Genomic DNA, 43,068 nt, shown 5'->3' with positions numbered 1-43,068 from the left:
TTGCTTGCCTATAATTTAGTACGTTTAGAAATGATTCATATTGCCGAAGATGCCAATGTAAGCCCAACTCGGGTTAGCTTCACAGCAGCAATAAATTTGATAGATGCCCAGTTGCGATGGCTAGCGCTCAGCCCCGATGGCACTTTACCTGTCAGGCTCAAACAAATGCGAGAGAGCATCAGCCATTTCATTTTGCCAGATAAAAGAAAGGACCGAACGTTTCCACGTTCAGTCCTCTTTGTTCGGGCCAAATATCCATTTAGATATAAGTGTTAATACTTATCCGAACGGCATTAAGCACAAATGCTGGGGTTTGTTGTATTTGGTCCTTAAACTTTCCTCAACCCATCACAAATCCGGTGCGAGGACTGGGCCTAGTGTCCAGCTGATGGTGTTGCCTTTGAGTTCTCTTACAGGTGTGATGTTATTTGTATCATCTGTAAGCTGGTAGCCTTTGGTAATTAACGTATGCTGATAAGCGGCATTAAAGCAGCCAGCATATAGGTGAGGGTTAAATTCGTAATCTGTTTTACCTTGCTCTACGTCTTCCCAATTCTGGGAACAGAAGTCTTTGCCTGCTTCTTCGAGCTTGCTCAGACTATAAGCGTCGTTTATCCCTAGGCCAGTACTACTATAGAAGAAACCGCCGATCGCATATAAATCCGCACTTGTTCCTGATTGCGCGTTCTTGGTACTAACGCTATGAACACCATTGATAAGAGGCTCAATTTTTTCTACGCATTCACCAAATTTTCCAGTTCCCAATTGATCATTGGGTAAAGGATAATTTTTAGGAAAACATGCGGCTTGATTGAAGTATTGGCTAACCGCCAAGTTTTGACCCAAACCAAGGTAGCTGGTTGAAGAAAGCGTGTAATTTAGATTTCCTACGTTGACATTAAACAGATCGTCGCCTGTTTTCGTTTCATAGGTGATCTGAGTTGAAGCTCCGCCAAGATCCATAATGCCCGTTGTTTTCTGGTCATTAACAAAAGACCCATTATAGTAGTTGGCGGTTAGCCAAGCATATGCGCCTTCTGTTTGTCCCGTGATTGTTTTAACTTTGATATCCGCATCAGGGAATCGCTTGGCAAGTGCATCTTTGACTCTCTGATTAACTGAGTTTCTCTCCGTCGCTGAAATGGTTCGCATGCCAGCAGTAGAATAAAAGTATACGTGATCTGGAGTTGTTTTGGTTTCTACAAATAGGCTATCAATATAACTGTCTAAATTTGCCTCTTTGATAGTTTGCACACCACCTTTGATACTTTGGTGTTTAATTTGTTCATCAATCACAGGTAGTCCGTGATCAGATGATGTGTCTTGGTGGTATTGATATTCGAATAATCTCGAGCCTCCGCTGCCTGCATCAATTACAAACGTACTTTCTGCCAGGGCAGATGAGGATACTAATATTGCAGCTAAATAACATAATTTTCTTATATTCATTAAAATTCCTATTACTAATAATTTAACTACCTTGGAGCAAGGTACTAGCGATATAACTATGATTTATTTCATAAAACCAACCCCTGTATAATAAGTTGTATCACGAGTCGTTAAATATAGACATTTGGTCATACCATAAATGACAAATTTCATATCAGTATTTGTCATATAAAAAAGCATGTTAACTCGCTGACATATTTTTCTAGTAAATACCATAGACTTTGGTTTTGTCACTTACGCGTTTTGTACGTTCTATCGTCGTTTTGATTGGTTATCGTTTGGCAGTTTTCTAAATTGCAAATTAAGGATAATCCCGTGCCTAACGACTCTAAAGTGCTTGTGCCTTACAACGTTCTTAACACCTCTTCCCGTGAAGCTACCCCGCTTGTGTATGCGGGTTCTGGCCTAACATCGATTGAAACCAACCGCGCGTCGGCTCAACGTATGGACAAGTCACAAGCACCGCTTTTAGAAGCTATGGATAAGCGGGTAACGCCAGCTTCTAAAGAGCGGCTGAACACAACATTGAAGGCCAGTGATGACACCCTCGAATTGGTCTGGCAGGCGTGGCAAGACAAATACGAGCAGGCCAAGACCTTTATTGAGCAGGGATACAATGAACAAGAGATTGATATTCAGCGTGACTTAATCACAGAGCTTAAACAGGCCAAAGAAGCGATCACCAATATACCCGCTGAATTGTCGTCACCCGTTGATGCCATGATAAGTGACGCCAATAGTAAGTCGAAAGGCTGGATTGATGAGTTGGCCAAATCTGATAGGGCCAATGCGTATCAGCTTGCAAGGCACATCGATGGAAGTTTAAAAGTGGTTACTGAAGCGCTAAAAGCGTTTGAACATGATCAAGATTTAGAGCTAGAGACTTGGAAAGAGAAAGTCTCCACTGAGTACAAACAAAAACATGGCCTGACTCAAGATACGGAAAACCTGCGCCATCATGTGACGCTGTGTAGGCATGCTGTGAGAAATCGTCTTCAAGACGTGCGTCATGAACTTGAGTCGAGTAAGAACAAGATACAGCGCAAAGGTTGGCGAAATACCTTCAAGCGTGAAGCCGAAGTCAAAGCCTATTTTGATCAGGTGATGAACGCACTTGAAGTGGTGATTAACCATCTTAAGGGTAAGCAAAAACAGTTTGATCCGAGTTTTAAAGACAGCGCGGCTTCTATGCTTGTCTCAAAGGCGGGTCAGAGCAAAGAAGAAAAACGTCAGCGCGGAGAGCATGAACAAGACAAGGAAAGTAAGAGCATTAACCTTGCCGATGTAGAGGTGGCCATGGGTGAGCAGATCCTCAAGTTTGAGGATGCAGCGGTTAAGGCGGGTAAAGCGACCAAAAGCACAGTGGCCAAAATGGGCGAAGGGGCCAAAAACAAACTGGCCAAAGTGGCGATGCAAGTGGCCCGCACTCCAACCTATGTGGCGCCAACCGCTCTGCACTTATTGCATAAAGCGCGCTCACCCATGGCCAAGGGAGTAAATAAAGCCCTTAACCATAACCTTTCGCATGATGATCAAATCATTCGCTCAATTGTGCGCAGCTTGTGTTGGGTCCTTATCCAGCCAGCGTTTCGTATGCAGTATGACTATGCGCCTTTGCTCGGCGCTGCACAATCAATAGCTAAGAGCAAACATAATACCGCCGACAGTGCTGATGTATTGGAAACGGTGACAGAGGGCAGTGCGGCGACCTCGGGCATCAACAAAGCGGCGAGCGCTCAATCGGAGCAGGGCACTGGTGAGGCGGAAAAATCTCGCCAAGAAGTGCTTGAACCAAGCCTTAAGAAAGCGCAGCAAGCATCAGAGTCACTCCTGGCTCAAGTGTCACTCGGCGGCAACGGTGCGCTAAAAGACGTACTTAAACACTATCAAGTTGACGACTTAACCAAGCTCTTAGAGCAGCTCCAAAGCCTGTCACTCAGTGAAGATACCCCGGACACAAAGATTCGCCCTTCACTTGGCAGAGACGTACACACACTGAAAAACCTGTTGGCGCAAGAGCCTTCAAGTCGCAGCGCCCAATTGAACCAAATCTCAGCCTCAGAGCGTCAGCGTCTGGTGAACATCTTAGCCACCATCAAAGACATGGGTTTGTCTGAGCAAAGGTTTAACAAGACGGTGGATTACTTCCTTGGGGTTGGTCAAGAAGTCTTAACTCAAGAAGGACAGGAAAGTCTTGGCAATATTGTGGTAAAAATTGAAGATGCGCTACGCAAAGGGGAGGCGTATAAAAAAGTGAGGGCAATGGCGCTTAAACTGAGAGCCCGCGCGACAAAAGCATCAGATTATCAAGACAGCAGTCTAGATAGCATCATACATAAAGCCCGCTTTGCTGGGTTAGCCGCCCGAGATGCCTACGATGAACTGGATTCACTGGCGCTTAAACATACTGGCCAACCGCTTGGGCCTTTCTCGCGAAGATCGAGGGTAGCTAAAGACTGGGGTATTTGTGCTAATGAGGTGCTGCGTGAAGCCGGGCATACAGACGCTGCGCTTATCCCAGACACAGAAGTGATTCGTCATGCATTGACCGAGCGCAATATGCTGATCGGTTTAGTATCGGATAAAGACCCCTTAGGGATCTTTTTCTCAACCCGAATTGCGGGCGAGTGGCGCTATGCGTATCGCGATCAAACCATTAAACCCATGAGCCCTGCAGAGTACGCTGCGCAAGAGAAAACACTGGCCGAGTTTATTGTCAGTTGGTCACAAAAGCGGTTGGCACGCGGTGTGGTAGTCAGCTTTATTGAAGGTGGTATGGATGTGGTTGGTGGCTTGACGGTGACACCAATTAAAATAGGGGTTCGGGCGGGTATCAAGGTGCCGATTTCTCTGATCCGTATTGGGTATGACGTGCAAAAAATCAAGCAAGGCGTGATGCCAGGCGAAGATAAACCTTACAAAGTGATTAAAGCCCGTATCACCCACAGGCTAGAGCAGCTTGGCTTTAAGATGTTAATGATCCCAGTTGGAAGCACGGTGAAAACTGTGTTTGCTGCCGGGGTATCGGCGGCGGCGCACGCCCACAACGCAATGGTGGAAAAAGAAGAAGATAAGGTCAAGATTAGCTCTTGGGCTAAGGTTCTGGGCACGGAGACGCTACTTACCGGTGACTCAGTCCCAGTGAGCCTTGGCGCGAAAACCGCGGCGAATTTGGTGATGGAACCCTCACCGAATTTAACCAGCGACGAGCAGCAAGTGGTTGAACAAATTAAACAGGCATTGGCGGGGGAATCGGCGTCTCAAGAGTTGGATGCGGTAGATGAGTCGAACCGCATCTCTAACGCCTATCCCGACATAAACCGAGGGCAAGGGAAGTACAAAGGGGCGGTCGATAAATCGCTTGCGAAAATCGCCAGTACCCCTTTTGGGCGTGACTTGATTGAGTCGATGAATGAGCAGGGGGTTGAGATCACTCAGCCTAGTGAAGAAGAGCGTCTTCGCCAAGAAGATTGGCAATACAAGGTGTCAGAAACCCATACTATTAAGATAAAAGGTACCGAAGAATACTTTGAATACGTATCTGACGTGCTTGGTGAACTTTCTGAGACTGAAGAAGGGGAGAGACTACTCACTGCGTTACAAGGAAAGGATTTCTCAATTTGTTTTCCAGAGCCAAAATTATATCACGGCATGACCATTTATCCTGCCAGTACAGATTTGGACAAAAATATTATCTATTTTGACCCTCTAAGTCTTTCTTCTTTTGATTCTGATAGCGCTGGTATACAGCAGCCAATGCTGAAACTTGCCCATGAACTGATACATATCCTAGATAAAGATAATCTGATCAAAGATGGTTCAACGTTTACTAAAGAAGATAAGGAACGATTAGAGCATATGGCGGTAGGTATACCGTATGTGCAAGATGATCAAACAGATGATTTTAGCAAGACAGACGTGAAAAAGGCACATCTTAAAGAAGGCGCACCTATTTTCACGGTTAATCAACTTAGAAAAGAGTTGGGGATTGAACCTAGAACCCATTACACCATGGGAGACTCAGATGAAGGACGACTGTATTTCCAGTACCCAGACAACTCAAATCTGAAAACAGAAGTTGGTTTGTTTAAAAGGTATAGGGAGCTTCAAGGCGGGATAGAGTGGTGTGAGAGAGAAAAAGAGGCGACCCCCGGTATCCGCTTCCTTAAGCGTAATTGGTTGGATAAAAAGAAAGTTGAACTTGAAGCAAAGCTTAACCAGGTCGATAAAGAAATGGCCCTCTTTAAAAGTGAAGTTCCCAACATTGAAAGACTAGCCTATGCAAAGCTTTGGTTAGCTGAAGCTAAGGCAGGTTCGTTTGAAGAAAACATAGCGAAACAATATTTAGAACATGTTAATTGGAATATCGAACAAGGTTGGAATGAGGAGTTAGATCAAGAATATAGTCGAGACTCAGATAGCAGGGTCCTAACTGTTGATGAATTCAAGAGCGAAACTATTAAAGATCTGAGAACGGCATATTTTACTGGTGACTGTGTCAAAGCATATGCATTGATTTTATCAAAGTTAGAATCAGTAAATGAAAAGCTAGACAATCGAGATTGGGAGGATGAAGAAAAGCTTCAGGCTCTTCTAGAACAACAAAATATATTAACAAACGCTGAAGCCATATTCATTAATCAGGCCACATCTCCGGGAATACCTGAGGTTCGCTACTTGTTTCTTCCGGGCAACGTTGAGGATATAGAGGCAGCCGCCAGATCATACTATGAAAATATGGACCTTTTGGCACTGCCCGATGGTACAGTCGTGTCTCCGGACGAGCAGCGAGCACTGATAGATATTTATGGAGGACCGGAGGAATTTGCAGAGCACATGCGAATGGCGCATGAACACAATAAAGTTTTATCAATGAGTGAGACTCTCACCCCGGACCAGTTCCTTCTGATGATTGCAGAAAGAACCCTAGAAGAGAACGGACGCCTTCCTCCAGAAGGAGAAGGTATTGATGCATCATTTCTTGATAAGAAAGTCATGGTTAGATTTGATCATGTTAAACGAACGTGGACAAGTGGCGACGATTTTGAACAAGATGAATGGTCTACGGAGAAAGAGTTTACAGTTAAAGAGATTCTACTTGGTAAACACAAACAGTATGCAAAAAGCCTGTCCCCTGCTGCCGGGAATGGCTATTGCTCGGTCGCATCAATGACAAGCTCCGACCAGGAGGTTGCCGGCCTAGAGCGTGAGCTGGGCAATGTGAGAGTGCAGAATGAATACATGGACCATGTCGATGATCTCAAAGGCAACCCGCAGTTTATGGGGGCACTGCAGCACCGTTTGAAAACACAACTCTATCAGCGACTTACCGATCTCGGAGCGGACAAAGGTCAGTTGGTAACAGTGGGAATTGATCACCAACCGGATAGCCTTGTTGGGCATAGCGGCCGTCTCAATATGAATTCGGTGTTTGCTATAAGAAATGACGATGGCACGTTTACGTTTTTTTCCTTGTTAACTGACAAGACGTTTACAACAACCAATGCTGATGAGGAAAGCTCGTGGGAAAACGAAAAGAAAGGTGAGATAGAAGCACAGGGCTGGTTAAAAGATCCAAATAGTGAGTTCAACAAATTTATGTCCGCGCACATAGATCCTAAGGAAAGGTTTTCCGCCTCTGACTATGAATTGAAGCTAGACTTTTTTGACAGAGAATCGGTGCTCAATCAGCGGCTTGAAGATCTCGGTGTTACCAAAGGTGATCTGGTATCTGTGGGGATAAATTACCAACCGGATAGCCATACAATAAATCGTGGACCCCTCGATATGGATTCGGTGTTTGCTGTAAAAAATGATGATGGCACGCTGACGTTTTTCTCTTTGTATAGCGAAGAAACATTTACTACAACCAAGGTTGATGATGAGAATAGCTTGAGAAACGAACAGGACGGAATGAGAGAAGCTTATCGCTGGTTAAGGGATCCAAATAGTGAGTTCCACAATTTTATGACAGCACACATAGTGCCAGAGGAGTCCAGCTATAAATTGCAGCTAGATCTTTTCGATCACCAAAGCGAAGAGCTCAACCAAAGGCGTGAAGAGCTAGGTCTTAATCAGGGTGATCTTGTATCTGTGGGAATAAATAACCAGCAGGATGGTCACTTTGGGCATAGCCGTCGTATCAATATGGATTCGGTGTTTGCTGTAAGAAATGTTGATGGCACGCTGACGTTTTTCTCTCAGTCAAGCGACGAGACATATACTACAACCAAGGTTGATGATGAGCATAGCTGGAGAAACGAACAGGAAGGAATGAAAGAAGCTTATTACTGGTTAAGGGACCCAAATAGTGAGTTCTACAGATTTATGTCAGCGCATATAGAGCCAGAGGATCGTTTATCTTCGTTAGGCCATGACCTGTCTGGTTATGATTTGCGGCTAAATCTTGTCGACCACCAAAACGAAGATGCACTTTTGGGAAAAAATACAGAAAATTTCATGGATTTTATGAAAAACTGGATGGACGTAAATTCACGCTCAGAAGGTGAGGAAGTTATTGAGGCTTTTAGTTTCTGGGTCAATGAGCTAGGGAAAGCTTGGACTGCGGCGACTGACTCTCTACCGCTACCTATCAAGTTTATGGCTAGGATGGGGTTCACCATTGTTCAAGGCTCTTTGAATATGGCTAATGCAGAAACAATTGCCGAGAGAGATGAAGCGGGGAGGAATATGGGGTATAGCATGGGTAAAGTTGCGGCATTCTCAGCTGCAAGTGGTACCGCGAACCCTAAAGCAATGACGAATTTTAAGGTATTCCCTGGGCCGACTCCTGCGGACAAAGTTTTTACTGCTCGTGAACATACGGCGAATGTCATCGGGCGCGGGCCTGTCTCAATGGGCACCAAATGGGGGGGAGCGCCATCTGCTGATGATAGGATAAGGTCCACATTCCAGGACCCTGATAAAGGGTATACCCCTGCATCACAGCCTACTGCTGCAACCAAACCCAACGAGGTACTCGATTTTGGCACAACTGACGAAATATGGGGCCGCATGATGAATGGGGAGCCTCAGTCATTCGAAACTGTGCCAGAAGCGCCTCCGACAGCATCGGAATCTCTTATACAAGGTGCATCGAACCAAAGTAATCCGGCTGGTGAAACGATGGAAGATCCCATAACGAGCATGCCTCCACCTCCTAGTAGTGGAAGAGGGTCTATGGAAAGTCCAATAGCTGGAAGAATAGGTGATTATATTGAGAGAGGGCAAATTTGTACTAGGCGTCATTCAGAGGACGATAGGATTTATTACTTAGCAGCAAAATTCACTGGACCAATAAGATATAGACCTGATCCAGAAGATGAGGAACTTTGGCATAAAGTAAAATCTGAGCCTTGGATGTAATTTACTGAACTGCTGACAAAGGTCTAGCTTTCATACTAGACCTTTGATCTAGTCCTGTACAATTCATGTTGGACTTTGGTAGCTTGGTGTTTTTTGTGTGTTTCGTACGCTCAATCGTCGTTTTAATTGGCTATATTACCTATCGTTTAACAAGTCTTAAAATAAGGGTAATTTATCGTGTCGGATGAGTCTCTAGAACCTTCATCAACAAATCCAATCAAATCTTTAACTTCTCTTGCAACACCATTGGTGTCTGCTGAATCTGGCCTCACATCGATTGATGCTAATCGTATCAAATCACATGGGAAAAGCTTTTGGCATTCTTTACAAGATACTTTTGAAGACTCTGCGGATTTATTGAAGCAGGAGATAAGCCAGCAGTATCATGATATTCACGACCAAGTGGAGACCGAATTTCAAGAAGTTAAACACACTATAGAGTCTGTCCCTGAAGAAATATCTAAACAGGCGGGTTCTGCGGTAACCGATATGAAAGAAAAAGTAAGTGATTACCAACTTGATAAGCGCATTGAGAGTAGTTTTGAGTCTTTAAAGAATGCTTTTGATGTATTTAAATGGTAGTTAGCCTATTGAACTGCACAAATCCTAGCAACCGTGGATGTTCCTCCAAAGTAAAGGTAGAAAATTACTTTAAAATCACAATACTGAATTTTTCATTAATTATATGTGAGTGTTTTAATAGAAACAAAATACATTATCCATAGCTATTTACAATCTATAAATATATATTTTCGATAGGCTGAAAGCTCACATTAATTTATATAATGAGGAGCTTCAGTTTATGACCGAAGAAATAAATCCCCTTAATTCACTACCCCCTTATGTTTTTGGGGAAGTGAGCAATACTAATTTGTCCGTTTCCCCCAGCATTGATCATTTAACCACACCGCTTATCCTACCTTGGAATGGCATTTCAGAGGATGGGACTTCAAGCCGTTCAAAGAGAACACGTCGAGATACCTATGCGTTTAATCCAGCATCGAGCCCAGTTCGGCTTGATACAATATCGGAAGTTCATGGTAGGTTAACTCGTAGGCTAGCGAGTATGTCAACGTCAGATCTCAATTCCTTGTCATCTGAGGTCTTTATGATGGATCAGCTTAACTGGCTTCGTTGTTATTTTAGTTCTGACCCAGAGGCATTGCGGTATATAGATGGTGATCTGAGAGCTCGAAGTTTATGTTTGCAGTGGAACGTACATAGTGATGCAGATTCTGTTTTACTCGATGATTTGTTGGCAGTTGGATTCCCTGGATTGACTGATGGCGTAAGTGCGACAAGCCCTGCGATCTTAGTCAGTCGAATCAATGACGGTGGAACACGAACATGGGATGCACTCCATGTACTCCCTTTGGGAAAAATATTTGGCGCCTCCGATGGCATGAGGCTTGAAGCCGCATGGGGACGAGCTACTTGTCTGCCTCTCTATCAAAAATCGGATAATTATCGTCGAAGGTATGCGTCAGGCTCCAATGGTTTACCGTCAAAGGTGGACTTTATAAAAGGCTCACTACTGTGGGCATATAACCAAATACGATCAGAGGGCACGGACAAAACGATACGCAGCATTACTGCCACTGAACGCTATGACCAATTGGAGCGAGATATGCGGGCTCGCTTTGGCTTCTCACAGGGAGAATTTGAGCGTACACCACAAGATCCAGAAATATTGAGCACTCTAATTCGGTTACAAGGTGCGGTGGCATACCTAGCTTATGATCATGCTGTGCTCACGGGTAGCAACCCTCAGCTAGATCCAGCAGGGGAGGGCTATGTGGGGTATATGAATCTGCGTAATATGTTTACCGCTTTATTAGCAGGCTTGAGGCGATATTTGGCTACATCACAATCAAATATGTTGGAAGTCAAAGCCCAAGCATTAACTGCGGGCACTCTATTAGATACTGTTAATGCGAATATGAAAAACTTACTAGACGAAGAAGTAAGAAAGTTTGTCGCTAAATTTTCAGCTAAGTATCCTCGAATCCCTCTTACGGAAGGTTCGACGTTTTTGATTAGAAGTTTGTCGGTTCCCCTCATAGCTCCTGTAGGACCAATGGGGGCAGTGTCTTACCCAATTGGATCGAATCCATATACAACGGAGACGATGTCACTTTCTGACATGTTGATGAAGCCAATACCAAGCGGTGAATGGTATTACCTAGATGGACGGCCAGTTTCTAATGGGGACAAGGCGTATATCGTGGATGAGATCACCAAAACCAGATATGAGATGGACACAGAAATTCCATTTCGCTTTGACCACGTTCTTCGTTCAAAACAAGCAGACTATACTCGTGTGCTGGTAAGTGCGTTAGAACTCCATGCCAACCAGTTTGTTAATAATGAAGCGAATCCAGCACATCAAAGAGAGTTGGTTGAAAAATTTAAAAAAGGTAAGAAGCCAGCCTATAAATGTGCCTTTAAAGGCCACACGGTTTATGGGTCAGTATTTATTCCATATTCAGATGACGACGGTCAAACGAAATACAGTTCGGATTTGAGTAATAACGGTCTTCTATATTCTCCATACAATGGTTTTGTTTGGCTTGAAACCGACCGTTTTACGAATACTCAATATGTGGCAATGAGAAATGGATTGAGCATACAAGGAAAGTCCGAGCTTGATGCCGCTATGGAGGTAAAAAGTCTACCCGCAACAGGCTTGATATATCCGGGCTATATGGGGATGGGTGGATATGTTCAGATCCCTCCAATTTCAGTAGGGCCTTTGCAGTATTTTGACGGTCAAGTGGATAGCGAACATTTGACGTTGAATTACAGTACAACGTCCCTCTATCTAACCAATTCTATTTCAGAGTACTTTGATGAAGTGTTCTCAGCTTCTCATGTGTCACTACAAGATAGATGGGATGAGATAAGATAAGAGATCACTTGATGTTAGCTGTCAGCATTCTAAATATCGCTGCAATACCTTTCCCTTATCTTGGTCTTGCGTTGATTGCAGGCAACATCACCATAGCTATTGTCACTCTTGCAGATCGCACCTCAAGTACAGGAGATAGAGCTTGGGCTATTGCCGACTTAGTCTTGGAACCACTTGGTGCAGTAGGAGACATCTTAACTTTGTCCAAGAAAGCAACCCAAATGTTGACTGATATTGCGCAGACTTCTGGAGCAAACTCCCCAGCCTTTACTCGAAAGCTTATAGAGCTTGCGCAAGTGGAGTTAATAAAACAGCCTAAGAGAGTGAACGATAAGATAGTGGGTATCGTAGGTCGAATTGGTGATAACTCTGATTATCCAAGTTTTGCGACCGCGACACTCACTCCAAATGTCCCTTCAGATGGGATGTGTCGAGGGTTAGCATTCAAAGATGCTATCAGCCGATTAAATGGCTCGCCTATTGATAACCTAATCACAGAGTTTTCTCAAAACTTCTCCTTAGCAGATGATGTTCAAGTTTTACATCATACTCAACCTGTGGTGTTAAATCGTTCGCAAGTACTGAGTAGTGGAGAAGCAAGGCTTGCAACAAGAAAGGCTGTGGGATCCTCAGAGAGGGGAGGTAACTCCGTTAGCCTAGATGAAGAAATGACATTCTCACGAGCGAATGCGGAGATCTTGGTTCAATTAGCTAAACATGATGAGCTGAGCATGGTAATCGGCACTCGTACTCATGCTGTTTCTCTTTCTAAATCTGGAATAGGAGCGAATGCCAAACTGACTTTATTTGACTCAGCGGCAGACCAGCTTTTTGAGTGGTCACTTGGCAATGAAAAGCAAAATGTCGCTGATATACTCAATTATATTGCGTCCAATTATGATAAAGGTGTATCAAGACAACTTGGTGATAATCCACTGTTTTTGACTGTGTTAACCAAGAGTCCTGAGTCTCGTCACATATATGTACCCAAAGCTGGAATGGAGTCATTGATGGCTGCCGTTAACCTGCTTGATTTGGATGTTTCACAAGGTAGGCTTATTCAACCGATTATGGTTAAGGGCCCAGCAGAAAAAGCAGCGCTGCAAGCCGAGATTGTAACACTAGCAAGGGTGCAACCAAAGCTAAAGCCTTTGCTTGATAGTCTTGAAATCGAAGAGTTAAAGCCTAATCTATTGTCAGCCTTATCAATAGAAAATAGTGCCCTTACTGTGGTTGGACAAAGTGATGTACCTGCATCAAATATTGTTACTGATCTCAGCGCGCTACCAAAAGGTTACATCGATATTCGCTACCTCGATGCCCGCCGTGCAGCAAACGATTCTATGTCGGTGAATCATCTTACTCGCCAATCCAGTAGCGAAAACGTGGTCATTGTTGGTGGTACAGATATTAAGGCAACCCCATCTGAAGCATTGGCAACTGCGATGGAAAACGCGGGTTACTCACATACTCGGGTAAGAGATGGAAAGCTAAAATTCCCGCAGGATCGAACTCGAGAAGAATGGAACATCATTGGGCTGGAGCAGCGTGGAAGAGCAAAGAATGTCATTGCACAAAATTCAAATCAAAGTGGTGACTCTAATGGTGTTGCACTTGCCTTACGTGACAACCTAGAAAGAAAGCTCTTATATCTGACAAGCCCTCGTGATGACAGGGGACATAAGACGTTGCGTTATTACCTTGACATGGGCGTCGAACGAGAACAAATCTGTGTGATCAATATTAACCCAAGGGATGAACAACTCCCAGACGATATACAAGATCTGGGTAAGGTAATCATTCTAAATGGACCGCCTAGTTTGGAGCCTAATCAAGTCTATCACGCTCTGACTGGTTCCTTGGGGAAAAAGAAGTCCCAATTTACAGACAAACTGACGGGTTATACAGAGGTTGAACAAGAGCTAAAGGCGTTTGGTGTCGATGAACCAAGTGATGTTGGTCAAAGTACTAGACACATTGCTCACGATATCTCGGGTGGTGATTCACAGGCTACAAAAAATTTCTTTACGCGAACTTGGAATGCTTATCAAAACCAAGCAGTGAATGCTGAGGTTACTCAACAAGTTGATGAGGTTTACAGCCAGATCAAGGACAGTATAACTCGAGAAGGGTGGAAAGGTGTCTCTCTAGTATGGTCAAGAGGATTGAATGGCGAAGAGTATAGTAACTTAAGAAGTTTGGGCGACAGGAACAGTTTATCGGTTTCTTCACCAATTGAGCAGGTTGAAGAGGTTAAATCGTTTAAATTGCTTGATGAGCAAAAGAGAAACCCTCACCACTTAATGACACCACAATTATACGAAACGCTGAAGGAGGTCAATACCAAGAAAAAGATGCTCACTATCCCTATTGGAGATCCTATTGAATATTCTCCGTATCATTCAGCGCTAACGGGTGCCGCTAAACAATACTATTTAAATAGTGATGCCTATGATGCATTAAATCTAATCCAGTATTGGAACAAATCGAGTGAGCTAAGGGACGTAAACCACGGAAAGTTTAATCAAGGTGTATTCTTGCAGCAGCTTTTCAAAAAATTAAGTGAAGATGGCATACCACTGCAACAGGTAGGGTTACGCTCTGGTGAGATGGAAAAAGGGGCTTATATGGGGATCCCGACTCTCTATCTTGAAGAACATAATGCAGCCAAAGGTGGTGCACGTTTACTACCCGTTACCAGAGGTGGAGAAAGTGCAAGAGAAGCTGATGAAAGCCAACGAGTAAAAGATGATGCCACGAAAATAGCTCAAAAGACAAAGCAAATTCAAAAGTTTAACAATGATATTTTAAAGAATAACGACAAGTTATCTAACATACGAGCAACGGACTCAACCCACCCTGGAATTGCTGGTATCGTAAAAAACATTGAAAAGCTTGAAGCTAAGAAGAAGACTTTGGAAGCAGAGGTGGCTCAGCTTGAAGAGTCGATAAAAGCATATCAGCTAGATGCCTCTTTTTCGGCTCCCCATCGTGTTGTTAATGAAGGTGACGGCTTGGGTGGGTTACCTTACTTTATAAGAGAAAATCTTGAAAACTACGTGGGTCTTTATGCGGCGCAGAATCCTTCGGATATGCAATCACTTCGGCTTTGGTTACGCGATATAGCATCGCAGGGCGCGGATACTGCGTTTGAACGTATTCCGGAGCATATTGCTAAAGGAACCATGACGCCTTTTGAGGTGGATGTACTCGTAAACTATATAGAAGACGTTATTGCTAATTTCACAGCGTATCGGACTACATATCTGCCCTAGATAGCATTACTCATAGCTAATACACTAGGAGCCAGCTTGGCTCCTATTTTTACTTGTTTGTATCTATTACCAACTCACTGTAGCCAGTTGCGCTATCGTGCTGCCGAGAAAATCTCAGGTCTGGATAGTGATGAATGATCAGCTCGGCAGTGGTATCAATGATGGTATTCTCCAGTAAATGCCCACCCATGACCTTTCCCGTTTCGTCGGCAACCGATAAGTGTATATGTTGATGAGTCGGCGTGAGTGTCCCCATCATAGAGACAATTTCAAAGGGTTGAGTCAACGTTATTGATTGTATGGCGCCAGCAAGGCGCAGGCTGACTTGCTCTAAACTCCCGACACAAGATGCGATGGACCCTGCTTGTATAGCATGTTTGGTCACCAGAGACTGGATTTGTGTTTTTAAGTCTTGTCCCTTGGTCAACCTTATTACGATAGGCTCAATCATTATTTGTTCCCAACCTTGCGTAGCGAGTATTTGCCAAGTATCTCATACCACTTATTTTATTGAATAGGTTTTAACATTGGGGTCAGGAGCTTGTGCTGAGGGTTTTGCTTGGTTAGCTTGGTCTAGAGGAATCCACTTGAGCGCGCCGTTAGTCTCAAAATCGTTTGCGCGATCGCAAGTCATATAATGCTCTCCCACCTGCAAAATTGCGCCCAGAGAATACGCCTGATCTTGATAGTAACAGACTCGTTTTCCCGCATTACCGCCATCTATCGCAATGACAGCTTTGCCTGGAGTGGTAATGATATTGGCAGAGACGGGCCCTGCAATAACTAAAAATACGGCCAAAAGTGATTTGCGCATATCGTCTCCTAAGCAATAAAGGTCTACCAGTAAAGAGTAACCAGATATATGGGTTAAGGCGACAGCATCAACCACAAAAGTAAATCATAAGCCAGAAAAAATGCTAGCGACCAAACTTTCTTTGGTATCTGGGCAGCATACTTTCGTTACCAAGGAGTCCTCCTTGGTGGATATACAAAATGGTTTTATCTGCATTATTCGGGTGCCAATTGAGTAAACATTGCCACATCAATGGATCGTATAAGAGCTCAAATTCAACTTGGGTTTGTTCGAGCAGAGCCTGCCATATTTGGTAGTCATTGCGATACAGCTTACCAAAGTGATGTTTGTCATCTAGCTGCAGTATTTGAGGCAGAGAATAAATATTGAGCGAGTGGATTTGGTCAATTAAGTAATCTTTACCGCCCACACAGGGGCAGGTGATGACCTTTATTCCATAGGGCTTAAGAAAGTGCTGTAGGTAAGCGCTTGTTGTTCCCGTGCCAGAGGGAAGAGCGACAGCAAAATCCATAGATTTTTGCGCTTTGCCCCAGCGATAAATTTCGTCTGCTAACCCCTTAACCCCAAATTGAGCATCTTGCTCCCTTCCTCCTTCTTCTATGACTAAACAGCTCGAATCAGGACAGCGGGCAGTTTGGATAAAGTCTACTGGATGAAGAGAGGTATCATGCACTGCAATCACCTTAGCCCCAAGTTTCAGGGCGCCACCATAATTACCTATTGGTTTGTCGCGCAGCCAGTCTGGGATGCGGTCAACATAGTACTCTAAATCCCAACCTTTCAGTTTACAAAGCGCTGCAAGTGAATAAAGAGAGTTAGCTTGAGGGCTGCCATAGCTTATTAAAGTCTTAACCTGAGGCCTAACACTTTGCAGTAGATACATGAATTTACGAGCTTTATTGCCACTAAACTGAGGGTGGAGCAAATCATCTCGCTTTAGAAAAAATTCAATATCTTCAAACTTGTGTTTAGTAATGGGGGAGTGGTTTAGTTGCATGAGCACTCTTTTTTGGTCTAGCAGACACTAGTGTACTCGATCTAGTTAAGAAACTTGTGATGAGTTTTTTGTAAAAGCAAATAAAAAAAGCCCAGGGCAATTGTGCGCTGGGCTGATACAAAACATAGGAGTTATATAAGAAAAAGCAGCGTAAATTAGTCACGTAAGTCGAGCAAGCAGGGTGTTTATTAGCATGCAAACTCTATAAATATTGGCTAACTACATATAGTCAGACTCAACTCTTCTCAATCGGTTCCATTATTTTGCAAAATTATTTTATTTTTTAAATTAACCAACCCGCCCATCTGGTCTGACCATTGTTAAAAAATGTGATGTTAATAACTTGTTGAATACTTGTTTCGGTTGTATATTTCAAACAGATGTTTAATACGAGCGATTGAAATATCGATGAGACAGACGACCAAAGACAAAATCCTAGATGTCGCTGAAGCCTTGTTTGCTGAACATGGCTTTAATGACACGTCACTGCGGACAATCACCAGCAAGGCTGGCGTTAATCTTGCGTCGGTCAATTATCATTTTGGTGATAAAAAGACCTTAGTGCGTGCGGTGTTGAACCGATACCTAGAAGCCTTCATGCCTGCAGTGCAAGATGCGTTGATTACACTTAACCTCAATCAAAGTTACTCGATGTCAGATGTCTTTGAGTCGTTGAGAGGTCCACTACGAGCACTCAATGATATACGGCCAAATGGAACAAGCCGATTCATGTTATTGATTGGCAGAGGGTATACCGATGTACAAGGTCATTTGCGTTGGTTTATCACCACTCGTTATCAAGAAGCTTTATCTTTGTTTACTCAATCGGTACTCAAAGCGAACCCAAACCTGACCCAAGAAACCTTGTTTTGGCGGCTTCACTTTACGCTCGGAACTTGCGTTTTCACTATGGCTTCAAGTCAAGCTCTGATGGAAATTGCAGAAAATGATTACGAAAGGCAGATGGACGCTAAATATATCGTCGATCAGCTTATTCCTTACTTAGCTGCTGGTGTTGCAGCTGATTAAGAATGGGATACAACAATTATAAGTTGGACCACCAACTCGTGACAAAAGGAACTTATTATGTGCTCTTTACGTAGAAAATGGGTCAGCGACCCCGCTTTTAAAATGTTCAAGAAAGTACTGCCACCTCTTTCCAGTACGGAACGAGAAGCGATGGAAGCGGGTAGTGTTTGGTGGGATGGCGAACTGTTCTCTGGGCGCCCGGACTTTTCTAAGCTGCACAAATACCCGATGCCAAGTTTATCGGCGGAAGAGCAATCTTTTGTTGATAACGAGTTGGAAACTTTACTCTCTATGCTAGACGACCACAAGATTGTTAAGCATGACCGAGATTTACCAAAAGAGGTTTGGGAATATTTGCGTAAAGAGCGTTTCTTTTCGTTAATCATTTCTAAAGAATATGGTGGACGTGAATTTTCAGCGCTTGCTAATTCAACCATTGTTACCAAAATAGCGACACGCAGTATCAGTACGGCGGTATCGGTTATGGTACCGAACTCTCTTGGGCCAGGCGAGTTGTTATCGCATTATGGCACGCAAGAGCAGAAAGATTACTGGCTCCCTCGCTTGGCTGATGGAACCGACATTCCGTGCTTTGCTTTAACAGGCCCTGAAGCAGGTTCAGATGCTGGTGGTATACCAGATGAAGGCGTTGTTTGTTACGGGAGATACAAGAATAAAAAGGTACTAGGTATTCGCCTCAATTGGAACAAGCGTTACATTACCTTAGCGCCCGTCGCCACTGTGTTGGGTCTTGCATTTAAGTTGTACGATCCTGAAGGTTTGATTGGCGATAAAAAAGATCTCGGTATTACCTGTGCTCTGATCCCTGCCGATCATAAAGGTGTCGAAATAGGCGAGCGCCACGATCCTATGGGATTAGCGTTTATGAATGGCCCAACCCGAGGTAAAGATGTCTTTATTCCTATGGAATGGCTGATTGGTGGCCAAGAGTACGCGGGTAAAGGTTGGAGAATGCTGGTTGAGTGCTTGTCAGCAGGGCGTGGTATTTCATTGCCAGCGTTAGGCACAGCAATTGGTCATTTAACGGCACGTACGACAGGCGCTTATGCGTATGTACGTAAGCAGTTTGGGATGTCAATTGGCAAGTTCGAAGGGGTAGCTGAAGCACTGGGTCGAATCGGTGGGTTGACGTATCTTCTAGAAGCCAGTCGCACATTGACTACCACATCGTTGGATTTAAAAGAAAAGCCGGGAATTGTCACCGCCATCGCTAAATACCATATGACAGAAATGGCCCGTACCATTTTAAATGACTCAATGGATATTCATGCTGGGCGTGCGATTCAAGATGGCCCTATGAATTATCTTGCTACTCATTATCTTGGTATTCCTGTTGCGATCACGGTCGAAGGAGCGAATATCCTGACTCGTAACCTAATGATATTTGGTCAAGGGGCTACCCGCTGTCATCCGTTCGTTCTAAAGGAAATGGAAGCCGCGGCCAACCAAGACCAAAAGCAGGGAGCGAAAGAGTTTGATGACTTGTTATTTAAGCACATAGCTCACGCGGCTAAGAATACTTTTGGCGCATTCGGCGCTGCTTTGACAGGCTCTTACTTTGTTAAAGCCGACATGAGTGGTCCAACCCAAGTGTATTACAAAGACTTAACTCGCCTCAGCCGCGCTTTGGCAGTGAGTGCAGACATCGCCATGGCAACGTTGGGCGGCGATTTGAAACGCAAAGAGATGATTTCAGCTCGTCTTGGTGATGTACTGGCATACCTATATATGGGTTCGGCAGCACTGAAGAAATATGAGGATGAAGGGCGTCAGCAGCAAGATTTGGATTATGTTCACTATTCTGTTCAGCACTGCTTACATTCCGCAGCTCAAGCTCTGACGGAAGTGTTTAGTAACTACCCACAAAAAATGGTTGGTGTGTTGCTTAAAGGCTTGATATTCCCTCTTGGTAATCATTTCAACAAGCCAAGTGATGACTTGACGGTAAAACTAGCTGAAAGTCTGATGACTCCAGGCGTGCACCGCGACCGACTTACTCATCTCTGTTATGTTGGTAAAGAGCAAGATGATGCGGTTAGTTTGATGGATGAAGCTTTCCTTGCCATGTACGGCATCAAAGGGCTTGAGAGAAAACTTATGAGAGCAGCTCAGGAAGGTAAAGTCGACCGTAAAGGACCATTGAAAGAGCGCCTTGAGCAAGCTCTGGCAGCCGATGTGTTCAATGAAGATGAAGTGGAACAAATTATGGCGGCGGAAGCGCTGCGCTATAAAGCCATCCAAGTGGATGACTTTAGCCATGATTTGAGCCAAGTAACAACGGGCGGCAAATCCAAGAAAGGCAAAGCAAAGCTCGATAGTGTTGCCTAACATCATCTCTGTCATATTATCTAAGGCACCCAAGCGGTGCCTTTGTTTTTGCTCGAAATCTAAAACTTGGATGAAAGACATCCAACCACTTGCATTTTGAGTGCATTTTTACAGAAATAAGATGCGAATAATTGCTGAACCTTTTATCCTAGCGGGGTTTTTTAAAGGAAGCTGAATATGATCATCAAACCTAGAATTCGTGGATTTATCTGTACAACGACACACCCAGTGGGCTGTGAAGCTAACGTAAAAGAACAAATCGCTTATACAAAGGCCCAAGGCCCGATTGCAAATGCTCCAAAACGTGTGTTAGTTGTCGGTGCATCCAGTGGTTACGGTCTGTCTTCTCGTATCGCTGCGGCATTTGGTGGTGGTGCTTCGACTATCGGCGTTTTCTTCGAAAAAGAAGGCACAGAGAAAAAGCCTGGTACGGCTGGTTTCTATAACGCAGCTGCATTTGAGAAGCTAGCTCGTGAGGAAGGTTTGTACGCAAAAAGTCTTAACGGCGACGCTTTTTCCAATGAAGCCAAGCAAAAGACAATTGAGCTTATCAAGCAAGACTTAGGTCAGATTGATATGGTGGTTTACTCGTTGGCATCACCAGTGCGCAAAATGCCAAAAACGGGTGAATTAATTCGCTCGTCACTAAAGCCAATCGGTCAAACTTATACGTCAACGGCTGTCGATACTAATAAAGATGTGATTATCGAAGCAAGCGTTGAGCCAGCAACCGAGCAAGAAATTCAAGATACTGTCACGGTTATGGGCGGTGAAGACTGGGAACTTTGGATCAATGCTTTGTCTGATGCAGGTGTATTGGCAGAAGGTTGCAAAACCGTTGCATACAGCTACATCGGAACAGAGTTGACTTGGCCTATCTATTGGGATGGTGCTTTGGGTAAAGCTAAGATGGACCTAGATAGAGCGGCTACAGCACTGAACGAAAAGCTTGGAGTAACAGGTGGAAGTGCTAATGTTGCGGTACTCAAATCTGTGGTAACTCAAGCAAGCTCAGCAATTCCGGTTATGCCACTGTATATCGCTATGGTGTTTAAGAAAATGCGCCAAGAGGGTGTACACGAAGGGTGTATGGAGCAGATCTTCCGCATGTTTAATGAGCGCTTGTATAAAGCTGATGGTAGCGCTGCTGAGGTGGATGATAAAAATCGTCTGCGTCTGGATGATTGGGAGCTGCGTGATGACATTCAACAACACTGCCGCGACCTATGGCCACAAATTACCAGCGAAAATCTGAAAGATTTGACCGATTACGTAGAGTACAAAGAAGAGTTCTTAAAGCTATTCGGTTTTGGTGTGACGGGTGTGGATTACGACGCTGAGGTAAATCCTATGGTTGAAGCCGACTTTACTGCGATTTAATCGACTTTAAAACATGTCTATCAAAATTAAAGAGCTGGCACATTAAATAGTGCCAGCTCTTTTTTAAATGGGGTTTGTTTGGCGAGCCGATTTTACTTGAAACATGACCATATTGGCGCATGATCTGAGGGCTTTTCTATACCGCGCAGTTCATAGTCGATGTCTGACTCAATACATTTTTCAGCTAACGAAGGCGTTGCTAAAATCACGTCAATTCGCAGACCACGGTTATCGTCAAAGCCTCTAGAACGATAATCAAACCATGAAAAACGATCGTTTGTATCAGGATGGACTTTGCGGAATGTATCGACAAAACCCCAGTCTAGTAGAGTTTGTAGCCACTCTCTTTCAATCGGCTGGAACGAACATTTGCCCGTTTTGAGCCAACGTTTTCTATTTGGTTCACCGATACCAATGTCTGAGTCTAACGGACTAATATTGATATCACCCATCACAATAATCTGCTCATTGTTGTTGTGATGCTCATTTAAGTAGGTCATTAGGTCTTTATAGAACTGTCGCTTATATGGAAACTTGGTTTCGTGCTCTATGTTCTCGCCTTGGGGAAAATAGCCGTTTAATATGGTGACCTTTTCGCCATTGTCATCCTCTACCGTTGCCATGATCATACGTTTTTGATGATCGTCATTATCAGTCGGGAATCCTTTACGAATAGAGATAGGCTCCTTTTTACACAGCATGGCCACACCGTAATGTGCTTTTTGGCCATGGAAATAGACCTTGTATCCCATAGCTTCGACTTCTTGCAGTGGAAACGCTTCATCGTGAACTTTGATTTCTTGTAAGCCGATGACATCAGGCTGGTGTTTGTCTATGATTGCTTGAAGCTGATGAAGTCTGGCTCTTAGGCCATTGATATTAAATGATATGACTTTCATTTGATTAGAGTCCTTGGAACTGGAATTCGCGGTAAATAATTCATGCTACTACAGATAACAAAACCTGTATTCATTAATTGGTTTAAATGCTTCTAGTCCAAATACCACAAACCAGCATTTACTAGTGATACAAGCAATTCGATATCGGCTTGTGCTAGCTTGCCTTGGATATCTTGATAGCTTATTTGGGTTTGGTTACATAAAAGGTCCACTAAGTGCTCAGACTCTGGATGGTAAGTGTCACCATTAATATAAACGCAAGAAGCAGCATTTTGCAGATAAAGCGCTTTCAGCCCAGATACTTTGTGCAGTAAGCCTAGATCTTTTAAATGACTTTGTATTTCAATCGCAGTGACTGGTGTGTCTGGCTCGATAATATCAAGATGATGGCGAGACTGGCTCAGCAGGGCCCCAATACTATCATGAATATCGCTGTCGGATTGCAGTGCGCTGCGCAACATGGCAGTCATCTTGTCCAAGTCGCGGGTTTGGATTTCTCCATACTTGGTTTGAGGCTTCACCTCTGGGTTGTGAAGATGTTTATCACCTTTATCATTCCCGATCATATAATCTGCAAAATGACTTAATAACTCGCGTTCTTTGGGGGACCTAAAGCCAACAGAGTAGCTCATACTCGGCTCAAGCGTATCACCTTCGTGTGGGAATCCGGGTGGAATATAGAGTATATCGCCTGGCATTAAGACCTGATCTATAATGGCATCAAATCCAGTGATTTGGCGAAGGGCGCCCGCTTGGATAGATTCTTGATACTGCCCCTCATCTCTTGCTCCAACGCGCCAATGACGTTTTCCGCTCCCTTGAACAATGAATACATCATATTGGTCGATATGGGGCCCAACACCACCTTGCGGAGCAGAATAACAAACCATCAAATCATCAAATAACCATTGAGGCAGAGCTTTAAAAGGCTGAACGAGTTCCGCTGCGCCAGCGTGCCAATGATTACACGCTTGAACAACCAATTGCCAATGAGTTTGTGGTAAGTTCTCAAATAGAGAGCCTTCAAGCGGACCATGTTCGACAGACCAGTTACCTTCTTGGTGACTGATAAAACGTGAATCAATCTCGTCTTCCATGGACAAACCTGCCAGCTCATCAGGCGATATAGGGTCGATGAAATTAGAAAAGCCTACTTTAATTATGGTCGGTTTTTTATGCCAATAATTGGCCAAGAAGTCTTCCATATTGATGTTTAATGAATAGCTCACTGGTTGTCCTCCAGCTTTCTTTCTAAATCCGATTTCACTATCTTGATTGCTTCGAGCGCAACTTTGAGGTCTATGTTGTGGCTTTCGATGAGATAAATTAGGTCTACCGCGAGTTTAATTTCATCCGGTGCCTGTTCCAGATCGGGAGATGACATATTACTGATTTCGCTCTTTATAGGTAATGTGTTTTTCTATTCTGAGTTTAGCTTGTTGGCAGCGCTGTAAGCGCCTTCGGGCGGCTTCGAGTTTTTGAAAAGAAAGCCCTTTATCTTTGCCCGTCGCTTGGCTGTATAATTGCTCTGATTGAGTGACAATGGCTTTGAGTTGTGACTCCCACGTTTGGTGCTGGGTAAGGTTCTGGTAGAGATGACTAAGGTCATTTTGTTGCGATGGCCTTTGGCGGTTTTCTTGTTGTCTTACATCAAAGGAATCTACTTCCTTTTTGAGCGCGTCGATCTGACAAATAAGTTTTTCCGCCAAATAACTCACTTGGACATGATTTGGAGCTAACTTCACTTGGGTAGCGAGCTTATCAAATGTTTGCTTGGCCTCTTCAACGTAAGGGTGCAACCGAGCAGACTGACAGTGAAATAAGGCTTGATCAAATAGAGGCCGATGGTAATCCCCATACTGCTTATCTCGTTGGATTGCTTGCGATTCCAGTTGGTCCAACCTATTTGACAGTGCGGTAAGCTTCGTCATACTGGCATAAACCAAGCTTCGTAAGCGAGTTTAACCGCTAATACGCTTACTACCGCAATAAATACAGGCCGGATAAACTTAGCACCGAAACGAATGGCTGAATGAGCACCGACAAAGGCCCCGGCCATCAAACATATTCCCATTGTTAACCCCAAAACCCAGTCTATATGACCAAGTATTGCAAAGGTGACCAAAGAGGTGAAATTACTGGTAAAGTTCATTGCTTTGGATAAACCAGACGCCAGCAATATATTAAGGCGATACAAAGCCATAGAGCTTACTGTCCAAAATGCGCCCGTTCCCGGGCCAGCCAGCCCATCATAGAAACCAATGCTAAACCCTTGCAGATACTGCTTTCTATTAAACTTAGGGCAAGGCTCTGGTATATCATTGTTTATACTGGTTGGGGTTTTGTGCCAAATGGTATAAAAAGCGGCAAGTAAAATAATAAGTGGCAGAATTTTCTCCAGCCATTGTGTGCTGATAAGATCAACCACGAGTGTTCCTACTGTTGCCCCTATGAGTGTGGAGACAAAAGCACGCTTCCAACATTTTGGTTTGAACAAACGTTTTTTGTAGTAGGTAAAGGCGGCCGTCGAAGAAGCAAAACTTGCAGCTAACTTATTGGTGCCAAGCGCAATATGAGGGGGCAGCCCCAAGGAAAGTAGAGCTGGCACGGTCAGCATGCCGCCACCGCCGGCAACAGCATCAATAAATCCTGCTAAAAAGGCAATCAAGGCCAGTACCAACAATAATGTTGGTTCAAAAAATTCCATACAATATCTTAATTATTCGATGATAAGTTTAAACGGTGGCAGTGAATCGATCAGAGCTTGTCCGTAACGCTTTGTGACTAGGCGTCGATCAAGAATGACTACTCTACCAAAATCGCGTTCTTTTCGCAGTAATCGACCGACAGATTGAATCAATTTTTTACTCGCTTCTGGCACGGCTATCTGCATGAAGGGATTCCCGCCTCTACTTTCAATGTACTCTGCGTGAGCCTGCTCAACAGGAGAAGTAGGCACCGCAAAAGGTATCTTAGTAATAATCAGGTTTTCCAACAGTTCACCGGGTAAGTCTAGACCTTCTGAAAAGCTTCCGGTCCCAAATAATACGCTAGTTTTTTGGCATTGAACTAGAGTTTTATGTTTATTTAGAATTTCTGAGCGTGAGCTTTTACCTTGAACTTGTATTGACCAGCCACTTTTCTTACATAATGATGCGATAGAATCAAATACCTGATTCATTTGCCAATAAGATGAAAACAAAACCAGATTGGCTTTATTCTCTTGAATAAGCTCGGGTAGGGTGTCGACTAAGACTTGTGTAAACTGAGTTGCTGATGGCTCGCATGGCATTTTAGGGATCAGCAGCTCTGCTTGATTCTGGTAATCAAATGGTGAGGCTAAGGCAAGGAATTTCACACCATCTTCTGGTTTTTCACTAATACCTGCTTGGCGGCAAAAAAAGCCAAACGAGTTTAAAGCACGTAGAGTGGCTGAAACCAATACAGCGCCAATGCAGCGGCTCCATATTTGTTGGTCTAGCTGCCAGCCTACTTCTAAAGGAGAGACATTCACTACAAAGTCACCTTCCCGCTCTGGCGCTAATTCTAACCATCGAGCCAGAGGCGCTCCTTTTTCCCGCAAAGGTTGGGCCATGAGGCTCCATACTTGCGCTAGGTTATCCATGCGTTGTATATAAAAACCAAGTTCAGCCAATGCAGGCTCTGCCAAGCGATTGGAAAGTTCGCCATCTTTGACTCTTTCTGCAATCAACTCTGCCACTTTGGTTACTGATTGTGCCCCCTTTTGTGTTAGAGCCTTTAACTGCTTTGATTCTTGCTCTAACCAATCAGGTAATTCACCATGCTCAAAGCGATAGCATCCATCTTCAAATTGTGTTGCATCAAATCGACTCGCAAGCTGAGTAAGTGATGGGATAAGCTCTTGGATTGAAGCTTGCAGCTCATTACGAAAACGCGCCACTCTTTTCTCATCGGCAAGATTGGCAAACTTTGTCACTGATTGATTGAGTTTTTCTAGCCAAGCGGCCGCCCCCTTTAAACTTGCCGCCGCAGAGGCATGATCTCTGGCAACGTGAGGAAGGTGATGGGCTTCATCAAAGACGTAAATGGTATTGTCTGGCTCAGGAAGAATAACGCCGCCGCCAAGATCGGCATCCGCCATGACCAGGCTGTGATTGGCAATGATCACATCGGTTTTATCCAGCTCTGCACGCGCTTTTTGAAATGGGCAATTTCTATGTGCTGGCATAATTAGATTACAGCTGTGCTTATCACTGACAATAGATTGCCAAATCACATCATCTATCGGCTTTGGCCAGGAGTCTCTGTCGCCATCCCATTTGTTTTGCGCCAGTTTTTGAAACATGAGTTGCAGTTGTTCGATATCTTTTGTTTTGGGCTTGGTATCGAACATGGCTATTTGCCCACCATCAACACCACTCGCTGCCGCGAGCTTTTCGGCGCAGCAATAACGTTGCCTACCTTTGGCGAGAATAAATGAAAATTCTCTATCAATCAGCCTTCGGTATAAAGGTAAGTCTTTATTGATAAGCTGTTCTTGAAGCGCAACCGTGGCGGTGGAAATGACGACCTTGCGGTTGTTATGTAAAGCAACCGGAATACTTGCCATTAAGTACGACAAAGACTTTCCAATTCCGGTTCCTGCTTCAGCGACAATCATCCGTTTTGTCTTATGATAGTTACCACACAAGGATTTCGTAATTTCTGCCGTCAGGTAATTTTGAGCTCGACGAGGAATAAAATTATCCATCTGCGATTGTAAATTCTGGTAGCTGGTTCGAATGGTTTTTTGGATTTTACTGGTTGTCATACGGAGGCCTTCGATGTCGAAAGGCGATGATAGCACATTTGCCTAAACGGTAAGTAGTGCAGTGAAAAATGTGCTTTCGTTTAAATTGTAGATCTTCTTCACAAAAAAAAACTGAACCTTCATAAACTTAGCAAGCGGAATAAGACTAAGAAAGATATCTCTTTATAAGTGATTTTTTACTAGTTATTTATTCTGTTTATTAACAATAATAAAACACTTATCAGGCTTAAATTTTGATTTTCACTCTTTTTCTCAATAATGATAATTTGGTTTTTTTGTATGAAATGCACTCTAATAGGGGTTGAATGTTAAATTAAGTTGCTGTTTTTTATGGTATTTATATTTTTTTAGTTGTTTTATTTATAGTATTTGACACTGAGATAATTCTTTTGCAATCTAGTCCCGCAATTTAATGGCGACAACATCTGACCAGTTAGAGTTCGGAGTTGTCATCAAAAAACATCAAGGAAACCTCAAAAGGTTTACCTTCATTCTATAGAAAAGGCAGTGGATTATTATGAAAAAGACTCTAGTAGCTCTTTCAGTTCTAGCAGCGGCAGCTAACGTAAACGCAGCTGAAGTTTATTCAACGGATGCATCTAAAGTATCACTATCTGGTGAAGTTGATGCTTATGTGACAACAACTGATATCGAGAAACAGTCAGCAACAGATTCTTCAAAAGCTGGTGTAACTCGCACAAAGACAGACCCATCAGTAATGGTTTGGGGCAAAATCCAACTTGACGCTGAGCACAAAGTAAGCGATACACTAACAACTTTCGCATCTTTTGAAATCGAGTCTCAAACAGGTTTTGATTCAGACGAAACAGATAACAAAGCTGAATTTGACGATCTATATGTTGGTGTAAAAACTGATACTTGGGGCGTAGCTGTCGGTGAAGTAGGCGACCTAGCTGAATCTATGGACGCAATTGAAAAAGGTGACATCACTAACGAAGGTCAGTTTTTTGGCTCTGCGGGCGGTCACCGCTCTGAATCTGAGGGTCACGGCATCGTATTTAAAGCAGAGCTAACAGATGGTCTAGTATTTGTTGCAGACGCTAATACTGAAGCTAGTGAAGATCTTGACAACACTTATGGTGCGTCTTTAGATTGGGCAATCAACGATATGTTCTCTGTCGGTGCTTCTCTTGTAAACGGTGAAGCGGCAAAAGACATTGATTATCAAGTAGGTGGTGTATCTGCGTCAGCAACTCTAGGTGGTTTCTTCTTTGCAGCGACATACTCTCAGTTTGAAGGTGTAAATTCATTTGGTCTATTCGGCAATTCTACAAAGCGCACAGTTACATCAGGAAGCGTAGAGCAAGAGAAAACAGATAATTACGCATACACAGATGGTGATGCATATGGCGTAGCAGCTCAGTACACAATTGATAAGACTCGTCTATACGCAACTTATGATGTTATGTCTCTAGACGAGCAGCAAAATGGAACAACTGCTAATACTGACGCGAAAGGTGACGTTACTAACTTAGTTCTAGGTGTGGAATACTCACTGCTAGACAACGTCACTATCTTTACTGAATACCAAACGGCTGAAACATCGAATGACTTCACGGGTGCAAACGGTGGTGCTGGTCTAGATGCTGATACATTCGTACTAGGTACTTACTACACATTCTAATTGCTTGTTAATTAGGGTATTATTTAAGCCAACGCTTTTGCGTTGGCTTTTGTTATTTTAAAGGAATACCAGATTGAAAACGATCAACACTCTTTTGCTTGCTGCATTGGCATCCGTTGTTTCTTATTCCGCATTGGCGGTTGAATTAGACTTAGCCAGTGGTATTTCGGTGCCAGTGTTAAATGGTAAAGAAGTTAAAGATGATAACTTTGAGTTAGTAGAAGGTGAAAACCAACTTGTGTTTGAGTTTGCTGGCAAGCTTAAAGACAACAACAAACGTAAGTATTACTCCTCGCGCCCCTATATTGTGACTTTGGACCTTAATGGTGCCAAAACACTTAAAGTAGAGCTTGTGTCCAATAAGCTTAATAAAATAGATCGCAGCGTAAATAAAAAACAGCCTATCTTTGAGTTCACTATTGACGGTAAGCAGGTACAAGATTCACAGCAAATGCTGCCCCCTGCTGAAGGTGTTTTCCCATATTCCAATGTGCCGCTGCTAGTTGAAAACTATAATAAAAAACGCGGTCTAGTATTTGACTCGGGTAAGGTGGTCGAGCTTAAAGCTGAGCTTGCCAAGCTAGAGCAAGGTGAAGCCTTGACTTCTGGTGAGCACAAAACCACCACGACTGCAGGTGTGACAGAAACCGAGAGCACTTTGCAGTTAAAACTGTGGTATTTAAAGGCCAGTAATGAAGAGCGTAAAAACTTCAAACGCTGGATGATTGAACAAGATTAATCCAAAAACAAAAGGCCCAGCCACTGGGCCTTTTGTTTATCTGCTCTGAACTAAACGAGGTTGATCACTTTACTGAAAACAACTAGAGTCTTGGAGCGCTGTTTCTATCGCATCAACAAGAGCGTTTATATGCTCTTGTTGGCTGATAAAAGGTGGCATCATATAGATAAGCTTACCAAAGGGTCTTATCCAAACGCCTTGCTCTACAAATAAAGCTTGAATGGCTTCCATATTCACAGGACGCCTAGTTTCCACAACACCAATAGCGCCTAACCAGCGTACATCTTTGACCAAGTCATAGTTAAGCAATTTAGGTAACTGCGCCGCGAAATTAGCTTCAATTGTCTCAACTTGCGCTTGCCACTCTCCTTGCTGCAAAAGTTCAAGACTTTTTCCCGCCACAGCGCAGGCCAGCGGATTAGCCATAAAAGTAGGACCGTGCATAAAGCAGCCTGCTTCTCCTGAACAAACTGTATTTGCGACCTGTTTTGACGTCAGCGTTGCAGAGAGCGTCATATAGCCGCTTGTCAGCGCTTTACCTACACACATAATGTCTGGCTTGATACCAGCATGCTCACATGCAAACAGCTTGCCTGTGCGACCAAAGCCTGTTGCGATCTCATCAAGAATAAGCAACACGCCATATTCATCACATAAGGCGCGAACACCCTGTAAAAATTTAGGGTGATAAATTCGCATCCCTCCCGCCCCTTGGACTATTGGCTCAAGAATAACAGCAGCTATATCGTGGTGGTGGCGGCTTATCTTGTCCTTAAAGTCATCGAGATCAGCCTCATCCCATTCTTGGTGAAAGCCTGTTTTGGGCGATGCAGCAAAAATATGCTCTGGTAAGAATCCCTTATACAAAGAGTGCATAGAGTTGTCAGGATCAGTGACAGACATAGCGGCAAAGGTGTCACCATGGTAACCATCTCTGAGTGTCAAAAACTTAGGGCGCGTTTCCCCCTTACTATGCCAATACTGAATCGCCATTTTTAAACTGACTTCAACAGCGACTGAGCCCGAATCGGCTAAAAAGACTTGCTCTAGATTTTCGGGAGCCATAGAAAGTAAGGTTTTACACAAATTGATCGCAGGATCATGAGTTATGCCGCCAAACATCACATGGGACATTTTATCGATTTGTGTATGAGCGGCTTGATTAAGCTGCGGGTGATTGTAGCCATGAATAGCGGCCCACCAAGATGACATGCCATCGACAAGCTGTCGTCCGTCTTCGAGTTGAATGTAAACACCATCAGCATAAGTGACAGGGTAGCAAGTTAAAGGGTTGAGGGTTGAAGTATACGGGTGCCAGATGTGGCGACGATCAAAGTCGAGATCCATAAAAATCCATAGATTAAAAAACAAGCAAATGTAAACTTTTGATTTCAAAAGTTGTTGACAGTGTACATGGTGTGGTTAGACTAGCCAAGCCATTCATTACAACAAACTATAAGGAAGTCATGTGGAAGCACGTCACAACTGGACTGTTGCAGAAGTCAGAGCATTAATGGCTAAGCCATTTATGGATCTTTTGTTTGAAGCGCAATTGGTTCATCGCCAGCACCAACAACATAATTATGTGCAAGTGAGTACACTGCTTTCGATTAAAACGGGCGCTTGTCCAGAAGATTGCAAATATTGCCCTCAGAGTGCGCGCTACCAAACGGATATCGAAAAAGAGCGTTTGATGGAAGTTGAACGCGTACTTGATGCCGCGCAGAAAGCCAAAAGTGCCGGTTCGACACGTTTTTGTATGGGAGCAGCATGGAAAAACCCTAAAGCGCGCGACATGCCGCACCTAACTGAAATGATCAAAGGTGTAAAAGGTATGGGGCTAGAAACCTGTATGACTTTGGGCATGTTGACACCAGATCAAGCAAACGAGCTGGCTGATGCAGGGCTGGATTACTACAACCATAATTTGGATACCTCTCCAGAGTTTTACGGCAGTATTATCACGACTCGAACCTATCAGGACAGATTAGATACCTTGTCCCATGTTAGGGATGCCGGAATGAAAATATGCTCTGGGGGCATTATTGGCATGGGTGAGAGTGCTAATGACCGTGCTGGGCTACTGGTCGAGCTGGCAAATCTTCCTACTCACCCTGAAAGTGTGCCGATTAATATGCTGGTTAAAGTAAAAGGCACACCACTTGAGGAAGTTGATGATGTTGAACCTTTCGATTTTATTCGCTTAATCGCCATCGCGCGCATTTTAATGCCTAATGCAGCTGTCCGCTTGTCTGCTGGTCGAGAAGATATGAATGAGCAAATGCAAGCGCTGTGTTTTATGGCTGGAGCTAACTCTATCTTCTACGGATGTAAGCTCCTCACCACCCCGAATCCTTCCGAAGATAAAGATGTGCAGCTGTTTGATAAGTTGGGTATCAATCGACATGAAGTCTCACAGCGTCCAGATGAAATTGAGGAGAACGATTTACTTGACCGCGTGGTCGAGAGAGTGGCGTCACGTCCGGAAAAAGGCGATTTGTTTTATGATGCCACCATTTAAAACTCGCATTTCCAAACAATTGGAAAAACGTTTGGATTTGGGGCTTTCAAGAAACATACGTACGATTGAGGCTGGAAATACCGCTAGTTTATCTTATCAGTCAAAGAGCCATATAAATTTTTCAAGTAATGATTATCTTGGCCTAGCGGCGGATAAAACCCTATCGCAAGCGTGGCAGCGAGGAATTGATTTATACGGCAACGGTAGTGGCGCTTCGCCTTTGGTGACAGGCTTTTCGAAAGCCCATGCCGACTTAGAAGCCTCGCTTTGTGATTGGCTTGGCTTTGAACGAGCGATTTTGTTTTCTTCTGGATTTTCAGCTAATCAAGCAGTATTGTTTAGCCTGATGAAAGAAGGAGATTTGCTCGTACAAGACAAGCTAAATCATGCCTCTTTGATTGAAGCTGGCATACATTGCCCTGCGGCGATGAGGCGTTTTCGTCATAACGATATTGGGCATCTTAAAAGAACGTTAACTTCTAGCGGTTTAGTGGTAACTGAGGGGGTGTTTAGTATGGACGGCGACTTAGCCCCGCTTGCGGACATCCATACTATTACTCAGGTAAATTCTTGGTTTATGGTTGACGATGCTCATGGCCTTGGTGTGCTTGGTGATGAAGGGAGAGGGAGTTGCCATGGCGCCAATGTAAAGCCTGAAATCCTAGTCGTCACTTTTGGTAAAGCACTTGGCCTATCTGGCGCAGCGGTTATGTGTAATCAAGACTTAGGCGATTACTTTACCCAGTTCGCCAGACATCATGTCTATTCAACCGCTATGCCTCCATCGCTTGCTCATGCTATCAGTCATAGCATTGAAATGGTTCGTACCCAGCAGTGGAGACGCGATAAGCTTGTAGAATTACAAAGTGAGTATCAGCAAAGATTTTCGGTGTTCGATGGCTATGTTGAAACCGAAACACCCATTAAACCATTTTTGATTGGTGATAGTGGCGCATCAGTACAAATTGCCAAGGCTTTGTCAGATATGGGCTTGTGGTTAACCGCGATCAGACCGCCGACTGTTGCTAAAGGCGCCGCTCGCCTGAGAATAACGTTGACTGCGAATCATAGTGTCAATCAAGTCAGAGCCTTAGCCAATGCAGTAGAGCAGACGTTAGAAAAGGTAGCGTAATGGAACAGGCGATTTTAGACTATCCCTTGTCATATGTTGATAAATCGGCTGTTGCCGAGGCGTTTGGCAAAGCCGCAGAAACCTATGATTCTCATGCGGCTTTTCAAAGAGAAGTGGGGACTCGGTTACTTGAGCTATTGCCAGATGATATCAAGAGCAAAACTGTCTTGGATCTTGGGTGTGGGACTGGCTATTTTGCCGCCTTATTGAGAGAGAGAGGTGCTAATGTCATTTGTTGCGATATATCGCAACAAATGCTGGACAAAGCGAGAGAGCGTTGTGGTGTAGAGCAGATGAGTTATCAACTGGGTGATGCTGAATCCTTACCCTTGGCTTCTCAATCCGTAGATTTGGTGTTTTCTAGCTTAGCACTGCAATGGTGTGGTGATTTATCCCAGCCGCTGCGTGAAATGCGCAGAGTACTGAAGCCTAGTGGCGGGATTTATTTTTCTACCTTGCTCGATGGCTCTTTATCTGAGCTTAGGGAAGCGTGGAGTGTGATAGATAAGTATCAGCATGTTAACGACTTTTGCAGTATAGATACGATAAAAATTGCGTTAGCGCAATCTGGCTCTGATTGTCATCAGTTAGACTTGCCTACTATTACGGTCTGGTATGATTCTGCATTTTCACTAATGCGGGATTTAAAAGGGATTGGTGCGAGCTATGTGCATGGACGGTCTCAGGGATTGACTAGTCGTAGTATGTTGCAAAACGTCGAGCAGGCTTATCAAAAATTTCGAAATTATAAAGGTTTGGTGCCTGCTACATATCAGGTTTGTTTGGGGGTAATTCACATATGACTCATGCTTTTTTTATTGCGGGTACGGATACTGATGTTGGTAAAACCGTTGCCTCTACTGCGATTCTCAATGCACTTGCGCAAAAAGAGGTAAAAACGATTGGTTACAAACCCGTTGCTGCGGGAAGCCAAGAAACAGAGCTCGGATTTCGTAACTCAGATGCCTTGTATCTGCAGAAGGCATCGACCGTTGAAACCGAATATGAGGATATCAATCCTTATCCACTTGAGCTTCCAACATCGCCGCATATTGCCGCGCAGCGTGAAGGTGTGGATATTCAATATTCTGTGCTCAGTGATAAGCTGGCAATTCATAAGGAAAATGCGGATTTTGTGTTGGTTGAGGGAGCTGGCGGATGGCGAGTACCAGTGAGTGGCGAAGAATGTCTTTCTAGTTGGGTGCAACAGGAAAAACTACCAGTGATCTTGGTCGTGGGTATTAAACTTGGCTGTTTAAGTCATGCTATGTTAACCCTTGATGCGATAGAAGCTGATGGGTTGGAAGTCATTGGATGGGTTGCGAATAGAATCAACCCAGGTACCGAACATTATGCTGATATCATTGCAATGCTCGAGAACAAAATCTCAGCGCCCAAACTTGGTGAGATCCCATACATTCCTAGCATTAAGCAGAAAAATCTCGCTCAATATCTAGATGTTTCGATGCTTTTTGATTTTTCTAATTGATGCGGTTTGAATATGAGCAAAAAAGGCTGCTAATGAAATGCAGCCTTTTAAAGTAGAGAATTAGCTTTCTTGACTGACGGTCATGAGGGATTTATGAGTTTCAGCCACATGCTTTTGCATTTGTTGCTGTGAGCAAATACCGAGCTGTTGTTTGGCTTCCTCTTCTGAGATATCGAGGTGGCAACATAATAAATCAATAGCCATTTGGTAATTGTGTGTCTCCGCCATGATTGTTTCCTTTTTACACATAAGTATCCTATCACTACCCAATCTAACATGTGTGGATTTATGAGCAATAAGACAAAAGTCTAATCTCAGGATTTCTCACTTATGGATTCATATCCAGGTATTTTTATTTTGAATTTTACGGGTGAGAAACTAAATGTTGCAATTTGCCTCTACCACTTGTAATTAAAAGCAATAGACTATATCTAATAAAGAGATAATCAGTGTTCAAACGGTGTAGAGTCTTTATCTGGTTTTGTGTTAATAAATGCTAACCCGCCTAAATTGGGAACACTATAAAGAGTTCAATGTCGGAGAAAATTAATGAAGCGTGTAATCTTGTTTTTGGCAACCAACTTGGCCGTCGTATTGGTCTTAAGTGTTGTTTTAAATATTGTCTATTCTGTCACAGGAATGCAGCCTGGTAGTCTTTCTGGCCTGCTTGTTATGGCGGCAGTGTTTGGCTTTGGTGGCGCGTTCATTTCTTTGATGATGTCTAAAGGGATGGCTCTTCGCTCTGTTGGCGGTATGGTGGTTGAAAGCCCTCGCAATGAAACTGAGCATTGGTTGCTTGAAACTGTCCGCCGCCAGTCTCAACAAGTCGGAATTGGAATGCCAACCGTTGCCATCTATGATTCAGCGGATATTAACGCTTTTGCAACAGGAGCAAAGCGGGATGACTCTTTAGTCGCTGTATCTACTGGCTTACTTCACAATATGACCCGTGATGAAGCGGAAGCAGTGTTGGCGCATGAAGTTAGCCATATTGCAAATGGAGATATGGTCACCATGACACTTATGCAAGGAGTTGTGAATACATTCGTGATTTTCTTATCGCGCTTTATCGCCAACATTGTTTCTTCAAATGATGAAGAAGAGGGTGGTAGCAATATGATGGTGTATTTCGGTGTGTCGATCGTTTTAGAGTTGGTATTTGGGTTCTTAGCAAGCTTTATCACTATGTGGTACAGCCGTCATCGAGAGTTTCACGCTGATGCTGGCGCCGCTAATCTAGTGGGTAAGCATAAAATGATTGCCGCTTTGGAACGTCTTAAACTCAGCCATGAATCACAACTTGAGGGTTCGATGATGGCATTTGGTATCAATGGTAAACGTTCAGTGACAGAGCTATTGATGAGCCACCCACCACTTGATAAGCGAATTTCTGCTTTGCGCGATCTATAGAAGGGATTTCAGGTTCGATCATGCCCTAATAAATTGAAAAGGCTTAGTTTATAACTAGGCCTTTTTTTGATCCCTTTGAAACGATCACCGTATAAGTTATACAAAATTTTATTTGTACAACTTTTCGGTTTCACCTATTGTTTGTATGTTGTACAAAAAAATTATGTGTATAACATAACGAGAGGTGATCGAATGGACGTAGAAACAGTCGGCGAGGTTTATCAAAAGCTTAACAAGTCAAACCTTCACCTGTTGTCAGATGTATACCATCAAGAAGTTGTGTTCGAAGACGCTGCCCACAAATTAGAGGGATGGACAGAGCTAGAAAGCTATTTCCAAACCCTGTACAGCAATGTGAAACGTTGTGACTTCGATATTATAGAGCACCAGCAACATGGAGACAGTGGGTTTCTGACTTGGAAAATGGCATTAGAGCATCCCAAGCTATCTAGTGGCTCTACTGTTTATGTCAACGGTGTTAGCCACTTAAAGTTCTCTCAAGGTCGAGTCATCTATCACAGAGATTACTTTGATCTTGGAGAAATGCTCTACGAAAATTTGCCTTTACTGGGGTCGTTGATAAAAGCAATCAAAGTGAGGTTAGGCAAATGAAAACGGTCTTGATTACGGGAGCAACATCGGGAATCGGACTTCAGTTGGCGATAGACTACGCTAAAGCGGGCGCTATTGTGTACGCGTGTGGTCGAAACCAAGAACGTTTGAATGAATTGAGTGCCCAGTTTGTAAATATTCACACTTTGGCGTTCGATCTCACCGACCTTGATACCACAAAACACACGCTATCGTCATTAGAACACATTCCTGACTTGTGGATATTGAACGCTGGGGATTGCGAATATATCGATGATGGTCAACTTGATGCCAAATTAGTAAAGCGCGTCTTTGACATCAACGTTCTGGGCCTTACCAATGCGATCGAAGCTTGTCAGCCACATTTTAGCAGGGGGCAAAGATTGGCTATCGTAGGTTCCATTGCGAGTGAAGTTGCTTTGCCGCGAGCAGAAGCATACGGAGCGTCAAAGGCGGCGGTGAGTTATCTGGCTAGGGCGCTTCAACTTGATCTTAAACCACAGGGAATCGACGTATCTATCATTTATCCTGGTTTTGTCAAAACACCACTTACGGACAAAAATACCTTCGATATGCCGATGTTAATTTCATCTGAACGGGCATCGAAAGAAATTAGAGAAGGCTTAGCAAAGGGGCGCAGTCACATATATTTCCCGAAAAAATTCACATCCATTTTGCGTTTAATCGGCGCGCTTCCATACCGCTGGCAGAATGCACTGACGGCTAAGCTACTTACCCAATAAAAAAGGAATAATCACATGAATGTAGCGATAATAGGTTCTGGGATCTCAGGCTTAACATGTGGGTATTATTTACATAAAGAGCATAACGTAACTTTGTTTGAAGCCAATGATTATATTGGCGGTCACACAGCCACGGTCGACGTTCAGCTAGACGGAGAGAGCTACGCTGTCGATACTGGGTTTATCGTTTTTAACGATAGGACTTATCCTAACTTTATCGAATTGATGGACGAAATCGGTGTGAGTGGGATCGCGAGTCAAATGAGTTTTAGTGTGAGAAACGATGCGCATGGACTTGAATACAATGGTCATACGGTATCGACATTGTTTGCCCAAAAGCGTAATTGGCTAAATCCGAAGTTTTATCGCTTTATTTTTGAAATACTCCGATTCAATAAACAGGTTAAAGCTATTGCGAGCCAAAATGCATGCCAAGACATAACTTTGGGTGAATTCCTTACGTCTCACGGGTTTAATCGTTTTTTTTGCGACAACTATATTCTTCCCATGGGCGCTGCAATTTGGTCTTCTACTTTGGCCGACATGAGAGCCTTTCCGCTCACTTTCTTCGCACGATTCTTTTTAAATCATGGATTGCTTGATATCACTAATCGTCCTCAATGGTACGTGATAAAGGGCGGATCGCGAGAATATATAGGACCGTTGACGAAAGGATTTTCAGACAGAATTCTCCTTAACACACCAGTGGATAGTGTGACTCGGGACCAAGCCGGTGTTACGGTTCATTTTGATGGGCGCAGTGAACGTTTTGACCACGTTATTTTTGCCTGTCATAGCGACCAAGCACTTAAGATGCTGAAAGATGCAAGCTCATCAGAGTATGCCGTGCTATCCAAATTAGAATACCAAGCTAACGACGTGGTGCTGCATACTGACGAGAGCATACTGCCTGAACGAAAAGCCGCCTGGGCATCATGGAACTATCGACTATCTGGCGCTGATGAAGAAGAAAACGCAGCCCCAACGTTGACTTACAATATGAACATATTGCAACACATAGCAGCACCTCAAACCTTTTGTGTCTCCTTAAATAGCAACGAGCAAATAGACCAAAGTAAAGTGCTCAGGCGTTTCGTCTATCACCATCCGGTATTTAACAGTCAATCCATGAAAGCGCAAGCACGTAAAAAGGAAATTAATGGCGTTTGTAACACTTGGTTCTGCGGGGCTTACTGGTATAACGGTTTTCATGAAGATGGTGTCAAAAGTGCTTTAGACGTAGTACGAGGGCTCCGAGCTTACAGTACAGACCACAGATCTAAGGGAGCGGCTTAATATGCCGTCCGCGCTCAAAAGTTGTTTGCTCGTTGGTAATGTGAGGCATCGTCGTTTCACCCCGATAGAGCATACGCTGGACTATACACTCTTCATGCCGTGTCTGGATCTTGATGAACTCGAAGGACTCAAAAGAAAAATATGGGGCTTTGGTGACAAGTGGTGGCATTGGGCAAGGTTCAAGCGCAGTGACTACTTAGGAACCGGAGACTTGAAACAGTCGGTACTTAATAAGGTTGTTGAATTAGGTGGAGAGCATCTCAATGGGAGTGTGAAGGCTGTGATTCACCTCAGATATTTTGGCATCTACTTTAGTCCTGTTAATTTTTACTATATTTATGACGATCAGGATTGTTGGCGTTATTTACTTGCTGAGGTGAGTAATACGCCATGGAATGAAAGATATTACTATCTGTTGGATGTACGTAATGAGGATACTTGGGTTCACTCAAAAGCATTTCATGTCTCTCCATTTAATCCAATTGACCAGGAATATCGATGGAAAATTAAGCCCATGAACCCGAACTTATCTATCCATTTGGAGTGCCATCGTCAGGGCAAACAATTTGACGCCACGATGAAAATGAAACAGCGAACATTAAGTTCTCGAAGTCTACTTAAGCATTTGATAGTTACACCAGTACTTGCCATCAAAATGCTTGTTGGGATTTATTGGCATGCACTAAAGCTTTGGGTCAAAGGTGCCCCCTTTTACTCTCATCCTAAGTATCGGCAGGGTAAAGAAGCTCAAGCAACTCATAGAAATGTCGAAAAATAATTTGGAGCTGACATAATGATTAATTCACAAACGCTACCTTTGCCCAAGGCATTGACACCTTTACATAAAGCGGCAAGAAACCTTGCATTTTCTTGTTTACAAAGGCTACAACACGGCTCATTAACTGTCATAGAGTCGTTTGAATCGCGATCAGATGAAGACTCTACCACACGATTTGGTGATTTAATTGATGGGGAAACACATGCGGTAATTGAGGTTAAACACCCTGCTTTTTATGCTCGACTTCTTAAAGGAGGAAGCATAGCTGCAGGTGAAGCTTATATGGACGGGTGGTGGGAAAGTAACGATTTGACATCTCTGATGAAGCTGATGGCACAAAATTTAGCAACGTTAGATTCGATTGAAAAGAAAAGCAGTGTATTCTCAAAACTTGCCTACCAAGTCGGACACTGGCTTAATCGCAATACACTGGTTAATTCTGCCAAGAACATACAAGCTCACTATGACTTGAGTAATGAGCTCTATGATACATTTTTAGATCAGAGAATGCTCTACTCATCAGGTATTTATCGAACAGATCAGGACACTTTGGAGCAAGCTCAAACCAACAAAATGGAGCGCTTGTGTCAGCAGCTCAACCTGAGTGAAAACGATTCAGTAATTGAAATTGGAACGGGTTGGGGCGCCATGGCTATATACATGGCAGAGCAATATGGTTGTCATGTGACCACCACGACGATCTCGCAGCAGCAGTACCTGTATGCAAAGCAAGAGATAGAAAAAAGAGGGTTAGAAGGCAAGATCACCTTATTACAGAAAGATTATCGTTTGCTTGAAGGCGAGTTTGACAAGCTAGTATCGATTGAAATGATAGAAGCTGTTGGCAAGCAGTTCTTAAATTCATATCTTGAAAAATGCCAGTCTTTGCTTAAGTCAGGTGGGTTGATGGCTATTCAAGCGATTACCATTGCCGACCAGCGTTACGCCGATTACAGCAACAGCGTCGACTTCATTCAAAAGTACATTTTCCCTGGTGGCTTTTTGCCTTCGATAACAGCACTCACTCAGGCGACCACTAAACACACAGATCTGGTACTTAGAGATTTGTTTGATATTGGCCAAGATTATGCTCGAACATTAAGAGACTGGTATACGCGTTTTAATTATGCTGAGAAGCGGGTGAGACAGCTGGGGTTCGATGAAAGGTTTATCCGCATGTGGAACTATTACTTTTGCTACTGTGAGGGTGGATTCCGAGCGCGGTCGATCAGTACAGTCCACATGACGTTCCAGCGTCCATAGTTCTGAGTATTCGGAGAACAAGATGAAACAGCTACTGATAGCGTCGACATGGTTCCAAATACTTTGGCTATGCGCTGTTCTTGGTAATTATCAATGGCAGAATTTAACGTTAGTTCTGGTGGTTACAACCCTAATTATATCGGCTTTTAAGGGATGGCTACACTGGCGAAACTGGGCCAGTATCTTAGCCGTAGGTTTGATCGTCGATTTTGTAAACATCAAGCTAGGTCTGTTTCAATTTGAGCATCAGGGCTTCCCAATTTGGCTTGCTGCTCTTTGGATGTTGTTCACTTGGTACGTGCATTTTTTACACCCATTTGTGAGCCAATACTCTGCGCTGGTCGTATCAATAGTAGGAGGGATCGCCGGAGCACTGAGCTACATGGCGGGAGAGAAGTTTGGCGCAGTGGCGTTTGGATTACCTTTCTTTTCTGTTGTGGCCATTTTGCTTGTTGAGTGGTTCCTTATTATCTGGATGATATTAAGGGTATATGGGCATGAACTACGCAATGATGATGGTCGCTTATCTAACTCTGACAGCTAGTGCTAAAGCCTCAACGGTCTTGGAAAAATCACCACATGAGTGGAGTCAATGGTCTAGTGTGGGGCAAGCGCAGTTGTCGATGTTGTTCTTTGACATTTACAAGTCGCAACTTCTTAGTCCAAATGGCCGATACATTGTTGGTGATGACATCACTCCACACCCTTTGGCACTTTCCATTACGTACCAAAGAGATATCTCCCAGAAACAGCTTGTGAAGGCTACCGTTGAACAGTGGGACAAACTCGGTTATGAATCAAGTACAACCAGCCAGTGGGCTCAACGCCTTGAAGCTATTTTCCCAGATATTGAAGAGGGTAACAATTTGACGTATGTGACCGATGGGTATCACGGACGATTTTTTTATACCCGGCCCAACGACAAAGCAGAGCTGATCGGAAAGATAGAAGAGGAAGCATTTAATGATGCCTTTCTGGCTATTTGGCTTTCCCCTCAAACTGAATATCCTAGCTTGAGACGAGACTTGATTGGGGGTTACTGATGTTTAAGCAGGTGAGACGCTTATTTTATGCCCTTTTTATGGCTCTAGGCTTAACTGCTTGTAGCGCGGACATTGACGACTATCGACAGCATGAACCTAACTTCGATCTGTTCGAATATTTCGAGGGAGAATCGACAGCTTGGGGAATGGTGCAAGATTACACTGACCTGCAGACAAGGAGATTTGAAGTAGCCATAGTCGGAACAGTAAAGGGTAACACTCTTACTCTTGTGGAAGACTTTGTGTTTGATGATGGTGAAAAGTCACGTCGCGTATGGAGTATCGAGCGTCTAGAACAAGGTCAGTATCAAGGACGAGCAGACGACATTATTGGAGTGGCAAAAGGAACACAAGTCGGAAACGCACTGCGCTGGCAATATGACTTTGCGCTTCAACTAGAGGACTCGACTGTGGTGGTGTCTTTTGACGATTGGTTGTATCGCCAAGATGAAAACCATGTATTCAATCTAACTAAGATAAAGAAATTTGGTATCGAAGTCGGACAAATTACCTTGTTTTTTCAAAAGACAATTAGGTGAGTTGCTTTATTGCATAAAAACACAAAAGGACGGCAAACTAACCGTCCCTTTTTGGTTAGTGAGAAAGTTTTCTATAGCTTATCGGTTAGCTCGATTGCTTGACCTATATAATTAGCTGGTGTCATTTGTTTTAAACGTTCTTTCTCGTGTTCTGGTAATGCTAGTCCTTCGATGAAGTGTTTCATTGCTTCGCCATCAACACGTTTACCGCGAGTGAGTTCCTTTAGTTTTTCATAAGGCTTTTCAATTCCATAGCGGCGCATAACGGTTTGAACAGGTTCTGCAAGTACTTCCCAGTTTTGATCGAGCTCTGCTAGAAGAGCATCGCGATTGACTTCTAGTTTGCTGATGCCTTTAAGTGTTGACGTATAAGCAATGATTGCATAACCGACACCAACACCTAAATTACGTAGGACTGTTGAGTCCGTTAGATCACGTTGCCAGCGAGAGATTGGCAGTTTTTGCGCTAAGTGTGCAAACACTGCATTAGCAAGACCAAGGTTACCCTCTGAGTTTTCAAAATCAATAGGGTTGACTTTATGAGGCATAGTTGAAGACCCAATCTCACCCGCAATGGTTTTTTGCTTGAAATGGCCCAGCGCAATATAACCCCAAATATCTC

General features: G+C 43.6%; 35 protein-coding genes and 1 pseudogene (1 of these 36 cut by a window edge). 23 read left to right on the top strand and 13 right to left on the bottom strand.

What is annotated here, in order from left to right; all coding sequences use genetic code 11:
- Window positions 1-276, top strand: a pseudogene (locus tag DPF90_RS07145) (IS4 family transposase); the annotation flags it as partial.
- 72 nt (window positions 277-348) lie between these two features.
- Here DPF90_RS07145 and DPF90_RS07140 read toward each other — a convergent pair.
- Entirely contained in the window at window positions 349-1,449 is a 1,101-nt protein-coding gene (locus DPF90_RS07140) for an acetate and sugar kinases/Hsc70/actin family protein (RefSeq protein ID WP_114785633.1), read from the bottom strand.
- Window positions 1,450-1,764: 315 nt separating this feature from the next.
- On the opposite strand from DPF90_RS07140, the gene DPF90_RS07135 reads away from it, so the two are divergent.
- From DPF90_RS07135 to DPF90_RS07120, 4 genes are all read left to right on the top strand, one after another.
- Window positions 1,765-8,814 carry a M91 family zinc metallopeptidase gene (locus DPF90_RS07135; RefSeq protein WP_114785632.1) on the top strand — a complete coding sequence of 2,350 codons (7,050 nt, stop codon included), beginning with the start codon at window positions 1,765-1,767 and terminating at the stop codon, window positions 8,812-8,814.
- Window positions 8,815-8,991: 177 nt separating this feature from the next.
- Window positions 8,992-9,396, top strand: a complete 405-nt coding sequence (locus DPF90_RS07130; protein WP_114785631.1) for a hypothetical protein — start codon at window positions 8,992-8,994, stop codon at window positions 9,394-9,396.
- Window positions 9,397-9,616: 220 nt separating this feature from the next.
- Entirely contained in the window at window positions 9,617-11,722 is a 2,106-nt protein-coding gene (locus tag DPF90_RS07125) for a hypothetical protein (RefSeq protein ID WP_114785630.1), read from the top strand.
- An 11-nt stretch (window positions 11,723-11,733) separates the two neighbouring features.
- Window positions 11,734-14,997, top strand: coding sequence for a hypothetical protein (locus DPF90_RS07120; protein ID WP_114785629.1), 3,264 nt, complete (start codon window positions 11,734-11,736; stop codon window positions 14,995-14,997).
- Window positions 14,998-15,046: 49 nt separating this feature from the next.
- Here the strand turns inward: DPF90_RS07120 and DPF90_RS07115 are convergent, their stop codons facing one another.
- The 3 genes from DPF90_RS07115 to DPF90_RS07105 all read right to left on the bottom strand — a co-directional run bounded on the left by DPF90_RS07115 (window position 15,047) and on the right by DPF90_RS07105 (window position 16,808).
- The gene (locus DPF90_RS07115) at window positions 15,047-15,448 is read right to left on the bottom strand and encodes a PPC domain-containing DNA-binding protein (RefSeq protein ID WP_114785628.1); all 402 of its coding nucleotides are present in this window, start codon (window positions 15,446-15,448) and stop codon (window positions 15,047-15,049) included.
- 51 nt (window positions 15,449-15,499) lie between these two features.
- Window positions 15,500-15,811, bottom strand: coding sequence for a DUF1496 domain-containing protein (locus DPF90_RS07110; protein ID WP_114785627.1), 312 nt, complete (start codon window positions 15,809-15,811; stop codon window positions 15,500-15,502).
- Between the two features lie 103 nt (window positions 15,812-15,914).
- Window positions 15,915-16,808, bottom strand: a complete 894-nt coding sequence (locus DPF90_RS07105; RefSeq protein WP_114785626.1) for a 1-aminocyclopropane-1-carboxylate deaminase/D-cysteine desulfhydrase — start codon at window positions 16,806-16,808, stop codon at window positions 15,915-15,917.
- Window positions 16,809-17,216: 408 nt separating this feature from the next.
- Here DPF90_RS07105 and psrA point away from each other — a divergent pair, with 408 nt between their 5' ends.
- The 3 genes from psrA to fabV all read left to right on the top strand — a co-directional run bounded on the left by psrA (window position 17,217) and on the right by fabV (window position 21,566).
- Window positions 17,217-17,837: a TetR family transcriptional repressor PsrA gene (psrA, locus tag DPF90_RS07100; protein ID WP_420855727.1), complete on the top strand. Its 621-nt coding sequence runs from the start codon at window positions 17,217-17,219 to the stop codon at window positions 17,835-17,837.
- A gap of 57 nt (window positions 17,838-17,894) precedes the next feature.
- Window positions 17,895-20,186 (top strand): acyl-CoA dehydrogenase, encoded by a 2,292-nt coding sequence (locus DPF90_RS07095; protein WP_114785625.1) that lies wholly within the window; start codon window positions 17,895-17,897, stop codon window positions 20,184-20,186.
- Window positions 20,187-20,363: 177 nt separating this feature from the next.
- Complete coding sequence (gene fabV, locus DPF90_RS07090) at window positions 20,364-21,566, top strand: enoyl-ACP reductase FabV (RefSeq protein ID WP_114785624.1); 1,203 nt, start codon at window positions 20,364-20,366, stop codon at window positions 21,564-21,566.
- Between the two features lie 92 nt (window positions 21,567-21,658).
- On the opposite strand, the gene xthA is transcribed toward fabV, so the two are convergent.
- The 6 genes from xthA to dinG form a co-directional block, all read right to left on the bottom strand.
- Window positions 21,659-22,465 carry an exodeoxyribonuclease III gene (gene xthA / locus DPF90_RS07085; RefSeq protein WP_114785623.1) on the bottom strand — a complete coding sequence of 269 codons (807 nt, stop codon included), beginning with the start codon at window positions 22,463-22,465 and terminating at the stop codon, window positions 21,659-21,661.
- A 92-nt stretch (window positions 22,466-22,557) separates the two neighbouring features.
- Complete coding sequence (locus DPF90_RS07080) at window positions 22,558-23,670, bottom strand: cupin domain-containing protein (RefSeq protein WP_114785649.1); 1,113 nt, start codon at window positions 23,668-23,670, stop codon at window positions 22,558-22,560.
- 20 nt (window positions 23,671-23,690) lie between these two features.
- A complete protein-coding gene (rsmS, locus tag DPF90_RS07075) occupies window positions 23,691-23,849 on the bottom strand; it encodes a pleiotropic regulatory protein RsmS (RefSeq protein ID WP_114785622.1) in 159 nt (52 codons plus the stop codon).
- Window position 23,850: 1 nt separating this feature from the next.
- Window positions 23,851-24,396 (bottom strand): primosomal replication protein, encoded by a 546-nt coding sequence (locus tag DPF90_RS07070; protein WP_114785621.1) that lies wholly within the window; start codon window positions 24,394-24,396, stop codon window positions 23,851-23,853.
- Window positions 24,393-25,172 (bottom strand): sulfite exporter TauE/SafE family protein, encoded by a 780-nt coding sequence (locus DPF90_RS07065; protein WP_114785620.1) that lies wholly within the window; start codon window positions 25,170-25,172, stop codon window positions 24,393-24,395. Before DPF90_RS07065 ends, DPF90_RS07070 begins: the two co-directional genes overlap by 4 nt.
- A gap of 12 nt (window positions 25,173-25,184) precedes the next feature.
- Complete coding sequence (gene dinG / locus DPF90_RS07060; RefSeq protein WP_114785619.1) at window positions 25,185-27,257, bottom strand: ATP-dependent DNA helicase DinG; 2,073 nt, start codon at window positions 27,255-27,257, stop codon at window positions 25,185-25,187.
- 517 nt (window positions 27,258-27,774) lie between these two features.
- Between dinG and DPF90_RS07055 the strand changes: the two genes are divergently transcribed.
- Both DPF90_RS07055 and DPF90_RS07050 read left to right on the top strand, forming a co-directional pair.
- The gene (locus DPF90_RS07055) at window positions 27,775-28,902 is read left to right on the top strand and encodes a porin (RefSeq protein WP_114785618.1); all 1,128 of its coding nucleotides are present in this window, start codon (window positions 27,775-27,777) and stop codon (window positions 28,900-28,902) included.
- A gap of 73 nt (window positions 28,903-28,975) precedes the next feature.
- Window positions 28,976-29,641: a DUF2057 family protein gene (locus DPF90_RS07050; RefSeq protein ID WP_114785617.1), complete on the top strand. Its 666-nt coding sequence runs from the start codon at window positions 28,976-28,978 to the stop codon at window positions 29,639-29,641.
- 69 nt (window positions 29,642-29,710) lie between these two features.
- On the opposite strand, the gene bioA is transcribed toward DPF90_RS07050, so the two are convergent.
- Window positions 29,711-30,988: an adenosylmethionine--8-amino-7-oxononanoate transaminase gene (gene bioA / locus DPF90_RS07045; RefSeq protein WP_114785616.1), complete on the bottom strand. Its 1,278-nt coding sequence runs from the start codon at window positions 30,986-30,988 to the stop codon at window positions 29,711-29,713.
- A 121-nt stretch (window positions 30,989-31,109) separates the two neighbouring features.
- On the opposite strand from bioA, the gene bioB reads away from it, so the two are divergent.
- The 4 genes from bioB to bioD are packed head-to-tail and all read left to right on the top strand — an operon-like array spanning window position 31,110 to window position 34,783.
- Window positions 31,110-32,162 carry a biotin synthase BioB gene (gene bioB, locus DPF90_RS07040; protein ID WP_114785615.1) on the top strand — a complete coding sequence of 351 codons (1,053 nt, stop codon included), beginning with the start codon at window positions 31,110-31,112 and terminating at the stop codon, window positions 32,160-32,162.
- A complete protein-coding gene (locus DPF90_RS07035) occupies window positions 32,149-33,294 on the top strand; it encodes an 8-amino-7-oxononanoate synthase (RefSeq protein ID WP_114785648.1) in 1,146 nt (381 codons plus the stop codon). Before bioB ends, DPF90_RS07035 begins: the two co-directional genes overlap by 14 nt.
- Window positions 33,294-34,097 carry a malonyl-ACP O-methyltransferase BioC gene (bioC, locus tag DPF90_RS07030; RefSeq protein ID WP_114785614.1) on the top strand — a complete coding sequence of 268 codons (804 nt, stop codon included), beginning with the start codon at window positions 33,294-33,296 and terminating at the stop codon, window positions 34,095-34,097. The genes DPF90_RS07035 and bioC overlap by 1 nt, the downstream gene beginning before the upstream one ends.
- On the top strand, window positions 34,094-34,783 hold the full coding sequence (bioD, locus tag DPF90_RS07025; RefSeq protein ID WP_114785613.1) for a dethiobiotin synthase: 690 nt from the start codon (window positions 34,094-34,096) through the stop codon (window positions 34,781-34,783). Before bioC ends, bioD begins: the two co-directional genes overlap by 4 nt.
- Before the next feature lie 60 nt (window positions 34,784-34,843).
- Here bioD and DPF90_RS20340 read toward each other — a convergent pair whose 3' ends face one another.
- Complete coding sequence (locus tag DPF90_RS20340; RefSeq protein WP_202408479.1) at window positions 34,844-35,011, bottom strand: hypothetical protein; 168 nt, start codon at window positions 35,009-35,011, stop codon at window positions 34,844-34,846.
- A gap of 321 nt (window positions 35,012-35,332) precedes the next feature.
- On the opposite strand from DPF90_RS20340, the gene htpX reads away from it, so the two are divergent.
- From htpX to DPF90_RS06980, 9 genes are all read left to right on the top strand, one after another.
- Window positions 35,333-36,193 carry a protease HtpX gene (gene htpX / locus DPF90_RS07020; RefSeq protein WP_114785612.1) on the top strand — a complete coding sequence of 287 codons (861 nt, stop codon included), beginning with the start codon at window positions 35,333-35,335 and terminating at the stop codon, window positions 36,191-36,193.
- A gap of 192 nt (window positions 36,194-36,385) precedes the next feature.
- Window positions 36,386-36,805, top strand: a complete 420-nt coding sequence (locus tag DPF90_RS07015) for a nuclear transport factor 2 family protein (RefSeq protein WP_114785611.1) — start codon at window positions 36,386-36,388, stop codon at window positions 36,803-36,805.
- Window positions 36,802-37,527: an SDR family oxidoreductase gene (locus tag DPF90_RS07010; RefSeq protein ID WP_114785610.1), complete on the top strand. Its 726-nt coding sequence runs from the start codon at window positions 36,802-36,804 to the stop codon at window positions 37,525-37,527. Before DPF90_RS07015 ends, DPF90_RS07010 begins: the two co-directional genes overlap by 4 nt.
- Window positions 37,528-37,542: 15 nt before the next feature.
- Window positions 37,543-38,823 (top strand): NAD(P)/FAD-dependent oxidoreductase, encoded by a 1,281-nt coding sequence (locus tag DPF90_RS07005; protein ID WP_114785609.1) that lies wholly within the window; start codon window positions 37,543-37,545, stop codon window positions 38,821-38,823.
- Between the two features lies 1 nt (window position 38,824).
- Window positions 38,825-39,601 carry a DUF1365 domain-containing protein gene (locus DPF90_RS07000; RefSeq protein ID WP_114785608.1) on the top strand — a complete coding sequence of 259 codons (777 nt, stop codon included), beginning with the start codon at window positions 38,825-38,827 and terminating at the stop codon, window positions 39,599-39,601.
- Window positions 39,602-39,616: 15 nt separating this feature from the next.
- Window positions 39,617-40,864 carry an SAM-dependent methyltransferase gene (locus DPF90_RS06995; RefSeq protein ID WP_114785607.1) on the top strand — a complete coding sequence of 416 codons (1,248 nt, stop codon included), beginning with the start codon at window positions 39,617-39,619 and terminating at the stop codon, window positions 40,862-40,864.
- A 22-nt stretch (window positions 40,865-40,886) separates the two neighbouring features.
- Window positions 40,887-41,408, top strand: a complete 522-nt coding sequence (locus DPF90_RS06990; RefSeq protein WP_114785606.1) for a DUF2878 domain-containing protein — start codon at window positions 40,887-40,889, stop codon at window positions 41,406-41,408.
- Window positions 41,362-41,907 carry a chalcone isomerase family protein gene (locus tag DPF90_RS06985; protein WP_240314479.1) on the top strand — a complete coding sequence of 182 codons (546 nt, stop codon included), beginning with the start codon at window positions 41,362-41,364 and terminating at the stop codon, window positions 41,905-41,907. The genes DPF90_RS06990 and DPF90_RS06985 overlap by 47 nt, the downstream gene beginning before the upstream one ends.
- A 38-nt stretch (window positions 41,908-41,945) precedes the next feature.
- Window positions 41,946-42,446: a DUF3833 domain-containing protein gene (locus tag DPF90_RS06980; RefSeq protein WP_420855729.1), complete on the top strand. Its 501-nt coding sequence runs from the start codon at window positions 41,946-41,948 to the stop codon at window positions 42,444-42,446.
- Between the two features lie 71 nt (window positions 42,447-42,517).
- Here DPF90_RS06980 and purB read toward each other — a convergent pair whose 3' ends face one another.
- On the bottom strand, window positions 42,518-43,068 hold the end of the coding sequence (gene purB / locus DPF90_RS06975; protein WP_114785604.1) for an adenylosuccinate lyase. 820 nt of this gene lie beyond the right edge of the window; only the last 551 of its 1,371 coding nucleotides appear in the window; its start codon lies beyond the right edge, outside the window — the gene reads right to left on this strand; its stop codon occupies window positions 42,518-42,520.

Source organism: Vibrio tetraodonis, from assembly GCF_003350295.1.
GTDB lineage: Bacteria > Pseudomonadota > Gammaproteobacteria > Enterobacterales > Vibrionaceae > Vibrio > Vibrio tetraodonis.
This window is presented reverse-complemented; position numbering and strand designations above follow the sequence as displayed.

Bases quoted from the DNA above. Each gene is read 5' to 3' on its own strand.
- DPF90_RS07140 (WP_114785633.1), bottom strand. From the start codon at position 1,449: ATGAATATAAGAAAATTATGTTATTTAGCTGCAATATTAGTATCCTCA.
- DPF90_RS07125 (WP_114785630.1), top strand. From the start codon at position 9,617: ATGACCGAAGAAATAAATCCCCTTAATTCACTACCCCCTTATGTTTTT.
- DPF90_RS07120 (WP_114785629.1), top strand. From the start codon at position 11,734: ATGTTAGCTGTCAGCATTCTAAATATCGCTGCAATACCTTTCCCTTAT.
- DPF90_RS07115 (WP_114785628.1), bottom strand. From the start codon at position 15,448: ATGATTGAGCCTATCGTAATAAGGTTGACCAAGGGACAAGACTTAAAA.
- DPF90_RS07110 (WP_114785627.1), bottom strand. From the start codon at position 15,811: ATGCGCAAATCACTTTTGGCCGTATTTTTAGTTATTGCAGGGCCCGTC.
- DPF90_RS07105 (WP_114785626.1), bottom strand. From the start codon at position 16,808: ATGCAACTAAACCACTCCCCCATTACTAAACACAAGTTTGAAGATATT.
- psrA (WP_420855727.1), top strand. From the start codon at position 17,217: ATGAGACAGACGACCAAAGACAAAATCCTAGATGTCGCTGAAGCCTTG.
- DPF90_RS07095 (WP_114785625.1), top strand. From the start codon at position 17,895: ATGTGCTCTTTACGTAGAAAATGGGTCAGCGACCCCGCTTTTAAAATG.
- fabV (WP_114785624.1), top strand. From the start codon at position 20,364: ATGATCATCAAACCTAGAATTCGTGGATTTATCTGTACAACGACACAC.
- xthA (WP_114785623.1), bottom strand. From the start codon at position 22,465: ATGAAAGTCATATCATTTAATATCAATGGCCTAAGAGCCAGACTTCAT.
- DPF90_RS07080 (WP_114785649.1), bottom strand. From the start codon at position 23,670: ATGGAAGACTTCTTGGCCAATTATTGGCATAAAAAACCGACCATAATT.
- rsmS (WP_114785622.1), bottom strand. From the start codon at position 23,849: ATGTCATCTCCCGATCTGGAACAGGCACCGGATGAAATTAAACTCGCG.
- DPF90_RS07070 (WP_114785621.1), bottom strand. From the start codon at position 24,396: ATGACGAAGCTTACCGCACTGTCAAATAGGTTGGACCAACTGGAATCG.
- DPF90_RS07065 (WP_114785620.1), bottom strand. From the start codon at position 25,172: ATGGAATTTTTTGAACCAACATTATTGTTGGTACTGGCCTTGATTGCC.
- dinG (WP_114785619.1), bottom strand. From the start codon at position 27,257: ATGACAACCAGTAAAATCCAAAAAACCATTCGAACCAGCTACCAGAAT.
- DPF90_RS07055 (WP_114785618.1), top strand. From the start codon at position 27,775: ATGAAAAAGACTCTAGTAGCTCTTTCAGTTCTAGCAGCGGCAGCTAAC.
- bioA (WP_114785616.1), bottom strand. From the start codon at position 30,988: ATGGATCTCGACTTTGATCGTCGCCACATCTGGCACCCGTATACTTCA.
- DPF90_RS07035 (WP_114785648.1), top strand. From the start codon at position 32,149: ATGCCACCATTTAAAACTCGCATTTCCAAACAATTGGAAAAACGTTTG.
- bioC (WP_114785614.1), top strand. From the start codon at position 33,294: ATGGAACAGGCGATTTTAGACTATCCCTTGTCATATGTTGATAAATCG.
- bioD (WP_114785613.1), top strand. From the start codon at position 34,094: ATGACTCATGCTTTTTTTATTGCGGGTACGGATACTGATGTTGGTAAA.
- DPF90_RS20340 (WP_202408479.1), bottom strand. From the start codon at position 35,011: ATGGCGGAGACACACAATTACCAAATGGCTATTGATTTATTATGTTGC.
- htpX (WP_114785612.1), top strand. From the start codon at position 35,333: ATGAAGCGTGTAATCTTGTTTTTGGCAACCAACTTGGCCGTCGTATTG.
- DPF90_RS07015 (WP_114785611.1), top strand. From the start codon at position 36,386: ATGGACGTAGAAACAGTCGGCGAGGTTTATCAAAAGCTTAACAAGTCA.
- DPF90_RS07010 (WP_114785610.1), top strand. From the start codon at position 36,802: ATGAAAACGGTCTTGATTACGGGAGCAACATCGGGAATCGGACTTCAG.
- DPF90_RS07005 (WP_114785609.1), top strand. From the start codon at position 37,543: ATGAATGTAGCGATAATAGGTTCTGGGATCTCAGGCTTAACATGTGGG.
- DPF90_RS07000 (WP_114785608.1), top strand. From the start codon at position 38,825: ATGCCGTCCGCGCTCAAAAGTTGTTTGCTCGTTGGTAATGTGAGGCAT.
- DPF90_RS06995 (WP_114785607.1), top strand. From the start codon at position 39,617: ATGATTAATTCACAAACGCTACCTTTGCCCAAGGCATTGACACCTTTA.
- DPF90_RS06990 (WP_114785606.1), top strand. From the start codon at position 40,887: ATGAAACAGCTACTGATAGCGTCGACATGGTTCCAAATACTTTGGCTA.
- DPF90_RS06985 (WP_240314479.1), top strand. From the start codon at position 41,362: ATGAACTACGCAATGATGATGGTCGCTTATCTAACTCTGACAGCTAGT.
- DPF90_RS06980 (WP_420855729.1), top strand. From the start codon at position 41,946: ATGGCTCTAGGCTTAACTGCTTGTAGCGCGGACATTGACGACTATCGA.